Genomic DNA, 56,709 nt, shown 5'->3' on the forward strand with positions numbered 1-56,709 from the left:
CCAACGTCGCGGGACAGGCGCTGCGCGAGACGCTGGACGGCATGTTGGCGCAGGTCTTCGGCGCCGCTGTCGTCGTCGAATGGTTCGCATCGGTTCCGGAGCGCGCCGGCCTGCGCAATGGCTACCGCCATCCCGGCCAGCTCGGTTGCGACCGTTTCGCCGCCGCGATCGGCGCGCGCAGCCTGTTTCCGGGGCAGGAGCTGGTGGTGGCCACTTGCGGCACGGCAACCACGATCGACGCCGTCAGCGCGCAAGGCGTGTTCGTCGGCGGCATGATCCTGCCGGGGCTGGGGACGATGGCGACTTCGCTGGCCTTGTCGACCGCGCAGTTGCCGCAGATCGAGGCCATTGCGCCGCTGCGGGAGCCATTTGCCGACAATACGGTGGATGCCATCGTATCCGGCTGTATCGCCGCCCAGGCCGGGGCCATCGAACATGCGCTGGACGAGCGCCGCCGTCAGGCGCCGGGATGCCCCTTGCGCTGCGTGCTGGCCGGCGGCGCCGGCGCGGTGCTGGCGCCGTACCTGAAACTGGGGGATACGCCGCTGGAAAAAGTGGATAATCTGGTCTTGACCGGCCTGCATGCGGCCATGGTTGCCGGCGGCTGAACAGGTTCTTGCGGAACAAGGCGACTCGGGAAAAGGAAGACGAAAGCGCGGATGAAGCTGAAATTGATTTTTTGGCTACTGCTGATTGGCAATGGCATCCTGTTCGGGATGCAGCACGGCTATTTGGGCGCCGCCACCTCGGAACGCCATGAGCCGCAGCGCCTGGCCGGGCAGTTGCGCCCGGAGGCCTTGTCCATCCTGCCGCCCAACAGCGAGAAACTGGTGCCGCAGGCGCGCACGCAAGACGCGTCGCCGCAGCCGGATACTTCCGGCAAGCAGGACCCGGCCGCCGCTCCGGCGCCCGCTGCGTCCGTTCCCACCACCGCTGCACCCGCTCCGGTGTCCCAGAAGACGGCCGCTGTCGCGTCTTCCTGCACTGAAGTCGGCAATTTCAGCGCCGCCGATGCACGCCGCTTTTCGTCGCAACTGGCCAGCCTCAACCTGGGCGACAAGATGGTGCAGAAGCTGACGCAGGACATCACCAGCTACATGGTCTATATCCCGCCGCAGGATGGCCGCGACGGCGCCGAGCGCCGCAAGGCCGAACTGCGCCGCCTGGGCATCGGCGACGTCTACATGATTCCCGAGAGCTCCCCCAACCCGGCGCTGCGCTACGGCATCTCGCTGGGCATCTTCCGTACCGAGGAGGCGGCCAAGGCCTATATCGGCCAGCTGATCGGGCAGGGCGTGCGCAGCGCGCGCATCATCGCCCGCCGCTCCGGCGCCGGCAAGCAGGTGTTCCAGCTGCACGACCTGACTCCGGATGCGCGCGCCGCGCTCGACAAGATCAAGGGCGCCTTCCCGGACCAGGAAGTCCGCGCCTGCTCAGCCTGAGCGTTGCGCGGCCGGTGCGTTGCCATTAACGCACAGCCGCGCGAACGGATCGTTCTTTCCATGTAAAATCGCGTACCCAAGAACCCACCTCCATCCACAGGACTTGCCATGACCACCGACCTGACCAACGTAGCGCCGCAGATCAAAGCCGAAATCCTGGCTGAGGCGCTGCCTTACATCCGTAAATTCCACGGCAAGACCATCGTCGTCAAGTATGGCGGCAATGCGATGACCGAGGAAAGCCTGAAGCACGGCTTCGCGCGCGATGTGATCCTGTTGAAGCTGGTCGGCATGAACCCGGTGGTGGTGCACGGCGGCGGCCCGCAGATCGATGCCGCGCTGAAGAAGATCGGCAAGCAAGGCACCTTCGTGCAAGGCATGCGCATTACCGACGAAGAAACCATGGAAGTGGTGGAATGGGTGCTGGGCGGCGAGGTGCAGCAGGATATCGTGATGCTGATCAACCATTACGGCGGCCAGGCGGTGGGCCTGACCGGCAAGGATGGCGGCCTGATCCGCGCGCGCCGCATGCAGATGCCGGACAAGGAGAAGCCGGGCCAGTTCCTGGACATCGGTTTCGTGGGCGAGATCGAGGCGATCAATCCGGCGGTGGTCAAGGCGCTGCAGGACGACGCCTTCATCCCCATCATCTCGCCGATCGGCTTCGGCGACGACGGCCAGGCCTACAACATTAACGCCGACGTGGTGGCCGGCAAGATCGCCGAGATCCTGCATGCCGAGAAGCTGATCATGATGACCAATATCGCCGGTGTGCAGGACAAGGCCGGCAACCTGCTGACCGACCTGTCGGCGCGCGAGATCGACGAGATGTTCGCCGACGGCACCATCTCCGGCGGCATGCTGCCGAAGATTTCCTCGGCGCTGGACGCGGCCAAGTCGGGCGTGAATACCGTGCACATCATCGATGGCCGCATCGAGCACTCGCTGTTGCTGGAAGTGCTGACCGAGCAGGCGTTCGGCACCATGATCCGCTCGCACTGATCGCGCAGGACAGCAGTAAAGCAAAAGGGATGAGCATGCTCATCCCTTTTTGTTTGTCCGGCGTGTTGTGTTGGCGCGATTCTTAGTAGATTTGCTCCACGCGTAATCCCTTTTTCTTCAGCAGCGCCGGCACGCTGCCCGGCCCCACCAGATGGAGGATGCCGATGGCGGCCACGGCCTTGTCCTGTTTCGCCAGCAGCGCGGCGATGCCGTCAGCCAGGCCGGGGTTGCGTTCATCCAGCAATGCGTGGCGGGCAAACCGGCTGGCAAAGGACTTGTCGTCATCCATCTCCTTGAGCGCCTGGTCGAAACCGTTGCTGTCGGCGTGACGCCAGGCGCCCACCAGTTCGTCGAGCTTACGCTTGAGGTCGGCATCGTCCAGTTCGTCCAATGTATCGCCCAGGAATTGCGCCTGCTGGGCCGCATTCAGGCGGCTGAAGATCGCCATCTGGCGCTCGGCGCTTTCCAATTCGATGATCTTGCCGCCGTGGCCGCGCACTGCGTCGGCCAAGTGGTTGTCCACGGCCAGTTCCGGCCGGTAGCCGCTGCTGGCGTATTCCTGCACGGTGAGCGCGGTGGCCAGCATCCAGGGGCGGAAATTCTGCAGCCGTTCGGCCGGGAGCTGGTAGCGCCTGAGCGCGGCGAGCGTGCGTTGGGCCAGCGCCGGATCGAGTTGCTGCTCGAAGCGTTGGCCGTCGGGATAGATGCCGTGGCGCTGCACCGCCGCCTGCAGCGCTCCGGCATTTTGCGGATCCAGCTCCAGGGCCAGCGTCGGCGCCGCGGCGAGCGCGCGCGTGATGCGGGGTTCCAGCGGATAGAAATCGGGGGCGCCGACGTGGATGGTGCCGAACAGGTGCATCGTGTGGCGGCCGTCGGAGACGCGGTACAGGGCGCCGCGATTGGGAACCGTCTGGTTGGCGGTATCCGGCGCGGAGATCGGGGCGGCCGATGCCTGCGGCAGGTAAAAGCAGAACAGCAGGGCCAATGTCACTATAATCAATCGTTTTGCAAAACCTTTCACTGCTTGCCTTTCTTTCGTTGCTTCATGGTTCCCGCCCGATGGGCGCGGCCGGTCTGATTTATGGCGTCCAATACTACACCGCTCTGGCTGTTCGATCTCGACAACACCTTGCATAACGCGTCGCACGCGATCTTCCCCGCCATCAACGCCAACATGAACCGCTACATCACACGCGTGCTGGAGCAGGGCGGGCATCCGTGCGACGAGGCGGCGGTCAACCACCTGCGCCGCCATTACTGGAAGCTGTATGGCGCGACGCTGCTTGGCATGGTGCGCCATCATGGCGTGCGCATCGAAGATTTCCTGCATGAAGCGCACCTGTTCGACGACCTGCCGGGCATGGTGCGCGCCGAGCGCGGCATCGGCCGCTGGCTGCGGCAACTGCCGGGGCGCAAGATCCTGCTGACCAACGCGCCGCGCCGCTATTCGCGCGAGCTGGTGCGCCATCTCGGCTTGCAGCGCCATTTCTCGCACCACATCTCGATCGAAGCGATGCGCGTGCATCGCCAGTTGCGCCCCAAGCCTTCGCGCCAGATGCTGCGCAAGCTGCTGGCGCGCGAGAAGGTTAACCCGCGCCGCTGCATCCTGGTGGAGGACACGGTGGACAATCTCAAGACGGCGCGGGAACTGGGGGTACGTACCGCCTGGGTGACGCAATACCTGGTCGGCAATACGATGCTGGGCCATCTGGCGGCGCAGCGCGTGCGCAGCCGCTTGCCGGCCTATGTCGATGTCAAGGTGAGTTCGGTGCGGCAATTGCCGCGGCGGCTGGCGAAGCTGGGCGCCGTACGTTAATTTAGTCTGCGCAGTCCGCGCACCAGCCCTTGATGGTCAATTCCACTTCGTGGCTCTGGAAGCCCTTGCCCAGCGTCTTGCGCAGGGCCGACTGCAGTTGCGCGGCGGTGGAGCGGTGCTTGTCGGCGTCCGGCAGCACGGTGGCCAGGAAGTCGGTGCCGTCGCTGGCATCCAGGCAGAATACGCGCGCGCAGCGGGTGCATTTGAAATGGCCGTGCTGGTGTTGCTTGCCGTGCGTGTGGTCGTGCAGGCCGTGCTCGGGATGGTCGGCGCCGGCGCTGTAGCGGAAGATGCGGTCGTCGCTGGAGATCTTATGGGCCAGGCCGGCTTCGGTCAGGCAGTCCAGCGCGCGGTACAGGGTGACGCGATCCATGCCGGCGAAGCGGTCCTGGATATCCTGGTGCGAGGCGGCGCTGCGGGTTTCCAGCAACGCGCCCAATACGTTCACGCGCGCCTGCGTCACGCGCACGCCGGCCTCGCGCAGTTGCGCTTCCGCCAACGCGGTCATGGCGGCAGCCTGGAGGCTGTGGCTGCTGGCGGGGAGATCGGCGGCTTTGGCTTTCATGGACGGCATTAACGAAGCGACTTGGGACAACTAGGGCAATTCGGTTTGCCGGGGGCTGGCGAAGAAAGAAGCGGCGCGCCAACTCCCGATTCAGCTTCTATTTTAGCCGATGCATGGCGGCGTTTCCTGCCGGCGGCAAGGCCTATTTCGGGCCGTTCTTCTTGGCGCGGGGGTGGGCCTGGTCGTAGACCTGCGCCAGCCGCTGGAAATCGAGGGCAGTATAGACCTGGGTGGCGGTGATGGAGGCATGGCCCAGCATTTCCTGCACCGCGCGCAGGTCGCCGGAGCTCTGCAGCACATGGGAGGCGAACGAGTGGCGCAGCATGTGCGGATGCACATCGCTGGCCATGCCCAGCGCCTGGCCGTGGGTTTTCAGGCGCAGCTGGGTGACGCGCGGCGACATGCGCGTGCCGCGTTCGCTCAGGAACAGGGCATGCCGGTCGGGGCCGGCATCGGGCCTGACCAGCGCGGCGCGGATCGGCAGCCAGTCGGCGATGGCTTGCAGGGCGGCTTGCCCCACCGGCACCTTGCGCTTTTTGCCGCCCTTGCCGGTGACGGTGACTTCGGCATTCTCCTGGTCGATCCAGCCGGCCGACTCGTAAGCGCCTTCCCGGGTATCGGCAATGTCGAGCGTTCCCAGTTCGGACACGCGCAGCCCGCTCGAATACAGCAGCTCGAACATGGCGCGGTTGCAGGCGGCCATCGTGGAAGAGGGATCCTTGCCCGGATCGGTTTGCGACACCAGCCGGATGGCGTCATCGGCGGCCAGCGCCTTGGGCAGCGGCTTGCTTTTCTTGGGCGGCTTCACGCCGTCCACCGGATTGGCCTTGAGCTCGACTTCCATCGACAGCCAGGCGAAAAAGCCGCGCCAGGCCGACAATTTGCGCGAGATCGAGCGCGCATTCAGGCCGCGCGCGTGCAACTGCGCGGCGCATTTGCGGATCTGGAATTGGCTGATGCTGCGGAAATCGAGGGGCGGGGCGCCGGTTGCCGTGCCGGACGGCGCGGACAGCATGCTGTGCAGTTCCTGCAGGTCGCGGCCGTAGTTTTCCGTCGTATGGGCGGACAGTTTGCGCTGGGTGCGCAAGGTGGCGAGGTATTGTTGAATCAACGATTGCGGGGCGGTATCCATCGACGCTCATTCTTCAGGCTGTGCCACGCCGCCCGGGCGTGGCGAAACGGCGGACAAGGGCCCGCGCGCCGGGTCGTCAGCGCAGCAGGCAGGCCAATGCCGCGCTGGCGGTCTCACCGATGCGGGAGAGGAAATCGGTGCCCATGTCCGACGTGAAGCGGTTGGGATCGGCCGATCCCAGCACCAGCAGGCCGAACGAGTCCGGCGAGGCGCCCACGCGCAGCGGCAGGATCGCGACCGACTTGACCGAAGCCGGGTCTTCCAGCCATGCGGCCGCTTCAAAGTCCTTGTTGGGGCCGCAAAACGGCGCGGAAAGGCCGTTGGCGAAAATCTGCGCGTCTTCCGACACCGATTGCGTGAACCATTGCGCGGCATGCGCTTCGGCCAGGTTCCACAGGCGCACGGTGACCTGCGGCACGTGGAAGGTTTCCTTCAACTGCTCGGCCAGCGTGCGCGGCAGGTCTTGTTCATTGCGCGCCAGCAGCAGGGTACGGGTCCATGCCTGGAACTTGCTGGTGATCTCGTCGTTTTCCTGGGCGATGCGCATCAGGTCGGCCATGTGCAGCTCCTGCACCTTGATCTTTTCGCGCAGGACTTCCATCTGGCGTTCCTGCAGGGAAACGGCGCGGCCCATGACCGGGCTGGTCAATTTGATGGTCGACAGCAACTCTGCATGCTCTTCGAAGAAGCCGGGGTGGTCAAGCAGGTATTCGGCAATCAGATTGGAGTCCAGTTGGGTGGTCATCGCTAGTGTGTTCGTATGAGTGTTGCGGCAGTTTGCGGGCGGGGATGCTGAAGTTGCGTGCCGACCGGCAATGCCTGAATTATCGCGAGATTATCCTCGCTATCGGAAATGATGACAATCGCTGGGAGGGGCTCTTCCGGAGTTACAGGCGGGATATTGTCGGGGTAGAATCAGTGGCGTGAGGCCAAGGGGATAAAGCGGCGGGGCATAAGAAACGGGCTTGCATGATTGCTCATGCAAGCCCGAATCGGTTTTAACTCAAGTATTGAACACCGGCATTTTCATGCCGGGGATCAGGTCCTTAAATTAGAACTTGTGGCGGATACCAACTGCCAGAGCGGTCTGGTTGCTGTCGGAACCGGTGGTGCCACCCGAGATGCCCGGGTTCAGGGTGTCCTTGGCGGACAGGAAGCCCAACATGGCATACAGGTCGGTGCGCTTCGACAGGAAGTAGTCTGCGCCCAGGCTGTACTGGATCAGACGGCCCTTCGACGGGTCAGCTGCGACCGGGCTTGCAACGTAGTTGATACGCGAGTAATCAATAGCGGCCATCAGCTTCAGAGCCGGGCTCACGTTGTAGGAACCACCCAGTTCGAAGGTGTCGGTCTTGTCGTTGTTCAGGCCGCCAATGATGTAGGTGGTCGGCTTGGTAACGTCAGCAATTGCAGCCACGCTCGAGCCGGTAGCCCAAGGTTGCTTAGTGCGGCTCCAGCCACCGTACACTGCAGCGTTGCCGAAGGTGTACTTCGCATTCAGGGCGAAGGTCTTGACACCGATATCACCGGCGTGGATGCCAGCGACGTTATCAGCGACGATGTTAAGGTTGGTGTTGTTCAGCAGCGAAGTGTCGGAAGCGGTCTTGCCGACCTTGGCTTGGTAGTATGCGGCGCCCAGAGCCAGAGGACCGTTTTCATACTTCAGGCCAGCACCGAACGATTGACCAGCGGAGGTCTGGCCAGCGGTTTCGCCGAAGCCGTAGATCAGGCTGCCGGTGAAGCCACCCAGGTTGTTGGTGTTGTAACGGATCGAGTTGTTGGTACGGGTACCTTCCAGACGGTTCAGGTTGTTGCCAACGTTACCGGTCCAGCCGCCGAAATCGCCAACGGAGGTCAGCGCGCCGCCCAAGTCGTCCAGGAAGTCGGTTTGACGACCCAGCAGAACAGCACCGAAGCCGCCTTGCAGGCCGACCACGGACTTACGACGGAACAGGTTGGTGGTGCCAGCGGGGCTCTTGTCTTGGCCGTTCAGGGCGCCGGTGTCGTTGTCGAAACCGGTTTCCAGGTTGAACACGGCGCTCAGGCCACCGCCCAGATCTTCAACGCCCTTGAAGCCGATGCGCGAGCCTTGGACGTTGCCGGAGGACAGTTGGAAACGGCTGCCAGTGGCAACATTGCCAACGGTGCCGCCGGTGGCGACTTTGCTGGAGTAAACGATACCGGTATCAACGATACCGTAGATAGTAACGGAGCTTTGTGCTTGAGCAGCACCTGCGAACGCGCCGAGGACGGCCAGTGCCAGCAGAGATTTTTTCATTTGACATCCTTCTATAAAAATAGTCTTGAGGATCCGTACTTCTGGTCGGATGGTGAGACATTAAGGGTTCTCATTTGGCATGGCCGCAGATTGGTCGTTTGGCGGCTGGAATTTTGGTTGAAAGCGCAAAACTCGTTCCCGAGTGTTGTTTTTTTCAAACGCTTTCTATGCGAAAGATGCTCTGGAGGCAGGTTTTCGCTTGCGGAGGACATCTTATTATCGACTGCCGTAGGCGAAACTTGATCTGTTACCTCGCGTATGCTGGTTTGTTGCTAAAACGATGCATTTATGTGGTTTCCCTTCAAATTTTAAAAAAATATGATTTGTAGGGCATAATTTTGGTTTTCTGATCTATCGCGGAAGGCTGATGGCAAATCGAGAGGATCTCGCAATCATCCGTGCTGCGCGGGCCGGTCAGGCTGAGGCGCAGCTTGCTTTGGGCAAGCGTTACCTGTTTGGCGGCAACGGCTTGCCCCAAAGTCCGGGTACGGCATTTCACTGGCTGGAGCGTGCCGCGCGCCAGGGCCTGGCGGATGCATGGATGTTGATCGCCCAGCATATCCCCTATGAGGTGGTGGCTCCCTTGGCCAAGCCGCAGGAGGCGGCTGTCTGGTACGAGCGGGCATTTGATGCCGGGCTGGGCAAGGCCGGCTTGGTGTTTGCCCGGCTGGTATTGGGCAATGCTGCGCAGGCCGGTGCAGATATCAAGAACAAGGCAATCCGGGCATTGGAAGCGGTGGCGCGCGACGGCGACCCGGATGCCCAGTGGCTGCTGGCCCAGCAAAGCCATGAAGTGCAGCCGTTGTCATCGGGGAGCGCAGAAGCGGCAGCCAGTGCGCAAGCGCTGCCTCGGGCGGCTGAGGTCGCCCAGCCGCAAGATGAAATTCGGCAGTGGACCCAACGGGCGGCCGATGCCGGTATCGAGCAGGCTCAGCAGGCCTTGGCCGACGCCGCGTGGCGTCAGTCGGATATCCCGGGCTTTCTCCAGCGCGCCCAGCCTTTGGCTGACGCATTGCTGCGGCAATATGAGCCGTTGGCCGCCCAATTGAATGCGCCGGCCGAGATGCTTGCCTCCAGCCTCGGCGGGCAGAACATACAGTTGTTGCGGCGCCTGGCGCAGGCGCGCCTGGAAGAGGCACAGCCCAACCTGTTGTATGTCCAGCAATTGCTGGAGCTGGCCGCTTTGGCCGGGGACCGCGACGCCCAATTGGGATTGGGGTTGCTGTACGGGCGGATGGACGAGCAAGGCGAACGGCGCTTCCCGGGGCGCGGCTCCGCTAACTATAAGAAGGCGATCCGCTGGCTGACGCTGGCCGGAGAGCAAGGGATGGCCGCCGCCTGGTACGCCCTCTCGCGTATCTACCTGAAGCCGGAGTTTTCCCAGCGCAACCTGGCCGATGTGCAGCATTACCTGGAGCGTGCGGCGGAGATGGGGCACATGGCGGCGCAGCTGGAGTGCGGCGTGACGGCCTGGCGCAACCGCCGCGACGACCCGGCCAACGATGTGCGCGCCCTGTACTGGCTGCAGAAGGCGGCGACCCAGGGCAGCGCCCAGGCGCAGTCCCTGCTGGAAAAGATCGCCGACCGCCCCGGCAGCGCGCCATGGGCGGTGCTGGCGCGTGCGCAACTGACGCGCGAGCAGGTCAATGCCTATCCCTTCCTGGCCGCGCGCATCGAATTGGCGACCGTGTTCGGCCTGACGCGGCCGGAAGCCTTGTTGATCGACCTCAAGCAGGCCGATTGCGGGCATTGCCTGATGGTGGACATCCGCGCCCAGTATGCGCGCAGCAAGCGCCGCCTGATCATGGTCGAGACCGGCGAAGAGCGCGGCGCGCTCAACCGCATCGGCCGCTTGTTCGAAGACGTGGACTGCGGGCCGCTCGGGCCGGAGGGCAATTACCGGCAGCGCTTGTACCGTCTGAAGACAGTGTTGCCGGATGCAGAGTCTGGCGCGGAAGAGATGGACGAGCAAAGCGCGGAAGTCTGACCGGGTTTCCTTGCTCCAATGCAAAACGGCTTGCCGATGTGGCAAGCCGTTTTGTTATCCGGAATCGGTTTATGGCTGCTGTGGTTATTGGTCCGGCAAGTCGATCTCGCCTTCGAACACCGACACCGCCGGACCGGTCATCATCACCGGCTGGCCGGGGCCTTGCCAGGCGATGCTCAGCACGCCGCCATGGGTTTGCACGGCGACGGGCGAATCCAGCAGGCCGCGGCGAATCCCTGCCACTACCGCGGCGCAGGCGCCAGTGCCGCAGGCCAGCGTTTCGCCGGCGCCGCGCTCATACACGCGCAGATTCACATGGTGGCGGTCGACGATTTGCATGAAACCGGCGTTGACCCGCCGCGGGAAACGCGGGTGATGCTCGATCAGCGGGCCGTCCTGCAGCACCGGCGCCGCTTCGCTGTCGGCAACCACCTGCACCGCGTGTGGGTTGCCCATCGACACTACCGAAATCCAGTTTGTCTTGCCGGCAACATCCAGCGGCCAGAGCGCATCCTGGCCTTCCTGGCGGCTTTCCAGACCGGCGCTGTCAAACGGCACGTCGGCCGGCGCCAGGATCGGGGCGCCCATGTCCACCGTGATGCGGCCATCGTCCTCCAGCCGGGGCTCGATGATGCCGGACATGGTTTCGACGCGGATCGAGCGCTTGCCGGTCAGGCCCTTGTCGGTCACGAACTTGACGAAGGCGCGCGCGCCGTTGCCGCATTGCTCGACCTCGCCGCCATCGGCGTTGTAGATGCGGTAACGGAAATCCACGCCGGCGCCGGCGGCCTTTTCGACCACCAGCATCTGGTCGGCGCCGATGCCGAAGCGGCGGTCGGCGATGAACTGCCACTGCGCGGGCGTGAGGGAAATCTCTTGATTGATGGCATCGAGCACGACGAAGTCGTTGCCGGCGCCATGCATCTTGGTGAATTTGATCTTCATGACAGCATTATATGGACAGGGCCGCTTCTTTACAGGGGCGCGTCGCGGCGATAAGGGTCCGGTTCGCCGGGAGGGCGGGTCTTGAAGCGCTTGTGCGCCCAGAAATACTCGGATGGGGCTTCGCGCACGCGCTCTTCGATGAAGGCGTTCATGCGGCGGGTGGCGGCCACGATGTCGTCGCCGGGGTAATCTTTCCAGGCCGGGTAGAAAGTGGTCTTCCAGCCGCGGTAGTTAGGCAGGAAGGTGGTGATGACCGGCACTACATTGGCGCCGGTGGCGGCGGCGATGCGCGCCGTGGCGGTCAGGGTGGCGGCCGGCACGCCGAAGAACGGGACGAATTCGGCGTCGCGGATGCCGAAATCCATGTCCGGCAGCATGATGAAGGGCAGGCCGTCGCGCATGGCGCGGATGATGGGCTTGACGCCTTTCTCTCGGGACAGCAGCGTCACCGGCCGGAAGCGCGAACGGCCCTTGAGCAGCGCATCGTCGACGATCTTGTTCTGCTGGCGGGCGTAGATGGTGCAGACGGAATAGTCCGAATTGAGCACCAGGGCGATGCCGGGAATTTCCAGGCAGACGAAATGCGGGCACAGCAGGATGGTGGGGCCGCTGTTGAGCGTATCGAATGGCACGCCGGGTTCGACCTGGATCAGGCGCTTCAGGCGCGCCTCGGAAGCCCACCACAGCACGCCGCGCTCCAGCGCGCTGCGGGCATAGGCCTGGAAATGCCCGCGCGCGATCCGGCGGCGCTCTTCTTCGGTCTTGTCGGGAAAGCACATGCGCAGGTTGACCAGCGTGATGCGCCGGCGCGGCCGCATATACATATAGAGCAGCGTACCCAATGCCTTGCCCAGGCGGCCGAGGATGGGCAGCGGCAGCCAGTGCAGCAGCCACATGAGTCCGATCAGGGCCCTCATTGCTTGCTCTCCGTCTCTTCCGGCTTGGCCACGCCCTGCGGCACCTTGTAGCGGTTATAACTCCAGATGTATTGCGCCGGGCACTGGGCGATCAGCGCTTCCATCGCTGCATTGATGGCGCGCGCCTGTTGTTGCGGGGTATCGCCCAGTTCGCCTTCGAAAGGCACGAAGCGCACGGCGTAGCCGCGTCCCCATGACAGCCGCTCGGCATAGACCAGGACGATGGGCGCGCCGCTCATCTGGTGCAGCTTGGCCGACAAGGTCATCGTGTAGGCCGGTTTGCCGAAGAATTCGGCCCAGACGCCTTCCCCGTTCTGCGGCACCTGGTCGGGCAGCAGGCCGATCGCCTCGCCGTTCTTGAGCGCCTTGAGCAGGATGCGCACTCCGGCCAGGTTGGCTGGGGCCAGATGCAGGTTGGCGCGCGCCCGGGCACCTTCGATCAGCGGCTTGAGCGCATCCTTGCGCGGCGGGCGGTACAGCGCGCTGAGCCGGGTATGCAGCGCCACGGCTTGCGCGGTGATCTCGAAGCATCCCAGGTGCGGGGTGAGCAGAATCAGGCCGGATTTGGCGTCCAGCGCCTTCCCGGCCAGTTCCCAGCCCTCGATACGGGCCGTGCGCAGCACCCGGCCGGGGGTGGCGCACCAGATGAAGGGCAGTTCGAACATGCCTTTCCCGGCTTCGCCGACTGCTTTATATAGATGGGCACGATGGCCGGCCCGTTCGATGTTGTCGATGAAACGGCGCCGGTAGGAGGGCGAGGCCAGGAATACCAGCCAGCCCATCGCCAGCCCGATGGCGTGCAAAACCGGCAACGGAAAAAAAGACAGCAGGCGGAATAAAGAAACGAGCATACTTGCCGATAACAGGGACAGGAGCGTGAACAGGCTCTGAAAACAACCGTCAAATTGCAGAAAATTGCAAGAGGCGTAAAATAGCACATGCCGTCGAGTTAATGACAACTTGCGAGACGGGGTACAAATATCGCTAAAGCGTCGCAGGCTCGACAAAGGATTGGCCGCGACTGGGTTTAATCACTAATGTTAGAGGCTGCAGCATGTCCAACGAATATCTCTTCACCTCCGAATCCGTCTCCGAAGGCCATCCCGACAAGGTGGCCGACCAGATTTCCGACGCGATCCTGGATGCCATCTTCACCCAAGACCCGCAATCCCGCGTCGCCGCGGAAACCCTGTGCAACACCGGTCTGGTGGTGCTGGCCGGTGAAATCACCACCCGCGCCAACGTCGACTACATCGACGTCGCCCGCGAGACCATCAAGCGCATCGGCTACGACAACGCCGATTTCGGCATCGACTACAAGAGCTGCGCCGTGCTGGTCGCCTACGACAAGCAATCCCCAGACATCGCCCAGGGCGTGGATGAAGGCAAGGGCATCGACCTCGACCAGGGCGCCGGCGACCAGGGCCTGATGTTCGGCTACGCCTGCAACGAAACCCCGGAACTGATGCCGGCCGCGATCTACTACGCGCACCGCATCGTCGAGCGCCAGTCGCAACTGCGCAAGGACGGCCGCCTGCCCTGGCTGCGTCCGGACGCCAAGTCGCAGGTCACGCTGAAGTACGTCGACGGCAAGCCGGTGGGAATCGACACTATCGTGCTGTCTACCCAGCATTCGCCCGAGATGCAGCACAAAGCCATCGAGGAAGCCGCGATCGAAGACATCATCCGCCCGGTGCTGCCGGCCGAGTGGCTGAAGAACACCCGCTACCTGATCAACCCGACCGGCCGCTTCGTCATCGGCGGCCCGCAGGGCGACTGCGGCCTGACCGGCCGCAAGATCATCGTCGACACCTACGGCGGCGCAGCCCCGCACGGCGGCGGCGCGTTCTCCGGCAAGGATCCGTCCAAGGTCGACCGTTCGGCGGCCTACGCCGGCCGTTACGTGGCCAAGAACATCGTGGCCGCCGGCCTGGCCGAGCGCTGCCAGATCCAGGTGTCCTACGCCATCGGCATCGCCAAGCCGACCTCGGTGATGGTTACTACCTTCGGCACCGGCAAGATTTCCGACGAGCAGCTGGAGCACTTGGTGCGCGAGCACTTCGACCTGCGTCCGAAGGGCATCGTGCAGATGCTGGACCTGCTGCGCCCCATCTATTCGAAGACCGCCGCTTACGGCCACTTTGGCCGCGAAGAGCCGGAATTCACCTGGGAGCGCACCGACAAGGCCGCAGCACTGCGCGCCGCCGCCGGCCTGTAATTCCCGACCGGCGAGGGGCAGGCGGCCAAGCGGCGAATCCCGGAAGGGGTTTGCCGAATGCCTGCCCCGCGCTACAATGCACCTCCCGCGGATTTCCATCCGCACGAAGCCTGGATGTGGGCATTGCGCCCAGGCCCGACAGTAAAACCTCACAATGCCTCACCGCGGCAAGGAGCGTTGCGACAGGGAAATCCCTGCCAGGCTTGCTCGTGGTGAACAGGCGCCCGCCAGGGGCCTGGCAACCGCGCTCACGTTACTTTTTTTCTGATTCTATGAAAGGAGGGCGTGAACAGCGCCGTTACCATGACTACCGCATCCCAAGACTACATCATCGCCGACATCGGCCTGGCCGACTGGGGCCGCAAGGAAATCAAGATCGCCGAGACCGAAATGCCGGGCCTGATGGCGATCCGCGAAGAGTTCGCCGCTTCCCAGCCGCTGAAGGGCGCGCGCATCACCGGCTCGCTGCACATGACCATCCAGACCGCCGTGCTGATCCAGACGCTGGAAGCGCTGGGCGCCAAGGTGCGCTGGGCCTCCTGCAACATCTACTCGACCCAGGACCACGCCGCCGCGGCCATCGCCGCCAACGGCACCCCGGTGTTCGCCATCAAGGGTGAAACCCTGGACCAATACTGGGAATACACCCACCGCATCTTCGAATGGACCGACGGCGGCTATTCCAACATGATCCTCGATGACGGCGGCGACGCCACCGTGCTGCTGCACCTGGGCGTGCGCGCGGAAAAGGATATCTCGGTGCTGGACAAGCCCGATTCGGAAGAGGCGGTCTGCCTGTACAACTCCATCAAGCGCTACCTGGCCAAGGACGCCAACTGGTACTCCAAGCGCCTGAAGGAAATCAAGGGCGTCACCGAGGAAACCACCACCGGCGTGCACCGCCTGTACCAGATGCACAAGGAAGGCAAGCTGGCCTTCCCGGCCATCAACGTCAACGACTCGGTCACCAAGTCCAAGTTCGACAACCTGTACGGCTGCCGCGAATCGCTGGTGGACGGCATCAAGCGCGCCACCGACGTGATGGTGGCCGGCAAGGTCGCCATCGTGGCCGGCTACGGCGACGTCGGCAAGGGCTCGGCGCAGGCGCTGCGCGCGCTGTCGGCGCAAGTCTGGGTTACCGAAATCGACCCGATCTGCGCGCTGCAGGCCGCCATGGAAGGCTACCGCGTGGTCACCATGGATTACGCCGCAGAACACGGCGACATCTTCGTCACCTGCACCGGCAACTACCATGTGATCACCCATGAGCACATGAAGAAGATGAAGGACCAGGCCATTGTCTGCAACATCGGCCACTTCGACAACGAGATCGAAGTCGCCGCCCTGAAGCAGTACACCTGGGAAAACATCAAGCCGCAGGTCGACCACGTGATCTTCCCGGACGGCAAGCGCATCATCCTGCTGGCCGAAGGCCGCCTGGTCAACCTGGGCTGCGCCACCGGCCACCCGTCCTACGTGATGAGCTCGTCGTTCGCCAACCAGACCATCGCCCAGATCGAACTGTTCGTGAACACCAAGAACTACCCGGTCGGCGTCTACACGCTGCCCAAGCACCTGGATGAGAAGGTCGCGCGCCTGCAGTTGAAGAAGCTCAATGCCCAGCTGTCGACGCTCACCCCGGAACAGGCGGCCTATATCGGCGTCAAGGTGGAAGGCCCGTACAAAGCCGACCACTACCGCTACTGATCGGCGGCGGAGCCCGGCCTGTCTGTTGCCGGGCTCCTTCTTATTTTTGCGACAAGGCCCGAACCGAAAGGAATTGCCATCATGATGCTGTTGCTGACCTGGCTGATCAATGCCCTGGCCCTGCTGGCCGTTCCCTACCTGATGCACTCGGTGCAGGTCGACAGTTTCGGCTCGGCGCTGGTGGCCGCGCTGATCCTCGGTTTCGTCAACACCATCGTGCGCCCGATCCTGGTGGTGCTGACGCTGCCGGTGACCCTGCTCACGCTGGGCCTGTTCATCCTCATCATCAACGGCCTGATGTTCTGGGTGGTGGCGCAACTGGTGGGCGGTTTCCATGTCGCCGGTTTCTGGTCGGCGGTCGGCGGCGCGCTGCTCTACAGCATCGTGTCCTGGGCCTTGTCCACGCTGTTGCTGAAATCCGGATCGAATAAATAATGAGCAAGCATAATTTCAGTATCGAGTTCTTCCCGCCCAAGACGCCGGAGGGGACGGAAAAGCTGCGCGCCACGCGCGCCAAGCTGGCTGAATTGCAGCCCAAGTACTTCTCGGTGACCTTCGGCGCCGGCGGCTCGACCCAGCAGGGTACCCGCGACACCGTGCTGGACATCATCGGCGAAGGCCACGATGCGGCGCCGCACCTGTCCTGCATCGGCAGCTCGCGCGACAGCCTGCGCGCCATCCTGAACGACTACAAGGCCAACGGCGTCAAGCGCCTGGTGGCGCTGCGCGGCGATTTGCCCAGCGGCTATGGCGCGCTGAGCCAGGAAGCCGGCGCATTCCGTTACGCCAACGAACTGGTCGAGTTCGTGCGGGCCGAGACCGGCGACTGGTTCCACATCGAAGTGGCGGCCTATCCCGAGATGCACCCGCAGGCCAAGTCGCCGCAGGACGATGTGCAGAACTACGCGCGCAAGGTGAAGGCCGGCGCCGATTCGGCCATCACGCAATACTTCTACAACGCGGATGCCTATTTCCGCTTCGTGGAAGATGCCGCCAAGCTGGGCGCCGATGTGCCGGTCATCGCCGGCATCATGCCCATCACCAACTACTCGCAACTGGTGCGTTTCTCGGACATGTGCGGCACGGAAATCCCGCGCTGGATACGCCTGAAGCTAGCCAGCTACGGCGACGACGTCGACTCGATCCGCGCTTTCGGGCTGGATGTGGTGAGCCAGTTGTGCGAACGCCTGCTGGCCGGCGGCGCGCCTGGCCTGCATTTCTATTCGCTCAACCAGGCCGCGCCGACGCAGGCGATCTGGCAACGCCTGGTCAAGTAAGGCTGGCGGGAAACTGAAGTAGCAATAAAAAATCCGGACAGATGTCCGGATTTTTTTATTGCCGTTTCATCCGCCGTGCCTATTCGACGGCATCGGTCAGCACCAGGTCGAGCGGCATGTCATGCGCTTCGGCAGCGAACTCGACCAATCCGAAGCCATAACACACCCCTACCGCCAGCGGACGGTGCGGGCCTGCCAGCGTACGGTCGTAATATCCGCCGCCATAACCCAGGCGCATGCCGGCGGCATTGAAACCGACGCAGGGCACCAACAGCGCCTGCGGCTGTACCAGCGGCGCCTCTTCGCCGGGCACCAGCGTTCCCAGCGCATCTTTTTTCAGTGGTTCTCCTGGCAGCCAGCGGCGAAATTCCAGGGGCGCCTCCCGGGCGGCCACAATCGGCAACGACAAGTGCACCCCGCGCGCGACCAGCGCGTTATAAGCGGCAAGGAGATCCGGTTCCCCGCGGATGGGATGGTAGACGCCGAGGCTGGCGATGCCGTGCGACAGGCACCAGGCCAGCACGCGGCGGCCGATCAGTTCGTCCGAGACCGCCTTGCCGTGCGTATCCAAGGCTTTGCGGCGCGCCAGCAGGTCGGCGCGCAAGGCGGTCTTGAACTGCTTTTCCAGGGCTTTTTCCCGGTCCGGCGCGTGGGTGCCGCATGCTATGCTTGGCGTCGTCATCTGTTCCGTTGTCTTATTCACAGTAGGTTGTACAAGAATGCGCCTGAAGAATTATTTGTTCGGCAAATGCCTGCGTCCGCTGGCAGTTTCCCTGGCCGTGGCCATCGGCGCGGGCTTCGGCCTCGTTCCCGAAGCCCAGGCGCAGAAGCGCCTTGCGCCCGACGCTTCCCCGGACGACATCTTCCTGGCGCTGCGCCAGGCCGCCGCCAGCGACAACGGAGCGCTGGCGCAGGACCTGGCGGGGCGCCTGTCGGGTTACGAGCTGCAGTCGTACGTCGACTATTATCGGCTCAAACCGCGCGTGCGTGACTATTCCGCCAGCGAGCAGGAGATCCGCGACTTCATGGCCCGCTACGAAGGCCAGGCCCTGGTCGACCGCCTGCGCAACGATTGGCTGCTGGCGCTGGGCAAGACCGGCAACTGGGCCTTGTTCGACGAGCAATATCCGAAGTTCGTACTGGACGACGACGTGCAGGTCAAATGCTTCGCCCTCAACTCGCGCGCGCTCAAGGGAGCCAACGTCGCCGACGAGGCGCGCGCGCTGCTGGTGACGCCCAAGGATTACGGCCAGGGCTGCAGCGACCTGATCGCCACGCTGGCGCAGAACGGCCAGTTCAGCGACGCCGACGTCTGGTTCCAGATCCGCCAGGCCGCCGAGAATGGCAACACCACTGTCGCGCGCCGCGCCTCGGTGCTGGTCGACAGCGGCGACGCCACCGTGCAGCAGGTCATGGACAAGCCCGCGCTGATGCTGGCCAAGGGCCCCGGCAGCGGCGCCGCCAACCATCAGCTCTATATTATCGCGCTGGGCCGTATCGCCAAGAGCAATCCGGCCCAGGCCGCGAGCTATCTCAGCGACCGCGGGCGCCAGATGACGGCGCAGGAAATCGCGCAAGGCTGGGCGCAGATCGCGCTGGCGGCTTCCTACAAGCTGGCGCCGGAAGCGCTGGACTACTGGCGCCGCGCCAAGGATGCGCCGCTGACGCAGGACGCGATGCAATGGAAGGCGCGCATGGCGCTGCGCGCAGGAGACTGGAAGACCGTGCGCAGCACCATCGAAGGCATGCCCGCGGCGCTGCGCAACGACATCACCTGGGTCTACTGGCTCGGCCGCGCGCTGAAAGAGGACGGCCAGAACGAGGCCGCGCGCCGCCTGTTCGAATCGATCTCCGCCAACTTCAGTTTCTACGGCCAGCTGGCGCTGGAGGAGCTGGGCCAGAAGATCACCATCCCGCCCGGCCCGACGCCGCCGACGGCCGGCGAGATCGCCGTCTATTCGCAAAATGCCGGTTTCAAGCGTTCGCTCAAGTTCTACCAGCTCAACCTGCGCTACGAGGCGATCCGCGAATGGAACTGGGAACTGCGCAAGATGAGCGACCGCCAGCTGCTGGCCGTGGCCGAGTATGCGCGCCAGAACGACGTGCTGGACCGTATGGTCAATACGTCCGACCGCACCCGTTCCGAGTTCGACTTCACTCAGCGCTTCCCGGCGCCGCACCTGACCGAGATGAACGCGGCCACGCGTCCGCTGGGGATGGAGAATGCCTGGGTCTACGGCCTGATCCGCCAGGAGTCGCGCTTCATCAAGAGCGCTCGTTCGCACGTCGGCGCTTCCGGCCTGATGCAATTGATGCCGGCTACCGCCAAGTTCGTCGCCAAGAAGATCGGCATGACCGAATTCACCTCCGACCAGGTCAACGACATCAATACCAACCTGCTGTTGGGCACCAGCTATCTCGGCATGGTGCTGAACAACCTGGACGGCTCGGAAACGCTGGCCACCGCCGGCTACAACGCCGGGCCGGGCCGCCCGCGCACCTGGCGCTCGACGCTGCCGCGCACGGTCGAGGGGGCGATCTTCGCCGAGATCATCCCGTTCAACGAAACCCGGGGCTATGTCAAGAACGTGATGTCCAATGCGACGTACTATGCGGCCATGTTCGAGAACCGTCCGCAATCGCTCAAGCAACGCATGGGCACGGTGGCGCCTAATTCCAACGTAGCCACCGACCTGCCCTGATTCGAACCTGTTCCGCCGCGACGCCGGCGGTGCAGGGCTACAGGAGGTGCAGCATGGCAGTACGCAAGATTCTCGTCGTCGGCGGCTCAGGCTTCATCGGCACGCGGCTGGTGCAACTGCTGGGCGGCGCCACCGATTGCCGCGTCATGGTGCCGACCCGCCGCTACGAGCGCGCCAAGCACCTGCTGGTGTCGCCGGTAGTGTCGGTGGTGCAGGCGGATATCCACGATGACGCGATGCTGTCGCAACTGGTGGCCGAGGCGGACGTGGTGATCAACCTGGTGGGCATCCTGCATTCGCGCCCGGCGCGCGGCGGCCAGCCTTACGGCGCGGATTTCGAGCGGCAGCATGTGATCCTGCCGCGCCGCATCGCCGCCGCTTGCGCGCGGCATGGCGTGCCGCGCTACCTGCACATGAGCGCGCTGGGCGCCGATGCGAACGGGCCGTCGATGTACCTGCGTTCCAAGGCGGCCGGCGAGCGCGAGGCGCTGGCGGCGCCCGGGGTGGAAGTCGCCGTCTTCCGGCCTTCGGTCGTGTTCGGCGAGGGCGACCATTTCCTCAACCTGTTCGCCGGCCTGCAGAAGCGCTTCCCGGTGATCCCGCTGGGCAGTGCGCAGGCGCGCTTCCAGCCGGTGTACGTGGGCGACGTTGCGCAGGCTTTTGGCAAGGCGGTTACACTGCCGCATGTGGGCGGCAAGATATATGAGCTGGGCGGACCGCGGCAGTACAGCTTGCGCGAACTGGTGCAACTGGCGGGCTGGTACAGCGGACATCGGCGTCCCATCGTGGCTTTGCCGCCGGCGCTGGGCCTGTTGCAGGCCTGGATGCTGGAACGCTTGCCGGGCAAGCTGATGAGCCGCGACAATGTCGCCTCGATGCGGGTGGACAATGTCATGTCCACCCGCATCGCGCCGGAATTGGAGCTGGTCCCGACGGCGCTGGAAGCGGTCGCGCCGGCCTGCCTGGCGCCGTACAATCCGCAGCGCCAGTTCGATACGTTCCGCAGCAACGCAAGGCGCTAAGAACAGGTTCCAAAACGTTCGCGCCATTTTTCGATCCCAAGAAAAGAGCCTTTATGCAAGACACAGAACTCGATCCGGTATTGTCCGAAACGCTGCGCAAGGCCGGCCGCCATATGCCGACGCTGGTGATCGGCAACAAGAATTACTCGTCGTGGTCGATGCGCCCGTGGGTGGCGATGACTGCGTTCGACATCCCTTTCAAGGAAGTGCGGGTGCTGCTGGACCAGCCCGACACCGCTGCCGAGATCGCCCGCTATAGCGGCTCTGGCCGGGTGCCGGTCTTGCTGGACGGTGACATGGCGATCTGGGATTCGCTGTCCATCTGCGAATACCTGGCCGAGCAGTTTCCCGAGCGCGGCCTGTGGCCGGCGCGCACCGACGCGCGCGCCATCGCGCGCAGCATCAGCGCCGAGATGCACTCCGGTTTCACCGGCCTGCGCAGCGCCATGAGCATGGACATCCGCGGCCGCTATCCGGGCCAGGGACGCACGCCCGAGGCGCAGGCCGACATCGGCCGCGTCTGCGAGATCTGGGAAGAGTGCCTGTCGCAGTTCGGCCACCATGAATTCCTGTTCGGCGACTTCTCGATCGCCGACGCCTTCTATGCGCCGGTGGTGATGCGCTTCACCAGCTACCAGGTGCCGCTGGCGCCGGCGCTGCAAGCCTATGCCGACCGCGTCAGGGAGCATCCGGCCGTGGCGCGCTGGATTGCCGAGGCCCTGGCCGAGAAGGAAATCCTGCCCGGCCACAAATGATGAAGACCTACACCGTCGGCGGCGCAGTGCGCGACGGCCTGCTCGGCCTGCCGGTGAAGGACCGCGACCACGTGGTGGTCGGCGCCACGCCCGAAGAGATGCTGGCGCAGGGCTTCCGTCCGGTGGGCAAGGATTTCCCGGTATTCCTGCATCCCGATACCCACGAGGAGTACGCGCTGGCGCGCACCGAGCGCAAGACCGCGCCCGGTTACAAGGGGTTCGCTTTCCATGCCGCGCCCGACGTTACTCTGGAAGATGACCTGGCGCGGCGTGACCTCACCATCAACGCCATCGCCCAGGACGAGGATGGCACGCTGGTCGATCCTTATCACGGCCAGGCGGATATCGAACGCCGCATCTTCCGCCATGTCTCCGACGCCTTCATCGAGGATCCGGTACGCATCCTGCGCGTGGCGCGTTTCGCCGCCCGTTTCGCCGATTTCACCGTGGCGCCGGAAACCAATGCGCTGATGCGGCGCATGGTGGAGGAGGGCGAGGTCGATGCGCTGGTGCCGGAGCGTGTCTGGCAGGAAATCGCGCGCGGCTTGATGGAGGCGAAACCCTCGCGCATGTTCGAGGTGCTGCGTGGCTGCGGCGCGCTGGCGCGCATCATCCCCGAGCTGGATGCCCTGTGGGGCGTGCCGCAACCGGAAAAATGGCATCCCGAGATCGACACCGGCGTGCATGTGATGCTGGCCATCGACTGGGCCGCAGCGCAAGGCCATGCCTTGCCGATCCGTTTCGCCGTATTGATGCACGACCTCGGCAAAGGCGCCACGCCGCCCGAAATGTGGCCGCGCCACCATGGCCACGAAGCGCGTAGCGTGCAACTGGCCGAACAGGTCTGCGCGCGCCTGAAGGCGCCGGGCGACTGCCGCGACCTGGCGCTGATGACCGCGCGCGAACACGGCAATGTCGGCCGCGCCTTCGAGATGCGCCCGGCCACGCTGGTGACGCTGTTCTCGCGCTGCGACGCCTTCCGCAAGCCGCAGCGCTTCGTCGACATGCTGCGCGCATCCGAATGCGACCACCGCGGCCGCACCGGTTTCGAAGACGAGCCCTTTCCGCAGGCCGCTTACCTGGAGGGGGCGCTGAAGGCGGCGCAAGGCATCGATGCCGGCGCCATCGCGAGCCAGCACCAGGCGCAGCCGCAAAAGATTCCCGAAGCGATCCATGCCGCGCGCAGCGCGCAAGTGGAAGCGTTCGTTACCACCCATCGGCCAGCGGAGCCGGACTGAATATGGCCAATTCCCTTTTCTCCTGGCTCAAGCGCCTGGGCGGCAGGCCGGATGCCGGCGGCGACGCGCCGCTCAAGGCCGAGCGGCCGATGGTGTTCGTCAAGGAGTTGTCGCCGAAGTCGCGCCGCCACCTGCTGCGCCATTTCCTGGCGCTGGAAGACCCGGACCGGCTGCTGCGCTTCGGCTCCAAGCTGTCCGACGACATGGTGACCCGCTACGTGGAGAACATCGACTTCGCGCGCGACACCGTGTTCGGCGTGTACGACCGCAGGCTGCGCCTGCTGGGCGTAGGCCACCTGGCCTTCGCGCCGCGCGAGAGTTCGCGCATCAGCGGCGCCACCATCAAGCCGGTGGTGGCCGAGTTCGGCGTCTCCGTTTCGGCCGCCGCGCGTGGCCTGGGCGTGGGCACCAAATTGTTCCAGCGCGCGGCCATGCATTGCCGCAATGCCGACGTCGATACGCTCTACATGCACTGCCTGTCGTCCAACAAGGTGATGCTGCACATCGCCAAGAAGGCCGGCATGGACATCCACCGCGACTATGGCGAGGCTGATGCCTACCTCAAGATCAGCCCCGCCAATTCGGCCACCGTGTTCCAGGAAGCGATGGAGGAGCAGGCCGCCATGCTGGACTACATCGTCAAGGCCAACTTCAAGGCATTGCTCAAATGGGGAGCGCGCGTGACGGGCATCGGCGGCAAGGGAAACGGGAGCGGCGGCAAGCCTTGATCCGGCCCGCACAAGGCCTTGCCCACATGACCTGTGGCGCAATGCGGCGCATAATATGCGTCTCACCTTGAAAACGGATTTGCCATGAGCACCAATCCCAACACCGACGACTTTTTCGCCACTGTCGCGACAAAATCCGACAGCGGCGCATTGCGCGGCGACTACAGCCAGGCTGACGCCAACTACGTGGTGGCGCAGAGCTGGAACAGCTATACCCCGGAGCAGCATGCCCGCTGGCGCCGCCTGTACGAACGCCAGGCCAGGCTGATCCCGGGCCGCGCCTGCGACGTCTTCATCGACAGCCTGAAGGCGCTCGACGTCGCGCAAGGCATCCCGCGTTTCGACCGCACCACCGAAGCCTTGTACAAGGCCACCGGCTGGCAGCTGGTGGCGGTGCCCGGCCTGGTGCCGGACCAGACCTTCTTCGAGCACCTGGCCAACCGCCGCTTTCCGGTGACGGTCTGGCTGCGCGAAGAGCATGAGTTCGACTACATCGTCGAACCCGATGTGTTCCACGACTTTTTCGGCCATGTGCCGCTGCTGTTCAACCCGATCTTCGCCGATCACCTGCAGGAATACGGCAAGGGCGGCCTGAAGGCGCTCAAGCTGGACGGCCTTGCCTACCTGGCGCGCCTGTACTGGTACACCATCGAGTTTGGCCTGATCCAGAGCGAGCAGGGGCTACGCATCTACGGCGCCGGCATCCTGTCTTCGGGCGGCGAGGTCGAGTATTGCCTCTCCAGCGGCCAGCCGCGCCGCATCCCGTTCCAGGTCGAGCGCATCATGCGTACGCTGTACAAGATCGATTCGTACCAGGAAACCTATTTCGTGATCCGTGATTTCGAGCAACTGTTCCACGACACCGCGCCCGACTTCACGCCGCTTTACGATCGGCTGAAAGCGCAGGAGGCGCTGCCGGCCGATACCTTGCTGGCGGGCGAGACCAACCTGCCGGCCAATCGCTGAACTTGTGCCATCCGCTACCACCGCCATCCCGGCTTTCGCCGGGGTGGCGGATGCGTGCGTTCAGCGAAGGGGAATAAAAAAACGGATCTGACAGGGGAGGCCAGATCCGTTGAGCTAGTGGTGCTTTCAACACTAGAGGGGAGGAACCTTGCACAGAGAATGGATACCAATCAATCGCTGTTCAAGTGAGTCTTATTAAACGCCCGCCGCGCCGCCAGTCCAATTCCTTTTACCGGTTGTTACATTCGCGCTTCGCTTGTAACACCCCGCCTGTTTTTTGACAGCCGGAAATATTGTTGTTTGGCCCTTTCCGGCATTTTCTTCTTTGCAAACTCCTTCTTTCCGCAGGACTTGCGGAATTGTTTCCGGCTTGCCAAAAGAACGCCCAAAACCGCCGGAAGCCCTGCTGCGACGCGCGTAGCGGGCCTCCCATCGTTGTGCTACCTTGATTTCATAAATAGAAATAAAACCAGCGCCCACAAGGCGCCGGCGTTTTGATTGCCAGCGCGGCCAGGCCCACACTAAGCCCGGCAGCACGGGCGCATGTGAAACCAAGAACACGATTTTTGGCACGGAGACCGCATGAACGCACCCCTACCATCCAGCCAGCGGCTATTGCTGGAAGACGTCTCGCTGGACGACAAATACACCCTTGAACGCGGCCGCGTCTTCATGACCGGCATCCAGGCGCTGGTGCGCCTGCCGATGCTGCAGCGTGAGGCTGACCGCCGTGCCGGCCTCAATACCGCCGGCTTCATCACCGGTTATCGCGGCTCGCCGCTGGGCACGGTCGACCAGACCGCCGAGAAGGCGAAGAAATACCTCGACGCCCACCAGATCAAATTCCATCCGGGCATGAACGAAGACCTGGCCGCCACCAGCGTGTGGGGCACGCAGCAGGTCAACCTGTTCCCCGGCGCGCAATATGACGGCGTGTTCTCGCTGTGGTACGGCAAGGGGCCGGGCGTGGACCGCTGCGGCGACGTCTTCAAGCACGCCAACATGGCCGGCACTTCGCAGCACGGCGGCGTGCTGGTGATCGCCGGCGACGACCATGCGGCCAAGTCCTCCACCACCGCGCACCAGAGCGAACACATCCTCAAGGCCTGCGGCATCCCGGTGCTGTATCCGTCCTCGGTGCAGGAATACCTCGACTACGGCCTGCATGGCTGGGCCATGAGCCGCTACACCGGCTTGTGGGTGGCGATGAAATGCGTGACCGACCTGGTCGAGTCAGGCATGTCGGTGATGATCGATCCGGACCGCGTGCAGATCCAGTTGCCGCAAGACTTCGCGCTGCCGCCGGACGGCCTCAACATCCGCCAGCCCGACACCGTGCTCGCGCAGGAAGCGCGGATGAACAACTACAAGTGGTATGCCGCGCTGGCCTACGCGCGTGTCAACAAGCTCAACCAGATCGTGTGGGACAGCCCGCACGCCAAGATCGGCATCATCACCGCCGGCAAGTCCTACCTCGACACGCGCCAGGCGCTGGACGACCTCGGCATCGACGAGCAGGTCGCGCGCGACATCGGCATCCGCCTCTACAAGGTCGGCATGACCTGGCCGCTGGAAGCCGAAGGCGTGCGCGAGTTCGCGCAGGGACTGGAAGAAATCCTGGTGGTGGAAGAGAAGCGCCAGATCCTCGAATACCAGTTGAAGGAAGAACTCTACAACTGGCGCGACGACGTGCGTCCGCGCGTGGTTGGCAAGTTCGACGACACCGGCGAATGGAGCGGCTCGCAGCGCGAAGGCCACGGCAACTGGCTGCTGCCGGCGACCTATGAACTGAATCCGGCGCAGATCGCGCGCGCGATTGCCACCCGCATCTCGCGCTACTTTGCCGGCCATCCGGTCGAGCAACGCGTGCGCGCCCGCATCGCCTTCCTCGAAGCCAAGGAAGCCGCGCTCAACATCAGCAGCAAGCCGGACCCGAACAAGGACCGCATCCCGCATTTCTGCTCGGGCTGCCCGCACAATACCTCGACCAAACTGCCGGACGGCAGCCGAGGCCTGGCCGGCATCGGCTGCCACTACATGGTGACCTGGATGGACCGCGAGTCCAGCATCTTCACCCACATGGGCGGCGAAGGCGTGACCTGGGTCGGGCAGGCGCCGTTCACCAGCGAGAAGCATGTGTTCGCCAACCTCGGCGACGGCACCTATTTCCACTCGGGTTTGCTGGCGGTGCGCGCCTCGGTCGCGGCCAAGGTCAACATTACCTACAAGATCCTCTACAACGATGCGGTGGCCATGACCGGCGGCCAGGAATTCGACGGCCCGCTCGATCCGGCGATGATCTCGCGGCAGCTGGCGGCGGAAAACGTCAATCCGATCATCGTCGTCACCGATGAACCCGACAAGTATCCGGCCGGCACCCGCTGGGCTGAAGGCGTCACCATCCGCCACCGTAGCGAACTCGACGCCGTGCAGCGCGAATTGCGCGAAGTGGCCGGCGTCTCGGCCATGATCTACGACCAGACCTGCGCCTCGGAAAAGCGCCGCCGCCGCAAACGCAACGCCTATCCCGACCCCGCCAAGCGCGCCGTGATCAATGAAGCGGTGTGCGAAGGCTGCGGCGACTGCAGCGTGCAGTCGAACTGCCTGTCGGTCGAACCGCTGGAAACCGAATTCGGCCGCAAGCGCCAGATCAACCAGTCCTCGTGCAACAAGGACTACTCCTGCGTCACCGGCTTCTGCCCCAGCTTCGTCACCGTCGAAGGCGGCAAGCTGAAGAAACCGGCGCGGGTGCAGCCGGGTGCGGATGCGTCGCCGGCAATGCCGGCATTGCCAGAGCCGGTATTGCCGTCCTTGGCCGATCCCTACGGCATCCTGGTCACCGGCGTGGGCGGCACCGGCGTCATCACTATCGGCCAGATCATTGCCATGGCCGCGCACGTGGAAGGGCGCGTGTGCTCGGTATTGGACATGAGCGGCCTGGCGCAGAAGGGCGGGCCGGTGATGTCGCACGTGCGCGTGGCCGACAAGGCCGACCACCTGTATTCGACCCGCGTGGGCACCGGCGCGGCCGACCTGGTGATCGGCTGCGACGTGATCGTCACCGCCGGGCGCGACGCCTTGTCGCGCATGGGCGAAGGGCGTACGCGCGCGGCCGTCAACTCGACCCAGATGCCGACCGCCGCTTTCGTGCGCAACCCCGACTGGCAATTCCCGGCCGCTTCCAGCGAAGGCGAGATCGCCAAGGCCTGCGGGCGCGACAACGTGGCGCTGGTCGATGCCGGCCATATAGCCACCGCGCTGATGGGCGACGCCATCGCCACCAACATGTTCATGCTGGGCTATGCCTGGCAGAAGGGTTGGGTGCCGCTGTCGGAAGCCGCCTTGCTGCGCGCCATCGAGCTCAATGCGTTGCAGGTGGACTTCAACAAGCAGGCGTTCGCCTGGGGCCGCGTGGCCGCGCACGATATCGACACGGTACTCAACGCCGCCAAGCGCAACGGCATGACGGCGCAGGTGATCGAGTTCAAGCGCACGCCGACGCTGGAGCAGACCGTGGAGCGCCGCGTCGGTTTCCTGACCTCCTACCAGAACGCCGCCTACGCGCGCCGCTACAGCGATTTCGTGCAGCAGGTGCGCGCCGCCGAAAGCGCTCTGGGCGAAGCCGGGAAAGGGCTGAAGTTGACCCAGGCCGTGGCGCAATACCTGTTCAAGCTGATGGCCTACAAGGACGAGTACGAGGTCGCGCGGCTCTATACCGATGGTGCTTTCCGCGACAAGATCGCCTCCATGTTCGAGGGCGACTACCAGATCAAATTCCACCTGGCGCCGCCGCTGCTGGCCAAGCATGACGACAAGGGCCATCTGGTCAAGAAGCAGTACGGCTCATGGATGATGCCGGCCTTCGGCGTATTGGCGAAGCTGCGCTTCCTGCGCGGCACCGCCTTCGATCCCTTCGGTTATACCGGGGAGCGCAAGCAGGAGCGGGCCTTGATCGAAGAGTACCGGACGACCGTGTCGCGCCTGCTGGGCAAGCTCACGGCGGACAACCTGCAGCAGGTCATCGCGGTGGCGCGCATTCCGGAGGATATCCGTGGCTACGGGCATGTGAAGGAGCGCCATTTGCAGGCGGCCAAGCAGAAGGAGGCTTCACTGCTGAAGATGATCGAGCAGCCGGAATTGCAAGGCATTACGGCGGCGGATGTGCCGTCCGGGCCGGGAGGTGGAGGAAAGAAAGCGGCGTGAGATTGATACACCGTTGAAAGACACTGGGTCCTGACGAAGGTCAGGACCCAGTGTCGTTTGCCAGTCAAGCGAACCGGCCACCGCTGACCCGTTCTATGCCCGCCAGATCCCGCCAGCTTTGCACCTCGCCGAATCCCGTGCCCGACAACAGCGCCCGTACCGCCGTCGCCTGGTCGTAGCCATGTTCCATCAACAGCCAGCCGCCGCGCTTGAGATGCGCATGCGCGCCATCGATGATGTTGCGCAACGCCGATAAGCCATCGGCATGGTCGGTCAGCGCATCGATCGGTTCGAAGCGCAGGTCGCCTTGCGAGAGATGCGCATCGCCATCGACGATGTAGGGCGGGTTGGAGGCGATGACATCGAAGGCCGGCGTGGAAGCGTCCAATCCCTGATACCAGTCGCTCAAGGTGAATTCGACATTGACGCCGTTGGCGGCGGCATTGGCGCGCGCCACTTCCAGCGCCGCCGGGCTGGCGTCGAGTGCGGCCACCGAGGCATCGGGCCGTGTGTGCGCGATGGCTACGGCGATGGCGCCCGAGCCGGTGCCCATGTCCAGCAGGCGTCCGCCTTGCGGCAAGCGTTCGATGGACAACTCCACCAGCAATTCGGTATCGGGACGGGGAATCAGTACGTCCGGCGTGACGCGGAAATCGAGGCCGTAGAATTCGCGCGCGCCGACGATGTAGGCGATCGGTTCTCCGCGCAGGCGCCGTTCGAACAGGGCCGCCAGCGCATCGGCCTCGGCGAGGTCGAGCCGGCGTTCAGACTGGGTGATCAGCTGCACCCGCGTCAGCCGCAGCGCGTGGCACAGCAGGATGCGGTTTTCCAGCGCATCCAGTGGCGCCGTCTTCAATACCGTTGCCAGCGTGCAGCCGGCGAAGCTGGATACGAGGGCCATTTCAGGCGCGCTTGAAGACCTGGCGCAGAAGCACCAGCGCCAGCACCGCGAACCAGATCAGCGACCAGGTCGGAATCTGCAAACCGAACACCGGCGGCCAGGGCGCCGCGCAGAAACCGTCGGCGGTAAACACCTGCGGCAGCAGTTTGGCGGTAGGGAGCTGGTTGAGCGCGGTTTCCAGCGGATCGGTGGTGCAGGATACGCCCGGATGCGCCTTCACATACAGGTGCCAGACGGCGGTGCCGGCGCCGCCCAGCGCCGCCAGTACGCCCAGCGCGGCGCTGCCGCGGCGAGCCGGGGCAGGCATGCAATAGCCGATCAGCGCGAATGCCGCCACCAGCACGAACATGTAGCGCTGGATCACGCACAGCGGGCAGGGCTGCATCTCTTCGACGATCTGCAGGTACATGGCGAAACCGAGCAGCGCGATACATACCAGCGCCACCAGCAGGAAGACCGATTTGGATGATTTCATGAGTTATTCGCTTTGGTTGGATTGAGGCCGACTCAGGCAGTGCTGCCATGACGGATTGTAGTGGAGAGTCCTGCTCGCTTGCATGCCGCCCCCTCAGGCGGCTACCGCGATGCAAGCCTTTCAGAGCTGCTAGGGCCGTATTTGGTTCCTGTCGTCAGTCGTCGCCCAGTTCCGCCAGCAATTCCGCCTGGTGCTCGGTGATCAGGGCGCTGGTCAGTTCTTCCAGGTCGCCGTCCATGATGAAATCCAGCTTGTACAGCGTCAGGTTGATGCGGTGGTCGGTCATGCGCCCCTGCGGGAAATTATAGGTGCGGATACGTTCGCTGCGGTCGCCCGAGCCGATCAGCGACTTGCGGGTGGCCGCTTCCTTCGACTGCTGCTCGCGCAGTTGCACGTCCTTGATGCGCGCGGCCAGCACCTTCAGCGCCGAAGCCTTGTTCTTGTGCTGGCTGCGGTCGTCCTGGCATTCCACCACGATGCCGGTCGGCATGTGGGTGATGCGCACCGCCGAGTCGGTCTTGTTGATGTGCTGGCCGCCGGCGCCGGAGGCGCGGAAGGTGTCGATGCGGATGTCGGCCGGATTGATCTCGACATCCTCGACCTCGTCGGCTTCCGGCATCACGGCCACCGTGCAGGCCGAGGTGTGGATGCGGCCCTGGGTTTCGGTAGCCGGTACACGCTGCACGCGGTGGCCGCCGGATTCGAACTTCAGGCGCGAATAGGCGCCGAAACCGGCGATGCGCGCGATCACTTCCTTGTAGCCACCGAGTTCCGATTCGGAGGAGGAAACGATCTCCACCTGCCAGCGGTTGCGTTCGGCATAGCGCGTGTACATGCGCAGCAGGTCGCCGGCGAACAGCGCCGATTCGTCGCCGCCGGTACCGGCGCGGATTTCCAGGAAGATGTTGCGCTCGTCGTTCGGGTCCTTGGGCAGCAGCATCTTCTGCAGGTCGCCTTCCAGCGCTTCCATGCGGCTCTTGGCGCCGTTGATCTCTTCCTGCGCGAACTCCTTCATGTCCGGATCGGCCAGCAGTTCCTGCGCGGTCCTGATGTCGTTGCCGGCTTGCACGTAGTTCTGGTACAGCGCCACCAATGGGCCCAGTTCGGCGTGCTCGCGGGTCATCTTGCGGAAGTTGTCCATGTTGGCCGTGGCGTCTTCCTGCGCCAGCAGGCTGTTGAGCTCTTCCAGCCGTTCGGCTAGCTGGTCGAGTTTGGCGAGCATCGATGGTTTCATGTGCGGGTCGGTAAAGAAGGGTCTTGCGGAACCGTCGGCGCTGCGGGGCAGGCCACGGCAAGGCGATGCCCATGCCCATGCACGAAGAGCACGGGCATGAAGAGAGAGGGACGCTAACGCTTGGTGCGGAACAGTTGCGGCAGCAGCGAAACCAGCTGGGTGCGTTGCTCGCCCTGGGCATGGTGCAAGGCCTGTTGCGGGCCGTGCAGGAACTTGGCGGTCAGGCCCTTGGAAAGGGCTTCCATCACCGCCTCGACATCGTCGCCCTTGGCCAGCATCTTGCGGGCGCGTTCCAGTTCGGCCAGGCGCAGGGCCTCGCCGGTCTCGTGCAGGTCCTGGATCAGCGGCACCATGGCGCGGCTGTCGATCCAGTGCATGAAGGACTGCACGCGGGTTTCGATGATGGCCTCGGCCTGCGCCACCGCGGCTTGGCGGTTTTCGACGCCGCTTTGCACCACCGAGGCCAGGTCGTCCACGGTGTACAGGAAGACGTCGTCCAGGCGCGCGACTTCGGATTCGATATCGCGCGGCACGGCCAGGTCGACCATGAAGATAGGCTTGTGGCGGCGCGCCTTGACCGCGCGCTCGACCAGCCCCAGGCCGATGATCGGCAGCGAGGAAGCGGTGCACGACACCACGATGTCGAAGCGGGCCAGTTGCGCCGGCAGGTCGGCCAGGCGGATCGCGTTGCCGTTGAAGCGGTGCGCCAGCGTCTCGCCGCGCTCCATGGTGCGGTTGGCCACCGTCAGGGTCTTGGGGTTCTGCGCGGCGAAATGGGTGGCGCACAGCTCGATCATTTCGCCGGCGCCGATGAACAGCACGTTCTGCCCCGAGATGGAATCGAAGATGCGCTGCGACAGGCGCACCGCGGCGGCGGCCATTGATACGCTGTGGGCGCCGATCTCGGTGGTAGTCCGCACTTCCTTGGCCACCGCGAAGGTGCGCTGGAACAGCTGGTGCAGGTAGGTGCCCAGGCCGCCGGCGGCCTCCGCCTGGCGCACCGCGTCCTTCATCTGGCCCAGGATCTGCGGCTCGCCCAGCACCATCGAGTCCAGCCCGGAGGCGACGCGGAAGGCGTGGCGCACGGCATTGTCCTGTGGCAGCGCATAGAGGAAGGGGCGCAGGTCGGCGTAGGGGATCCGGTGGTACTCGGCCAGGAACTGCGCGGTGCGGTCGATGGCGAAATCGACGCCATCCTGGCCGGCCGCCGCCGCGTACAGCTCGGTGCGGTTGCAGGTGGAGAGGATGGCGGCTTCGCCGGAGGAAATGATCTGGTCGTTGCCGCCGAACCAGGCGCGCGCCGTCGCCACCGCCTGGCCGATCTGGTCAGCGGGGAAGGCCACTTTTTCGCGCAGCGAAACCGGCGCGGTAGTGTGGTTGAGTCCGACGGCGAGCAAATGCATGGAATGACGCGGCTTTCAATGCCGCTGGGCTTAAATTCGGGGCCAAAAGCGGCCAAAACTGGCCTTTTACAACGAGGCTATTATACCCGCTGTGCAATAAGGGGTTTGGCAGCGGGCTGATAAGCGGTATTCATTCCTGATATGGGGCAGCTTTTGGCATTGGCTGCCGCCGGAATACAACAGGATTTCCCTGGGGAAATTCAGGCGGGCGACGAGCCCAGTCGTTCCAGTTGATAGCCATAGCCGTAGACCGTGGCCAGCTTGTAGCCATGTTCCGGTTTCAGCTTGAGCTTGGTGCGCACGCGCGAGACGTGGGTATCGATGGTGCGCGTCGGCACCTCGGGTTCGGCGCCCCAGATGCGCTCCTGGATGAAGGCGCGCGACAGCGGGCGGCCCAAGTGTTCCAGCAGCAGCAGCGCTAGCTCTGCCTCCTTGCGCGTGAGGGCGGCGTCCAGCGCCGGATGTTCCTGGCTGGAGACGCGCAGGCGGTCGAGGTCGAACACGAAGCCGCCGCTGCGCACCACGTGCGCCGCCTGCGGATCGGCCGCTTGCAGCAGCAATTCCAGCCGCAGCGCCAGTTCGCCGCGGCGGATGGGCTTGACCAGGTAATCGTCGGCACCGGCTGCGCGCAGCGTTTGCAGCAAGGCTTTTTGCGCCGGGGCGGCCAGCAGCAGCACCGCGGGGACGGCGTCGCCATCCTGCGCCGGTTGCGCAAGCAAGGCGCGCAGGCCGGCCGCGGTTTGCGCGACCTGTTGTTCCAGCCCATCCAGATCCGCCACCAGCAGGCCGACGCCATCCTCGCGCGCGGCGGCGAAGCCTTCCACGCCGGCATAGCTTGCGCAGTCGCGCCCGGCCAGCAGCTGGCGCAGCAGGGTCGCGCAGTCGGCGGAGAAGGAGAGAATCCCGATCTTCATGGCATCGAGGCCGTCAAAGATGGAAAAAAGGGCAGCCGGGCTGCCCTTTTTCCAATGGTTCCGAGCTGCGTCAGACCGGCGCCGAATCGGCGTCCGGCAGCACCACGTTCACATCCAGCACTTCCAGGTTGCCCTGGCGGTCCAGCGAGATCTTGATGTCGTCGGCATTGACCTTGGTGTACTTGGAGATCACCTCGATCAGTTCCTTGTGCAAGGCCGGCAGGAAGTCCGGGCCCTGGCGGCCGTTGGAGCGTTCGCGGGCGATGATGATCTGCAGCCGTTCCTTTGCTGCAACCGCGCTCTTGGGCTTGGCCGGGAACAGGAATGAAAGCAGGGACATATTACTTACCTCCGAAAATGCGCTGCAGGAAGCCAGGCTTTTCGTAGTTGGTGAAGCGCAGCTCGACGTTCTCGCCAAGGAAGCGCGACACCACGTCCTGGTAGGCCAGGGCCACGTCGCTGTCCTTCATGTGGATCGCGGGGCTGCCCTGGTTGGAAGCGGCCAGCACCGATTCCGACTCGGGGATGATGCCGATCAGGGGAATGCGCAGGATCTCCTGGACGTCGGTGTACGACAGCATTTCGCCGCCTTCCACGCGCTTGGGCGCGTAGCGGGTGATCAGCAGGTGTTCCTTGACCGGTTCGCCGCCGCTTGATGCGCGGCGCGACTTGGCCTGGATGATGCCGAGGATGCGGTCGGAGTCGCGCACCGAGGACACTTCCGGGTTGGTCACCACGATCGCCTCGTCGGCGAAGGTCAGCGCCATCACCGCGCCGTGCTCGATGCCGGCGGGCGAGTCGCAGATGATGTATTCGAAGTCCATCTTGGACAGGTCGTCCAGCACGCGCTCCACGCCTGCCTCGGTCAGCGCGTCCTTGTCGCGGGTCTGCGAGGCCGGCAGGATGAACAGGTTGTCGCAGTGCTTGTCCTTGATCAGGGCCTGGTTCAGCGTGGCTTCCTTGTTGATGACATTGATCAGGTCGTACACCACGCGGCGTTCGCAGCCCATGATCAGGTCGAGGTTGCGCAAGCCGACGTCGAAGTCGATCACAGCCGTCTTGTGGCCGCGCATTGCCAGGCCCGATGCGAAACTGGCGCTCGACGTCGTTTTGCCGACGCCGCCCTTACCGGAAGTCACAACGATGATTTTTGCCACAAAAAACTCCTTAGAAAAACAGTGCGCTGATGCGATTGGATTGGGTTACGTATTCGGTTTGCGATTTGGGTTCAGGCCGCCTGCATCGCCAGCACGTCGATGCGTTCGCCATTGAGGCGCACCTGCACCTGCTTGCCCGCGATCTCCGCCGGGTGGCCGTTCTCGAAGGTTCGATAGACCCCGGCGATGGAAACCAGTTCCGCCTCCAGCGAGGCGGTGAAGATGCGCGCCTCGGTGTTGCCGGAGGCGCCGGCCAGCGCCCGTCCGCGCAGCGGCGCGTAGACGTGGATGCTGCCGTCGGCGATGATCTCGGCGCCATTGTTGACCGCCGCCATCACCACCAGGTCGGCGCCGCGCGCATAAATGCGCTGGCCGGCGCGCACCGGGGTGTCGACGATCATGGTGCGCGCCGCCGGGGCCGGTGCTGCGGCCGGAGCGGGCGCAGGGGCGGGCTCCGGTTGCGGCGCCGGCTTGGCGGCGGGGGCTTCCTGCAGCGCGGCTTCCTGCGCGCGCGCATTGGCGGCGCCGGCGCCCGCTACGGCCGAGCTGTCGATCGCCAGGCCGTGGGCCACGATGCCTGCGTGCAAGTCTTCCGGCGCATTGCGCACGGCCACGGTGTTCAGGCGGAACGTCTTGAACAGCCCGACCAGCGCCTGCCAGTCGATGGCGGCAGCGGCGGCGCCTTCCAGCGCGCCGATGTCGAGCACGGCAAACTCGTCCTCGAAGAAGTCGGATACGCCGCCGGTCATGTCCTTCAGCGCTTTGTGCAAAGCGGCAGGATCGGTTTCATGCAGGATTGCCGAGATGGCAACAACGGTGGATATCTTGATTTCGATCGGTTTGCGGGCTTTTTGCATAAATCGTTTGCTCGGGTGCGGCGGAAAGCCAGCCGAAACGCCGCTTTCCGCGAATATTGGCTGTGCATTATACAGGCAGGATGGCGCTGCGATAGCGCCATATCGCGGCTTTTCGGCGGGTCAGGCCGGATTGGGAGGCGTCAGCAGTTGTTGCAGCTTTTGCAGGTCGCGCATGACCCATTTGGCATCTTCCGCGAATTTGGCATCGTCCATGCCGGGCTGGCGAAACAGCGTAAACGTCAGTTCGCTGGCGCCCTCGCCATTGGCGACCACGCGCATCGGCACTGCCACCCGCGCGCCGTCGGGCAGCGTCACTTCATGGTCGAGCACGCCATAGGCATTGGCCTGGGCGAAGCAGATCGTTACCTGCCCCGACTCGCCCTGCGCGATCCAGGCATCGCCTTCCTGGCGCAAGCCCTGGCCCAGGCCGGAGGCCCATTGCGACATGTTGCGGGGATCGGAGAGAAAGGCGTAGGACTGCGCCACCGGAACGGGCAGCGTGACGTGCAGGATCAGGACGGGCAGGGCGGACACGGCGTTCTCCTGTGAGGGAATAAAACGGCATTATCCACCGTGCCATGAAAAACGGCCGGAAACGTCGCAAGACGCTTCCGGCCGTGTTGTGCCGGTCAGAGCGGCGCGCTTGCGCGCGCCGTCCCATCATCAGCCCGGTACCTTGCCGTCCACGCCTTCGACGTAGAACTTGATGCCATGCAGGAAGCCATCGTCAGCCACGGCGTCCTTGCCCAGCACTTCCTTGCCGGTGTTGTCCTTGATCGGACCCTTCCAGATCGGCGCGCTGCCGTCGACGATGCCTTTCTTGCGCTCTTCCACCAAGGCCTTCGCATCGGCCGGCAGATCGGGATTGAAGGCCGCCAGGTCGATGCCGTTTTCCTTCAGGCCGATCCAGCTGGTGCTGCTCTTCCAGGAGCCGTCCAGCAGCGCCTGCACGCGCTGGGTGTAATACACGCCCCAGTTGATCATCGAGGCAGCCAGGTGGGCCTTGGGGCCGAAGCTGGTCATGTCGCTGTCCCAGCCGAAGGCGTGCACGCCCTTTTCCTGCGCGGTCTGCACCACGGCGGCGGAGTCGGTGTTCTGCATCAGCACGTCCACGCCCTGGCCGATCAGGGTGGTGGCGGCTTCACGCTCCTTGCCCGGGTCGAACCATTTGTTGACCCAGACCACGGCGGTGGTCGCCTTCGGGTTCACCGAGCGCGCGCCCAGCGTGAAGGAGTCGATGTTGCGGATCACCTCGGGGATCGGCACCGACGCCACTACGCCCAGCTTGCCGGATTTGCTGATCTTGCCCGCGACTACGCCGGCCAGGTAGGCGCCTTCATAGGTGCGCACGTCGTATTGCGCAAGGTTGTCGGCGGTCTTGAAGCCGGTGGCGTGTTCGAACTTCACGTCCGGGAATTCCTTGGCGACTTTCAGCATCGCTTCCATATAGCCGAAGGTGGTGCCGAAGATCAGCTTGTTGCCATCGGTGGCCAGCTGGCGGAACACGCGCTCGGCATCGGCGGCGGATTCGGGAATGTTTTCCACGAAGGTGGTCTTGACCTTGTCGCCGAACTTCTCTTCGACCGCCTTGCGGCCCTTGTCGTGGGCGAAGGTCCAGCCGGCGTCGCCGACCGGGCCGATGTAGACGAAGGCCACCTTCAGCGGATCGGCGGCAGGTGCGGCGGCAGCCGGAGCAGTTGCCGGCGCGGCGGCTTCTTCCTTCTTGCCGCAACCGATCAGGGTTGCCGCGGCCAGGGTGGCGAGCATCGCCAGCGAGGCTCTGCGCGAAATGATCATTGTGTTCTCCCTCAGGTTGGTTGAAATGCGTATTGCTGACTACAAAAAATTCATGCGGAGCCGGGACGGAACGGCTTGCCCAGCGAGGCCGGCATGTTCAGGCGGATCCAGTCCGGATTGCGCGAGATCAGCGCCAGCACCACGATGGTCGCCAGGTACGGCGCCATCGACAGGATCTGCGACGGCACCGTCACGCCCATGCCCTGCAGGTAGAACTGGGCGATGGTGACGCCGCCGAACAGCAGCGAACCCAGCAATACCCGTGCCGGGCGCCAGGTGGCAAAGGCGGTCAGCGCCAGCGCGATCCAGCCGCGCCCGGCCACCAGGCCTTCCACCCACATCGGCGTATACACCAACGACATGTAGGCCCCGGCCAGGCCGCAGCAGGCGCCGCCGAACAGCAGCGCGCCAAAGCGGATGCCGCGCACCGGATAGCCCAGCGCATGCGCCGACTCGGGCGACTCGCCTACCGCGCGCAGCACCAGTCCGGCGCGCGTGCGATACAAGAACCAGATGCTGGCGATGCACAGCGCGAAGGCCACGTAGCTCATCCAGTGCTGGTGGAACAGCGCCGGGCCGATGAAGGGAATGTCGCCCAAGAGCAGCACCGAATTGGGCTGCGCCGGCAGCGCCAGGCCGACGAAACGCTGGCCGACGAAAGCCGACAGGCCGGCGCCGAAGATCGACAGCGCCAGGCCGGTGGCGACCTGGTTGGTCGCCAGTTGCAGCGCCAGCCAGGCGAACAGGGATGCCATCAGCATGCCACACACGGCGCCGGCGATGAATCCCAGCAGCGGGCTCCTGGTGGCGTAGCCGACCGCGAAACCGGCGATGGCGGCCACCAGCATCATGCCTTCGGCGCCCAGGTTGAGCACGCCGGAGCGTTCGTTGATCAGCAGGCCGATGGCCGCCAGCAGCAACGGTGTGCCGGCATTGATCGAGGCCGCGATGAGAGGTGCGAGTTGTTCCATGTTCAAACCTTTTTCTTCCAGGCCAGCCGGTAGTCGATCAGCGTGTCGCACGCCAGCAGCAGGAACAGCAGCATGCCCTGGAACACGCCGGTGATGGCCGACGGCAGGCCCAGGCGCGACTGCGCCAGTTCGCCGCCCAGGTACAGCAGCGACATGATCAGGCCGCCGAGGATGGCGCCGGCCGGATGCAGGCGGCCGATGAAGGCCACGATGATGGCGGCGAAGCCGTAGCCCGGCGACACCGACGGCAGCAATTGCCCGATCGGTCCGGCGATCTCGAACGCCCCCGCCAGGCCGGCGAAGGCGCCCGAAATCAGCAGCGACACCCACAGCGCCGAGCGCGCCGAGAAACCGGCGTAGCGCGCGGCATGCGGCGCCACACCGCCCACCATCAGCGAAAAGCCGCGCAGGCTGCGCATCATGAAGACCGCCATCAGCAGCGCCGCCGCGATGGCCACCACGAAGCCCACGTGCAAGCGCGTGCCGGCCACCAGCATGGGCAGCATGAAGGTGTCGGAGAACACCTTGGACTGCGGGAAGTTCATGCCGTTGGGGTCCTTCAGCGGACCGTTCACGGCCCACATCAGCAGCAGTTGCGCCACATAGGTCAGCATCAGCGAGACCAGGATCTCGTTGGCGTTGAACTTGTCGCGCAGGAAGGCGGTGATGGCCGCCCAGAACGCGCCGCCGAGAACGCCGGCGGTGATCATCAGCAGCAGGCCGGCGCCGCCGGAGATGCCGTGGCCCGGCACATCCAGCCACACCAGCATGGCGCCCGAACACAGCGCGCCGACGGTGAACTGGCCCTCGGCGCCGATGTTCCAGATGCTGGCGCGGAAGCACACCGCCAGCCCCAGCGCGCACAGGATCAGCGGCGTCGCCTTGAGCAACAGCTCGCTGATGGCGCGCTTGCCGGAGAAGGGATCGACCAGGAACACCTTCAGTCCGGCCAACGGATCCTTGCCCAGCGCCAGGAACAGCAGGGCGCCCAGCAGCAGCGTGAGCGCGATGGCGATCACCGGCGACCAGTAGGTCATGGCGCGCGAAGGCGCGCCGCGCAGTTCAAGGCGGAACGGCAGCGACATCCATTTAGCCATGGCGCGCCTCCGCGGCGGCATCCCACAGCCCGCTCATCCATACGCCGACCTGTTCGCGGGTGGCCTGCTCGATCGGGATCGAGGGCGACAGCCGGCCCTTGGCGATCACATGCAGGCGGTCGCACAGCGCGAACAGCTCATCCAGTTCTTCCGAGATCACCAGCACCGCACAACCTTCCTGTTTCAGTTTCAATATCTCGCCGTGGATCTGGGCGGCCGCGCCCACGTCCACGCCCCAGGTCGGCTGGGCCACCACGAACACCGACGGCTTGCGCTCCATTTCGCGGCCGACGATGAATTTCTGCAGGTTGCCCCCCGACAGGCTCTTGGCCGGCGCATCCGGCCCGGCCGCCTTGACCTTGAAGCGCTCGATGATGGAAGCGGCGGCGCGGCGGGTGAAGCCGAAATCGATCATGCCGCGCTTCACGTACGGCGTCTTCTGGTGCGACAGCAGCATGTTGGCCGTCAGCGAAAGCGTCGGCACGGCGCCGCGCCCGAGGCGTTCTTCCGGCACCAGGCCCAGCCCCAGCGCGCGGCGCGGGTTGGGCGAGAGATGCCCGGCCTGCTTGCCGCCCAGCAGGACCATGTTGGGCGCGGCACGCTGGTCCTCGCCGGACAGCGCGGCCAGCAATTCCTGTTGGCCGTTGCCGGAGACGCCGGCGATGCCGACGATCTCGCCGGCGCGCACTTCGCATTCGATGTCGCGCAATTCGGTGGCGAACAGGTGCGCCTTGGGCAGCGACAGGCGGTTGATGTGCAGCTTGCGCTCGCTGCGCTGGGATTCGGGATTGCGCTCGCGCTGCAGGCGCACCAGTTCGTCGCCGATCATCATGCGCGACAGGCTGGCGCTGCTCTCATTGCGCGGATCGCAATTGCCGGTCACGCGGCCGCCGCGCATGACGGTGGCGCTGTGGCACAGCGCGCGGATCTCGTCGAGCTTGTGGCTGATGTAGAGGATGCTGCAGCCTTCGTCGGCCAGGCGGCGCAGGGTGACGAAGAGTTTCTCGACCGCCTGCGGCGTGAGCACCGAGGTCGGCTCGTCCAGGATCAGCAGCTGCGGATGGGTCAGCAGGGCGCGCACGATTTCCACGCGCTGGCGCTCGCCCACCGAGAGCGTGTGGACGTGGCGGTGCGGTTCCAGTTCCAGGCCGTATTTCTCGCCGGTCTGGGCGATGCGCTGCGCCAGCTCCTTCAGATCGGTCCCGGCGTCGAGGCCGAGCGCGATGTTTTCGGCCACGGTCAGCGTATCGAACAGCGAGAAATGCTGGAACACCATGGCGATGCCCAGTTTGCGCGCCGCCTGCGGATTGGCGATCTGCACCGCCTCGCCGTTCCAGCGGATGTCGCCGGCATCGGGCTTGACCGCGCCGAAGATGATTTTCATCAAGGTCGACTTGCCGGCGCCGTTCTCGCCGAGCACGGCGTGGATTTCGCCGGGCGCGACGGACAGGCTGACGTCGTCGTTGGCCAGCACGCCCGGATAGGCCTTGCGCACACGGCTGATTTCCAGGCGGAGTGGAACTGCGCTCACGTGTTTTCCCTGTGGTTCTTGTTTGATGACTGGCGCCCGCCCGTACGGCGGCGCGCTCCCCTTGAGATACGGCACTTTAACGAATTGCCAATGCGTGCGACAGCATAGACAAATTGACGCCGGCAGGGAACTGCTTTCGCGCTGCGCGGCGTCTTGTGGCTTATTTGCCGCGATGCGCCCAGCCGGTGGTGCGTTTTTCGATGACGGCGAACAACTCGTACATGGCCATCGCCATGGCGCCGATCACCACCAGCCCGGCGAAGGCCAGCGGCATCTTCATCGAGGAGCCGGCCGACACCAGCAGGTAGCCGATGCCCTGGTTGGAGGCGTTCATCTCGGACACGGTGGAACCGACGAAAGCCAGCGTGATGGCGACCTTCAGCGAGGCGAAGAAATACGGCATGGAGCGCGGCAGGCCGACCTTGAGCAGGATGTCCATGCGCCTGGCGCCCAGCACCCGCAGCACGTCCTCCAGTTCCGGCTCCAGCGTGGCCAGGCCGGTGGCGATGTTGACCATGATCGGGAAGAACGAGATCAGGAAGGCGGTCAGGATCGCCGGGCCGGCGCCGATGCCGAACCAGACCACCAGCACCGGCACGAAGGCGGCCTTGGGCAAGGCGTTGAAGGCGGTCATCAGCGGGTAGGCGGCGGCATACAGCAGCGGCGAGGAACCGATGGCGAAACCCAGCGCCACGCCCACCGCCACGGCGATGGCAAAGCCCACCATGGTGACCCAGAAGGTCGCCAGTGCGTGCTGGGCGATCGGGCCGGCGAACTCCACCATCGCTTCGATGATGGACAGCGGGCTGGGGAAAATGAAGTCGGAGACCTGCCACACGCTGCAGACGAATTGCCAGATGCCGAGGATGGCCAGCAGCAGGAACCAGGGCGCCAGCGTGGTGGCGGCCCGGTTGAGTTTTCCTTTGAACGGTTTGGTCATGTCGTGTGGTTCCCGGTTCAGGTGTTGCGCACGTGGCCGATATGCTCGCGCAGCTCGTGCACCAGGCCGTTGAAGGCGTCGGTATAGGTGGTTTCCAGGTCGCACGGGCGCGGCAGCGGGTTCTCGCGGCGCACCACGATGCGACCCGGGCGCTTGCTCATCACATAGATGGTGTCGGCCAGGAAGGCCGCTTCGCGCAGATCGTGCGTGACCAGGATGACGTTGAACCTGCGCTCGGCCCACAAGTCGCGCAGCACGCACCACAGTTCTTCGCGGGTGAAGGCGTCGAGCGCGCCGAAGGGTTCGTCCAGCAGCAGCATCTTGGGTTCATGGATCAGCGCGCGGCAGATCGAGGCGCGCTGCTGCATGCCGCCCGAGAGCTGCCAGGGAAACTTGTCGGCATAGCCGTCCAGGCCCACCGTCTTCAACAGCTTGAGGGCGCGCTCGGCATATTCGGCTTTTTTCTGCTTGAAGTCATGGCGATAGGGCTCGACGATCTCCAGCGGCAGCAGCACGTTTTCCAGCGTGGTGCGCCAGGGCAGCAGCGTCGGCGCTTGGAACGCCATGCCGACGAACTTCAGCGGGCCGGTGACCGGCTGGCCGTCGATGACGACGCTGCCGCGGTTGGGCTGCTTCAGGCCGGTGGCCAGTTTCATGAAGGTGGACTTGCCGCAGCCGGACGGGCCGACGATGGCGATGAATTCGCCCGCCCTGGTCTGCAGGTCGATGTCTTCGACGGCGAACTCGGTGGCGCCGTCATAGGCCAGGTAGACGTGGCGGAAATCGACGAAGGTCTCGCTCATGATGTGCTTCTTTTCTGCGGTTGCTCTTGATGCTGGTGGCGGCAGTCGCCTGCTGCCGCGGCGCTTTCTGCTTTCTGGTTACTTCGGAAGAACATCCAGTTCCGCCTTGGAAGGCAGGAAGGAACCGTTCCAGATCTTGTCGGCATTGACGCGGGTCTTGGTGCCGTAGGCGTCCGAGACTTGCGACGCCATCAGTGTCAGGCGTGGGCTGAACACCTGGCCGTAGCCTTCCGCCTTGGCGTGCGGCGTGGCGATGGCGCTGGCGATGGCCAGCTTCAGGCGGCGCAGCTCCAGCTTCTCGTCGATCAGGCCGTCGCGCTCCTTTACCGCCTTGATGGCGGCTTCGGGATTGGCGATCACGTCCTTGGTCGCCTTGGCGAAGGCGCGCAGGAAGGCTTTGATGGCTTCCGGTTTTTGCCTGACCATGGCGTCGGAGGCGATGATGGCGTTGCCGTACAGCTTCACGCCGTAGTCGGGGAACATCATCACGTTGACGTCTTCATCCTTGATGCCGCGCGCGTTCAGGTTCAGCAGCGAGGTGAAGTAGAAGCCGGTGATGGCATCGACATCGCCGCGCGCCAGCATGGTTTCGCGCAGCGGCGGATCCATGCTGGTCCACTGCGTCTTGGACGCATCCAGGCCGTTGGCCTTGGCGAAGATCGGGTAGCCGCGGCGGCCGGCGTCGAACACCGGCGCACCCAGTTTCTTGCCGGCCAGGTCGGAAGGTTTCCTGATGCCGGATTTCTTCAGCGAGAAGACTGCCGCCGGCGTGTCGTTGTAGACCATCATCACGGCGACCGGCTTGGATGGCGCGTCGATGTTGTTGGCACTGAATTCCATCAGGGCGGCCATGTCGGCGAAGCCCATGTCATAGGTGCCGGAGGCGACGCGGTTGACGGCGTTGCCCGAGCCGTTGCCGGCATCGATGGTGACGTCGAGTTTTTCCTGCGCGAAGTAACCCTTGGACTTGGCCACCAGGAACAGCGCGGACGGGCCTTCGAAGCGCCAGTCCAGCTGGAACTTGATCTTGGTCTCCTGCGCGGATGCGGCCGAACATGCGGCGGCGAGCAACAGGGCGGTGCTGAACTTGAAGAACTTGCGGGCGGGCACGGGGCTTCCTTTCGTGGCGGTTGGTTGCGCTGCGCACCCGGCACTGCCATGCGGCGCGGGTGCGCGTTTGCCTGGATCGGCCATGGCAAACGACAGGCCATGAAAAGCATTTACTGTGCCAAGGAGCCGGCATTGCGCGAACCATGGGGCCGCGCGGGCGGTTCCATTTTTTGTCGACAATATAAATATCCATTTGCGACAATTTGGTGCTTTTCTGCACCCGTGTAGATAAAAATGCACTAAAAAAAATACGTCGTTTGTTCCGGAGGCCTTGCCAGGCAAGCCATCGCGCACCGTTCATCGGCGGTATCGCCATCTCGTAAATTGTTGACGATCCAGAGGGAGATCCTCCCGATCCAGGCATCTTCTTTCCCCGGTGATGTGCTGTCCATTATCCGGATGGCGGGTGCATTGCCATCCCACCTGGCGGGATTTTCCAGTCTCGGATGTGGCTGGCACGGCGCTTGCGTTAACGCTCCGGTCGGTTCGGGCGTCTGCGTTTGCTGCGGCGATATGTCCGTCAGATGCGGTGATCCGGCTGGAAACCAATTTTTCGTGAAGTGCTACAAGGGAGAAACGTATGAAGAAGGGTGCAATGGGGAAGTATTGGGCGGCGGCTGCGTTGGTGGCGTCGGCGGCGGGCAGCATGTCGGCGCATGCCGCCGACTGGGCCGATAACTCAATCGGCTACCGTTACGGCACACGCTTTGCCGAGCCGTTCAACTCGCAAGACATCACCAAGAATATCGTCAACTTCACCCACGCCAGCGGCTACAAGTACGGCACCAACTTCCTCAACGTCGACCTGCTGATGTCCGACAACAAGGATGACAATGCGCAAGAGGCCTACATCGTCTATCGCCATACGCTGGACATCGGCAAGATCTCGGGTAAGGACTTGTCCTTCGGCCCTGCGCGCGGCGTCGGCTTCACCTTGGGCTTCGACTGGAACACTAAGAACGACAACAGCTACGCCTCCAAGAAGCGCATGCTGGTGGTCGGCCCGACCCTGATGATGGACGTGCCGGGCTTCCTCAACGTCAGCCTGCTGGCGCTGTTCGAAAGCAACCAGCCCAAGGGCATCACCAGCCGTTACAGCTACGACACCCACCCGATGCTGAACCTGGCCTGGGGTATTCCTTTCGGTTCCACCGGCCTGGCATTCGAAGGCTACATGAACTACATCGCCGCCAAGGGCAAGAACGAGTTCGGTGGCGGCACTGCACCCGAACTGAACTTCGACGGCCAGATCATGTATGACGTCGGCAACACCATCGGCATGGGCAAGAACACCTTCCGTGTCGGCCTGGAATACCAGTACTGGCGCAACAAGTTCGGCAACCCGTCGAATGTGCCGGGCTCGCTGGCCAAGACGCCGATGATTCGCGCCGAATACCACTTCTGAGCGCGGCAGGGGTAGCATGGATGCCGGGTTTTCGGACCCGGCATTTTTCTTGGTGCGGCGCTTGTGCGATGATCGGGCCTTTCCGGCGTTATCGATACGGGGCGGAAAAGGGCACCAATGGCTGAATCATATAAATCATCTTGAAAGCGGAACGTCATGGAAGCGTACATTCTCGATTGGCTGAACCTGCTGCTGCGTTGGGTACACGTCATCACGGCGATCGCGTGGATCGGTTCCTCCTTCTATTTCGTCTGGCTCGACAACAGCCTGGTCAAGCCGGCCGATCCGGAGTTGCTGGAGAAGGGCGTGGGCGGCGAGCTGTGGGCGGTGCACGGCGGCGGTTTCTACAATCCGCAGAAATACCTGCTGGCGCCGAAGACGGTTCCCGAGCACTTGCACTGGTTCTATTGGGAGTCGTACAGCACCTGGCTGTCCGGGTTTGCGCTGTTCGCGCTGCTGTACCTGTTCAATGCCAATGTGTTCCTGGTCGACAAGAATGTGTTCGACATGTCGGCGTCGATGGCCGGCGGCACGGCGATCGCTTTCCTTGTTTTTAATTGGCTGATTTATGACGCCATCTGCAGCGCCATCGGCGATCGTCCCAATGGCGACCGGCTGGTCAATCTCCTGGTCGGGCTGCAGGTGATCGTATCGGTGTGGGCGGCTTGCCACCTGTTCTCGGGCCGTGCGGCCTTCCTCATCAGCGGCGCATCGCTGGCGACCATCATGAGCGCCAACGTCCTGGTGTGGATCATTCCCGGCCAGCGCAAGACGGTGGCGGCGATGCGGGCCGGCCAGGCGCCGGATCCTATCCACGGCAAGCGCGGCAAGCAACGCAGCGTTCACAACACCTACTTTACCTTGCCGGTGCTGTTTGCCATGCTGTCCAATCACTACAGCATGACGTATGGCGCGCCGCATAACTGGGTGGTGCTGCTGATGATCATGGCGGCGGGGGCGTTGATCCGGCAGTTCTTCGTGTTGCGGCACAAAGGTGTGAATAATTGGTGGTATCCGGGTGTGGCGGTGGGGTTGTTGCTGGCGGTGGCGATCGGTTTGAGTCCGATGATGCGTGGCAAGCCGATGCCGGCGGCTTTGCATCGTCAGGAGGCGGGGCAGCCGGCCGTTGCTGCCGCTGCTGGCGATGCCAAGGTCGCACCGGCGGCCGCGGGGTTCGCCCAGGTGCAGCAGGTGATCGAGGCGCGCTGCATCCAGTGCCATGCGGAGAAGCCTACGCTGATGCCGGTGCCGGGCAAGGGCGTCCTGCTGGATAGCCGGGAGCATATCGCACAGCATGCGCAGCAGATTTATCAGCAGGCGTATGTGGCCAAGAGCATGCCTTTGGGGAACATGACGCATATCACTGATGAAGAGCGGGCTGTGATCGGGAAGTGGTTTGAGGCGGGAGCCGCGACTAACTGACGTTCGTCACATATCAGGGAAAACAAAAAACGCCGGCATCCGCCGGCGTTTCCATTTCTGCACGTATCAACCCGCCTGATACGGATGCACCTTCTTCCAATGCTCCGCAATATCGATGCGCCGGCAAATCCACACCCGGTCATGCGATTGCACGTAATCGAGGAAGCGCTGCAAGGCGCGGAAGCGCCCCGGGCGTCCCAGCAGGCGGCAGTGCATGCCGATCGACAGCATCTTGGGCGACTCCTCGCCTTCTTCGTACAGCACGTCGAAGCTGTCCTTCAGGTACTGGTAGAAGTGTTCGGCGGTATTGAACCCTTGCGGCGTGGCGAAGCGCATGTCGTTGGCGTCGAGCGTGTACGGCACCACCAGGTGCGGCGAGCGTTGGCCGCCGGCCGTTTCCACTTCGGTCCAGAACGGCAGGTCGTCGCCGTAGTAGTCGGAGTCGTAGGCGAAGCCGCCGTGTTCCACTACCAGTTGGCGCGTGTTGGGCGAGTCGCGGCCGGTGTACCAGCCCAGCGGGGCGCTGCCGGTCAGTTCGCGGAATATCTGCACCGCTTGGCGCATGTGCTCGCGCTCGGTGTCGATGTCCATGCTTTGGTAGTGGATCCAGCGCAGTCCGTGGCAGGCGATTTCGTGGTCGAGGTCGAGGAAGGCTTGCGTCACGTCGGGGCTGCGCTGCAAGGCCATGGCTACGCCGAATACCGTCAGCGGCAGGCCGCGTTTTTCGAATTCGCGCAGGATGCGCCATACGCCCGCGCGCGAGCCGTATTCGTAGATCGATTCCATCGACATGTGGCGCGCCGGGTAGGCGGCGGCGCCGACGATTTCGGAGAGGAATTGTTCGGAGGCCGGGTCGCCGTGCAGCACGCAGTTCTCGCCGCCTTCTTCATAGTTGAGGACGAATTGCAGCGCCACGCGCGCCTGGCCGGGCCATTGCGCGTGCGGAGGGTTGCGGCCGTAGCCGGCGAGGTCGCGGGGGTAGTTTGCTTGCAAGGACATGTCGTTGGGTCGGGTTGCCGTGAAAGTTGCGCGAAGGGATCTGCGGGCAGTCTACAGCCCTTTGCCCAGGACGGCACGTAGGTCGAATTGGTCGTCCGCATCGGGCCGCACCCGGTCTTCGCATAAATGCAAGTGATGTGCCATATGTTCCTGGGCGGCATCGATGTCGCCGTTTTCCAGCGCCGCCAGCACGGTCTCGTGTTCGTCGAAGGAGCAGGCGTTGTGGCCTGGCGCTTCGGTCTTGGCGATCATCAGCGTGGTGCGCGACACCAGCTTGCGTAGCGTGTCCACCAGCAGCGCGTTGCCGGCCAGTTCGGCCAGCGCCAGGTGGAATTGCGCCGAGAGCCGGATCCAGCGCGGCCGGTCGCCGGAGAGGTAGGATGCGCGCTCTTGTTCCACCATGCGCCGCAGCGCGGATATCTGGCGGGTCCCGGCGGTGCGGCCGACTTTTTCCAGGACGGCGTGTTCGAGGATGTTGCGCAGCTCGAACATGTCGCGCACCTCGGCATGCGAAGGGCTGGCGATGAAGGCGCCGCGGTTGGCTTCCAGGTCCACCATGCCCTCCGTCGACAGGCGCGACAGTACCTTGCGCACGGTATGGCGCGCCGTGTCGTAGATCTGGCACAGCGTCTGTTCGGTAAGCTTGGTGCGCGGCGGCAGGCGGTGTTCCATGATGGCGTCGTAGATGTCCTGGTACATGCGTTCTTCGACAGCTATCGGCGCTTCCCGCTCGCGCGCGGAAACGGTTTGGCGGGGTTGGGGAGCGGCCGCGGCGCGGCCGGATTTACCGGCTTTGTTCATGATGCCCATGCTTTCGATGAAAATCCTGCGGATGCCGGGTGCGCTTCATTTTGCCGCCGATGGATCGTCGACAATCATGGAAGATATCTGCAACAAATTGGGGCTATTTTGCACCAAAAAGAGCAGCGTATGCGTCTCCTTGGCCTGTCTGCGGCCGATTGTTCATGTTGCGGCGCAAGGAATTGTCGCCAATCCGATGGCAGATCCCGGCAATGTCCGGGTGGAGATGCAAGAAGCGTGCTTGATTTGCTGGGGAGGAAGATGCTGGAGGGGAGGGGGAGTGCGCCCGGCGCGACGGCCGGGCGGAGACGGAGAGACTGCTTAGTGGGCGCTGGAGTATTGCTCCAGTTCCAGCAGCAGCGCCGCCTGGTCTTCCTCAGGCAGGAAGCAGGCTTCGATGCCGTTGCGCGCCAGTTGCAGTACCTGCTCGCGGGAGAGGTCGAGCGCGCGGGCGATGGCATGGTAGTTGGCCGTCATGTAGCCGCCGAAATAGGCCGGATCGTCCGAATTGACGGTGACGGCCAGGCCGGCATCGAGCAGGCGCGCGATGTTGTGGTCGGCCATGTCCTTGACCACGCACAGCTTGAGGTTGGACAGCGGGCATACCGTCAGTGGAATGCGTTCCTGCGCCAGGCGCTGCATCAGCGCCGGGTCTTCCTCGCTGCGCACGCCGTGGTCGATGCGTTCCACCTTGAGCACGTCAAGCGCACTGATCACATAAGCCGCCGGGCCTTCTTCGCCGGCGTGGGCCACCAAGCGGAAACCCAACTCGCGGCAACGGGCGTAGACGCGCGCGAACTTCTCCGGCGGGTTGCCGCGTTCGGACGAGTCCAGGCCGATGCCGGTCCACAGGTCCTGATACTGCTCGCGCAGCGGCAGCGCCGCTTCCAGTGTGGCGAAGGCGTCTTCTTCCGACAGGTGGCGCAGGAAGGACATGATCATGCCGCTGCCGAAGCCGTCGCGGCGGCGCGCGTCGCGCAAGGCGCCGGCGATGCCGGCGAACACGGTGGCAATGGGGATGCCGCGCTCGGTATGGGTCTGCGGATCGAAGAAGATCTCGGCATGGCGCACATTGTCGGCCTGGGCGCGCGCGATGTAGGCGGCGGTCATATCGTAGAAATCCTGCTCGGTGCGCAGCACGTTGGCGCCGGCGTAATAGAGGTCGAGGAAGGATTGCAGGTCGCTGAAGTTGTAGGCCGCGCGCAGGTCTTCGACCGAGGCGTACGGCAGCGCGACCTGGTTGCGCTGGGCCAGCGCGAACATCAGTTCGGGTTCCAGCGTGCCTTCGATGTGCAGGTGCAGTTCGGTTTTCGGCATGCCGGCGATGAAGCTGTCGAGCGCCTGGCCCGATGCGGATGGAGAAATGGCTGCGGAGTTCATGGCTGACTACCCTTCAAAAATGGCGAGAACGATGGGAACGGCAAAACGCCCTAAGCATACCCGCTCCCGAACCCCGCATTATCACGCAAATCCCATATCGGGCCTACCTGGTAGCCGTGATGAACCTTGTCGCGGCCTTGCGATCTGAGCAGCAAGGTTCGGGTGTAAATATTCGATGAAAACGCTCTGGCTCTGATAAAGCATGTTTAAATGCAAAAATTCTTAGGGGAAATGCATGCGCAAGACGATGTGGGATTCGTTGCAGTTGCTGATGTGTACGACGGCGCTGGCCGGCATGGCCGGGTGCTCCTGGATGCCGTGGACCGAGAAGGAAGACCCGGCGGTGGTGCCGTTCAAGACCATCATGAGCGGTTCCTACCAGGGGTTTCTCAAGAATTGGGATGACAGCCGGCAACCGGTTTTCTGCACGCTGATCCGCAGCAGGACCGAATGGGACTACTGGATGGAACCGGCGCCGGTGATGGGCGACAAGCGGCCGTTCGGCCCCTCGGCCGATCACTTCGAACGCAAGCAATACCTGCTGGTGGCGCGCACCATGCAGGCGCCTGACGCCGCCGAGCGGCCCCATGTGTTCACGCCGCTGTCGGTCCGCCAGCGCGACGGCGGACTGCGGATCAATTACCTTTACCGCGCCCCGTCCTCCGGCGCCTCCTACCGCATCAAGGATTACCTGATGCTGGCCATCCCCAGGGAGCGCTATACCACCGGGCCGGTGGTGTTTTACGAGAACGACCGCAAGGTGTGCGAACTGGACCGCTGACCATCGGTGCACGAGGATGAAGAAAAAGCCGCAAGCGCATGGCGCTTGCGGCTTTTTTCATGTCGCGGCCATCATCCAGGACGAAATCAGGCGCCCTGGGTCATGCCGATGAATTGCTGCAGCTCGGCCGTCTGCGGACGGGTGAACAGCTCTTCCGGCGGGCCGATCTCATGCACCTTGCCCTGGTGCATGAAGACCACGCGGTCGCACACCTCGCGCGCGAAGCGCATCTCGTGCGTCACCATCAACAGCGTCATGCCCTCCTTGGCCAGGCCGCGCACCACGGCCAGCACTTCGTTGACCAGTTCCGGGTCCAGCGCCGAGGTGATCTCGTCGCACAAGAGCGCCTGCGGTTCCATCGACAGTGCGCGGGCGATTGCCACGCGCTGTTGCTGGCCGCCGGACAGCATGTCGGGGAATTCGCCGAACTTGTGGTCGAGGCCGACCTTCTCGAGATTGGCCTTGGCCGTCACCATGGCCTCGGCTTCCGATACGCCCTTGACGATCATCGGCGCGATCATCACGTTGCGCCCCACCGAGAGGTGCGGGAACAGGTTGAATTGCTGGAAGATCATGCCGACCTTCAGGCGCAGGTTGCGCAGTTCCAGTTCGGTCGCGCCCAGCTTGGCGCCGGCCACGCTGATGTTGCCCTCGTCGATGCTTTCCAGGCCGTTGATGCAGCGCAGGAGAGTGGACTTGCCCGAGCCGCTCTTGCCGATGATGGCGATGACTTCGCCGGGTTCGACGTCCAGGCTGATGCCCTTCAAGACCTCGTTGTCGCCGAAGCGTTTCTTGACGTTGTCAATGGCGATGAGCGGCATGGTATTTCCTTTCCAAAGACTGGCTGTACTTGGACAGCGGCCAGCAAAGCACGAAGTAGAAGACGCCCACGATGGCGAACACCGTGAAGGGGCGGAAGGTGGCGTTGGTGATCACGGTGCCGGCCTTGGACAGCTCGACGAAGCCGATGATGGACGTCACCGCGGTGGACTTGATGATCTGTACGCCGAAGCCCACGGTGGGGGCGATGGCGATACGGAAGGCTTGCGGCAGCACGATGTAGCGCATCTGCTGGAAGTAGCCCATGGCCAGCACGGAGGACGCTTCCCACTGGCCCTTGGGGATCGCCTCCACGCAGCCGCGCCAGATCTCGGCCAGGTAGGACGCGCTCCAGCAGGTCAGCGCCAGGCCCGCCGCCAGCCAGGCCGGCACTTCGACGCCGAACAGGGCGATGCCGAAGAACACCAGGAACAGTTGCATCAGCAGCGGCGTGCCCTGGAACAGTTCGATGTAGAGGCGGGCGACCTGGCGCAGCCAGTTCCGGCGCGAGGTGCGCATGAACAGGATGATCAGGCCCAGCGCGCCGCCGAGCACGAAGGTGACCAGCGTCAGGACGATGGTCCAGCGCCAGGCCAGCATCAGGTTGCGGACGATGTCCCAGGTGGTGAAGGCGATCATGCGTTCCTCCGGGCGATGATGAAGTTCTGGCCGATCAGGCGCAGCACCTGGCGCAGCAGGATCGCCAGCACCAGGTAGATCAGGGTGGCCACGATGTAGGCTTCGAAGGCGCGGAAGTTGCGGCCCTGGATGAAGTTGGCGGCGAACGACAATTCTTCCACCGCGATCTGCGAGCACACCGCCGAACCCAGCATCACGATCACCACCTGCGAGGACAGCGCCGGCCAGATCTTCTGCAGCGCCGGGCGCAGGATGATGTGGCGGAAGATCTGCATGCGCGACATCGACAGCGAGGCCGCCGCCTCGATCTGGCCGCGCGGGATGGCCTGCACGCCGGCGCGGATGATCTCGGTGCCGTAGGCGCCGAGGTTGATCACCATCGCCAGGATGGCGGCCTGGATCTCGCTGATGTGCACGTCCAGCGAAGGCAGGCCGAAGAAGATGAAGAACAGCTGCACCAGGAACGGCGTGTTGCGGATGATCTCGACATAGCCGCTGACGATGGGCTTGAGCCAGCCCGGCCCCTGCGTGCGCGCCCAGGCGCCGAAGATGCCGACGGCCACGCCCAGCACGCCGCCGATGGCGATCAGTTCGACCGTGGTCAGCACGCCTTTGACGAGGACGTCGCTGTAGTCGAAGGTGGAGAGGAAATCGAATTGGTAAGCCATGTCGTCGTCGCTTCGCTCACATTCCGGTTGTCCGCCTGCCTGTCTGTGCTGCCTTGTTCTCGCATCGCCGGCGCCAGGCGGAATCGCGCCGGCGATGCGTTATTGGTGATTACAGTCCGGCCGGCAGCGGCAGGCCCAGCCATTTCTGCGAGATGGCATTGAGGCTGCCGTCCTTCTTGGCATCGGCCAGGATCGCGTCGACCTTGTCCTGCAATTTCTTCTCGCCCTTGTTCAGGCCGATGAAGCACGGCGAGTCCTTGATCAGGAACTTGGTTTCCGGTTTCTTGGGCGGGTTCTTGGCGATGATGGCCGCGGCCACCACGTTGCCGGTGGCCACCAGTTGCACCTGGCCCGAGAGGAAGGAGCTGATGGTGCCGTTGTTGTCTTCGTAGCGCTTAACGGTGGCGCTGGCCGGGACGATCTTGGTCAGTTCAAGATCCTCCACCGAACCGCGGGTGACCGCGATGGTCTTGCCGGCCAGGTCGGCCGCGCTTTTCACCGGCAGGTCGGCCGGGCCGAACACGCCGTTGAAGAAGGGTGCGTAGGCGGTCGAGAAGTCGATCACCTTTTCGCGCTCGGGGTTCTTGCCCATGCTGGAGATCACCAGTTCGACCTTGTGGGTGGTCAGGTAGGAAATGCGGTTGGCGCTGGATACCGGAATCAGTTCGACCTTCACGCCCATCTTTTTGGCGATCAGGTTGGCCACGTCGATATCGAAGCCCTGCGGCTTGAGGTTGGCGTCGACCGAGCCGAACGGCGGGAAGTCGGCCGGCACCGCTACCCGCAGCGTGCCGTTCTTCTGGATATCGTCCAGCGCGTCGGCACGCGCGGCGGTGGCGGAGAACATCATGGCGCCGGCCATCAGGCCGATCAGGAGGCGGGTCAGTTTCATAGCGGTTTCCTTTTGCGTGAGGACGTTGATGAGTGGCTCTGCGAGCTTCTTGTTGGGGAATGGCGATGGAGATGGGGGGCGGCAACCTCGTGCGACACAGGCGCCAGCGCCTGCCGCAGCGGCGCCAGCGGATCGCTGCTGCGCACCTGGTTCAGGCCCGATTCGACATGCAGCAGGTGGGCCTGCATCAGTTGTTCCGCCTGTTCCAGGTCGCCGCGCTCCAGCGCCTGGACGATCAGCACATGTTCCGAGCAGGATTCTTCTGCCTGTTCCGACGACTGGTGCAGCATCGCCGTCAGGGTGGTGCGCGCGGTCAGGTCGCGCAGCGTTTCCGACAGCAGCGAATTGCCCAGGCATTCGCACAGGCAGACGTGGAAATCGCCCAGCAGATAGCTGCGCGCGCCCACGTCGGCGCCGGCGATGGCGGCTTCTTCGCGCGCGATATGCTCGCGCAGCTGCGCCACTGCGGCCGACGGGATCGGCCGCAGGCCGGCCTGGCGCAGCAGGCCAAGCTCGATCACGCGGCGCGCCTCGAAGGCCTCGCGCGCCTGTTCCGGCGTCGGTTCGATCACGAACCAGCCGCGCCGCGCGCTCACCGTGACGATGCCGCGCGCCATCAGGCGCGTCAGCGCCTCGCGCACCAGGGTGCGCGACACGCCGAACAGGTCGGCCAATTGCTGCTCGCCCAGGCGCGTGCCCGGCGCCAATTGCTTGGCCAGGATTGCCTCGGTGATCCGGGTGGCGATCTGTGAAGACGATATGACGGAAGGAATTGTGCCCATGTCCACTCATCAGCAAGTTGCGTGCCAGACTGATATACAAGACTGGCATACAAAACCGCGTGACGATTATTGGCGGCGAAAGCCGCGTGTGACAAGGGATTCCGGCAGTTTTGCATGTGCGGTCGCACAAAATCGGCGCGGCAGGCGCGCACGGCCATGGTTCATGCACCGCTGCAAACCGGTGCGCGCCGCCGTTGTGCGTTGCTTCGCGGATACGCCGGGGACTGGTTCAAAAAGAAACGGGGCGCCGCATCGGGCGCCCCGTGGGGGGATTTATCGCGGCAGCTCCTGCGCCTTCCATTTTTTCCACAGCCGCCGTATTTTCTCCCGGTCCGATGCCGATCCGGCAGCCAGGTAGCCGCGCACATAGGCGATATCGGCGGCCAGCGCCGGGTGTTCGTCCTGCAGCCCGGCCAGCAGGCCATCGGCAACGGCCAGGTCGTTGGCCAGGCCGAGTTGCTCCTGCAACTGCGACAACGCCTTGAGAAAGGGCTTGCTCTGCTTTTCTTTATAGAGGGCCTGGAAGAATTCGGTGTCGTAGCGCAGCTTCTTGGCCGCGATTCGGGCGCGGTGGCGCGTGCGGGGATCGTCTTCCATCTTGCCGCCGCGCTTTTTCATGCGCTTCTCGTCATGGCGCAGCATGTCGCGCGCGAAGCGCGACAGCGGGCGCTTCAGTGCCGCCAGTTGTTCCGCATCCATTGTCCCGCCCCACTGCGCGCCCAGCATCCAGCGACTCAAGCGCAGCGCCAGCGCGGTGTAGCGGGGCGAGGCCACTGCCTGCACGGCGGCCCGGTGCATCGCCCGCGCCTGTTCGGATGCCGCGCTGCGCACCGCGTCCAGCCCGATCGCATCGGCGTGTCCGGCAGGCACCGCCGCCAGGGTGGCGCCTGCCAGCACGTCCCAATCGCGCGCGGCGCCGATGTGTCCGGACAACCATTCGAATTCGCCCGCCAGTTCATCCGGCAAGGCGATCACATCACGGAACAGCGTGAAGGCCGAGCGCAGGCGGCGCAGGCCGATCCGCATCTGGTGCAGGCGCTCCACATCCCTGGCATCGCCGTCGGCGATGTCGTTGGCGTACACCTGGGCCACGCAGTTGCCGACGATGGCGATGAAGGCCTGCTCCACGTTCATCTTCTTCGACAGCGCCAGCGGGGCGGCCTTGACCGCGCTGCTGGCGGGCGCCGTGCCGGCGGCCTGGTGGTACAGCGCGTAGCCGCGCTGGGCCTTGCTCTGGATGCCGATGCGCAGCGGGATGGTCTGCATCAGTTGCAGGGCGAAGTCGAACAGCGCCAGCGGATCGCCGCTCTTGAGTTCGAGTTCGATCTCGCACACCTTGTCCTGCAGGTTGCCGTGTTCGACCACGCCGCGGTCGAGCACGAACTCGACTTCCGAGCCGTCGGCCAGCGCCAGGTCCCACAGCATGCGCTTGATGCGGGTAGCGAAGACGGGGCGGATCTGCGCCGCCACCTTGGGCGCGAAGATACGTTCGGCCCAGGCGGCGCCGGCCGGCACCAGTTCGCGCAGGCGCGCCAGGTCGGGCAGCTCGCCCGGTACCTGCGACTCCCATTCATTGCGTTGGTGCAGGCCGCCTTGCACGCCGCCGCCGGCCTTCAGCGTCTGGATGTATTCGCGGCCGGTGCGCCGCACGCGCAGGCCGGCGTCATTGCGGCGCAAGTCGTTGCCGGGGGTATCGAAATACACGCCGGTCTGGTCCTTGGTGCGCGGCGCGGCCGATGCATGGCGCGCCAGCAGCGGATGCGCGATCAGCGCCTTGACGTGCGCGGGGGCGAGCAACAGTTTCAGTTCGGTTTCCATGGCTTCAGGCTAGCAGAAAGGGGGAGGCGGCGGGATGTCGCGCTTCAGCGTTTTCCTGCGCGCACCGTGGCCTTGGCGGCACTGCCGCCCTTGCGCGCGCGGCCGGCCAATTGTCCGCCCTTGTAGGGCACGCGCCCCGACGGCACCACCACCGATGCGGTTTCGACATGGCCTTCCTGGTCGTCGAAGAACATGTGCGCGCCGAAGGCCTGC

At 64.3% G+C, this 56,709-nt stretch carries 55 protein-coding genes and 1 riboswitch (2 of these 56 only partly in view); of the genes, 19 read left to right on the top strand and 36 right to left on the bottom strand.

Annotated features, from left to right (window positions below; genetic code table 11):
* The 3 genes from J7548_RS07420 to argB all read left to right on the top strand — a co-directional run.
* On the top strand, positions 1-608 hold the 3' portion of the coding sequence (locus J7548_RS07420; RefSeq protein ID WP_290973334.1) for a type III pantothenate kinase. Its footprint begins 157 nt before the window's first position; the window shows 608 of its 765 coding nt (coding positions 158-765); the start codon falls outside the window, past its left edge; the stop codon is at positions 606-608.
* Positions 609-659: 51 nt separating this feature from the next.
* On the top strand, positions 660-1,442 hold the full coding sequence (locus J7548_RS07425) for a hypothetical protein (protein ID WP_290972507.1): 783 nt from the start codon (positions 660-662) through the stop codon (positions 1,440-1,442).
* Positions 1,443-1,550: 108 nt separating this feature from the next.
* Positions 1,551-2,444 carry an acetylglutamate kinase gene (argB, locus tag J7548_RS07430; protein ID WP_050467787.1) on the top strand — a complete coding sequence of 298 codons (894 nt, stop codon included), beginning with the start codon at positions 1,551-1,553 and terminating at the stop codon, positions 2,442-2,444.
* 82 nt (positions 2,445-2,526) lie between these two features.
* Here the strand turns inward: argB and J7548_RS07435 are convergent, their stop codons facing one another.
* A complete protein-coding gene (locus J7548_RS07435) occupies positions 2,527-3,435 on the bottom strand; it encodes a TraB/GumN family protein (protein WP_290972513.1) in 909 nt (302 codons plus the stop codon).
* 90 nt (positions 3,436-3,525) lie between these two features.
* Here J7548_RS07435 and J7548_RS07440 point away from each other — a divergent pair, with 90 nt between their 5' ends.
* Entirely contained in the window at positions 3,526-4,260 is a 735-nt protein-coding gene (locus tag J7548_RS07440; RefSeq protein ID WP_290972515.1) for a pyrimidine 5'-nucleotidase, read from the top strand.
* Position 4,261: 1 nt separating this feature from the next.
* Here J7548_RS07440 and J7548_RS07445 read toward each other — a convergent pair whose 3' ends face one another.
* The 4 genes from J7548_RS07445 to J7548_RS07460 form a co-directional block, all read right to left on the bottom strand.
* Positions 4,262-4,834, bottom strand: a complete 573-nt coding sequence (locus J7548_RS07445; protein WP_290972517.1) for a transcriptional repressor — start codon at positions 4,832-4,834, stop codon at positions 4,262-4,264.
* A gap of 133 nt (positions 4,835-4,967) precedes the next feature.
* A complete protein-coding gene (locus J7548_RS07450; RefSeq protein ID WP_290972519.1) occupies positions 4,968-5,957 on the bottom strand; it encodes a tyrosine recombinase XerC in 990 nt (329 codons plus the stop codon).
* Positions 5,958-6,033: 76 nt separating this feature from the next.
* Positions 6,034-6,702, bottom strand: coding sequence for a DUF484 family protein (locus tag J7548_RS07455; protein WP_290972522.1), 669 nt, complete (start codon positions 6,700-6,702; stop codon positions 6,034-6,036).
* Between the two features lie 306 nt (positions 6,703-7,008).
* Entirely contained in the window at positions 7,009-8,235 is a 1,227-nt protein-coding gene (locus J7548_RS07460; protein ID WP_290972524.1) for a porin, read from the bottom strand.
* Between the two features lie 367 nt (positions 8,236-8,602).
* On the opposite strand from J7548_RS07460, the gene J7548_RS07465 reads away from it, so the two are divergent.
* Positions 8,603-10,222, top strand: a complete 1,620-nt coding sequence (locus J7548_RS07465) for a hypothetical protein (protein ID WP_290972560.1) — start codon at positions 8,603-8,605, stop codon at positions 10,220-10,222.
* A gap of 84 nt (positions 10,223-10,306) precedes the next feature.
* Here the strand turns inward: J7548_RS07465 and dapF are convergent, their stop codons facing one another.
* Genes dapF through J7548_RS07480 form a run of 3 tightly spaced genes read right to left on the bottom strand, consistent with a single transcriptional unit; the run spans position 10,307 to position 12,956 of the window.
* On the bottom strand, positions 10,307-11,167 hold the full coding sequence (gene dapF / locus J7548_RS07470) for a diaminopimelate epimerase (RefSeq protein WP_290972562.1): 861 nt from the start codon (positions 11,165-11,167) through the stop codon (positions 10,307-10,309).
* Positions 11,168-11,196: 29 nt separating this feature from the next.
* Positions 11,197-12,084, bottom strand: a complete 888-nt coding sequence (locus J7548_RS07475) for a lipid A biosynthesis acyltransferase (RefSeq protein ID WP_290972564.1) — start codon at positions 12,082-12,084, stop codon at positions 11,197-11,199.
* The gene (locus tag J7548_RS07480; RefSeq protein ID WP_366005124.1) at positions 12,081-12,956 is read right to left on the bottom strand and encodes a lysophospholipid acyltransferase family protein; all 876 of its coding nucleotides are present in this window, start codon (positions 12,954-12,956) and stop codon (positions 12,081-12,083) included. The genes J7548_RS07475 and J7548_RS07480 overlap by 4 nt, the downstream gene beginning before the upstream one ends.
* Positions 12,957-13,138: 182 nt before the next feature.
* Here J7548_RS07480 and metK point away from each other — a divergent pair, with 182 nt between their 5' ends.
* The 4 genes from metK to metF all read left to right on the top strand — a co-directional run bounded on the left by metK (position 13,139) and on the right by metF (position 17,286).
* Positions 13,139-14,302, top strand: coding sequence for a methionine adenosyltransferase (metK, locus tag J7548_RS07485; RefSeq protein ID WP_290972567.1), 1,164 nt, complete (start codon positions 13,139-13,141; stop codon positions 14,300-14,302).
* 163 nt (positions 14,303-14,465) lie between these two features.
* Positions 14,466-14,559: riboswitch (S-adenosyl-L-homocysteine riboswitch) on the top strand.
* Positions 14,560-14,587: 28 nt separating this feature from the next.
* A complete protein-coding gene (ahcY, locus tag J7548_RS07490; protein WP_290972570.1) occupies positions 14,588-16,009 on the top strand; it encodes an adenosylhomocysteinase in 1,422 nt (473 codons plus the stop codon).
* A gap of 81 nt (positions 16,010-16,090) precedes the next feature.
* Positions 16,091-16,444, top strand: a complete 354-nt coding sequence (locus J7548_RS07495) for a phage holin family protein (RefSeq protein ID WP_290972573.1) — start codon at positions 16,091-16,093, stop codon at positions 16,442-16,444.
* Complete coding sequence (metF, locus tag J7548_RS07500) at positions 16,444-17,286, top strand: methylenetetrahydrofolate reductase [NAD(P)H] (RefSeq protein WP_290972576.1); 843 nt, start codon at positions 16,444-16,446, stop codon at positions 17,284-17,286. Before J7548_RS07495 ends, metF begins: the two co-directional genes overlap by 1 nt.
* A 79-nt stretch (positions 17,287-17,365) precedes the next feature.
* On the opposite strand, the gene J7548_RS07505 is transcribed toward metF, so the two are convergent.
* Complete coding sequence (locus J7548_RS07505; RefSeq protein ID WP_290972579.1) at positions 17,366-17,968, bottom strand: 5-formyltetrahydrofolate cyclo-ligase; 603 nt, start codon at positions 17,966-17,968, stop codon at positions 17,366-17,368.
* Positions 17,969-18,005: 37 nt separating this feature from the next.
* Between J7548_RS07505 and J7548_RS07510 the strand changes: the two genes are divergently transcribed.
* From J7548_RS07510 to phhA, 6 genes are all read left to right on the top strand, one after another.
* Positions 18,006-19,988: a lytic transglycosylase domain-containing protein gene (locus J7548_RS07510; RefSeq protein ID WP_290972582.1), complete on the top strand. Its 1,983-nt coding sequence runs from the start codon at positions 18,006-18,008 to the stop codon at positions 19,986-19,988.
* Between the two features lie 53 nt (positions 19,989-20,041).
* The gene (locus J7548_RS07515) at positions 20,042-21,010 is read left to right on the top strand and encodes a complex I NDUFA9 subunit family protein (RefSeq protein WP_290972585.1); all 969 of its coding nucleotides are present in this window, start codon (positions 20,042-20,044) and stop codon (positions 21,008-21,010) included.
* 53 nt (positions 21,011-21,063) lie between these two features.
* Positions 21,064-21,765, top strand: coding sequence for a glutathione S-transferase family protein (locus J7548_RS07520; protein ID WP_290972588.1), 702 nt, complete (start codon positions 21,064-21,066; stop codon positions 21,763-21,765).
* The gene (locus J7548_RS07525; RefSeq protein ID WP_290973340.1) at positions 21,765-23,003 is read left to right on the top strand and encodes a multifunctional CCA addition/repair protein; all 1,239 of its coding nucleotides are present in this window, start codon (positions 21,765-21,767) and stop codon (positions 23,001-23,003) included. Before J7548_RS07520 ends, J7548_RS07525 begins: the two co-directional genes overlap by 1 nt.
* Positions 23,004-23,005: 2 nt before the next feature.
* Complete coding sequence (locus J7548_RS07530) at positions 23,006-23,731, top strand: GNAT family N-acetyltransferase (RefSeq protein ID WP_290972592.1); 726 nt, start codon at positions 23,006-23,008, stop codon at positions 23,729-23,731.
* An 84-nt stretch (positions 23,732-23,815) separates the two neighbouring features.
* Complete coding sequence (gene phhA, locus J7548_RS07535; RefSeq protein WP_290972595.1) at positions 23,816-24,697, top strand: phenylalanine 4-monooxygenase; 882 nt, start codon at positions 23,816-23,818, stop codon at positions 24,695-24,697.
* A gap of 195 nt (positions 24,698-24,892) precedes the next feature.
* On the opposite strand, the gene J7548_RS07540 is transcribed toward phhA, so the two are convergent.
* Positions 24,893-25,270 carry a hypothetical protein gene (locus tag J7548_RS07540; protein WP_290972598.1) on the bottom strand — a complete coding sequence of 126 codons (378 nt, stop codon included), beginning with the start codon at positions 25,268-25,270 and terminating at the stop codon, positions 24,893-24,895.
* Positions 25,271-25,279: 9 nt separating this feature from the next.
* On the opposite strand from J7548_RS07540, the gene J7548_RS07545 reads away from it, so the two are divergent.
* Positions 25,280-28,900: an indolepyruvate ferredoxin oxidoreductase family protein gene (locus J7548_RS07545; protein ID WP_290972601.1), complete on the top strand. Its 3,621-nt coding sequence runs from the start codon at positions 25,280-25,282 to the stop codon at positions 28,898-28,900.
* A gap of 64 nt (positions 28,901-28,964) precedes the next feature.
* Here J7548_RS07545 and prmC read toward each other — a convergent pair whose 3' ends face one another.
* The 16 genes from prmC to J7548_RS07625 form a co-directional block, all read right to left on the bottom strand.
* Complete coding sequence (gene prmC / locus J7548_RS07550; RefSeq protein ID WP_290972604.1) at positions 28,965-29,801, bottom strand: peptide chain release factor N(5)-glutamine methyltransferase; 837 nt, start codon at positions 29,799-29,801, stop codon at positions 28,965-28,967.
* Position 29,802: 1 nt separating this feature from the next.
* Positions 29,803-30,276 carry a disulfide bond formation protein B gene (locus tag J7548_RS07555; RefSeq protein WP_290972607.1) on the bottom strand — a complete coding sequence of 158 codons (474 nt, stop codon included), beginning with the start codon at positions 30,274-30,276 and terminating at the stop codon, positions 29,803-29,805.
* Positions 30,277-30,430: 154 nt separating this feature from the next.
* Entirely contained in the window at positions 30,431-31,510 is a 1,080-nt protein-coding gene (prfA, locus tag J7548_RS07560; protein WP_290972611.1) for a peptide chain release factor 1, read from the bottom strand.
* A gap of 113 nt (positions 31,511-31,623) precedes the next feature.
* Positions 31,624-32,913 (bottom strand): glutamyl-tRNA reductase, encoded by a 1,290-nt coding sequence (gene hemA / locus J7548_RS07565; RefSeq protein WP_290972614.1) that lies wholly within the window; start codon positions 32,911-32,913, stop codon positions 31,624-31,626.
* A gap of 200 nt (positions 32,914-33,113) precedes the next feature.
* On the bottom strand, positions 33,114-33,827 hold the full coding sequence (locus J7548_RS07570; RefSeq protein ID WP_290972618.1) for a winged helix-turn-helix domain-containing protein: 714 nt from the start codon (positions 33,825-33,827) through the stop codon (positions 33,114-33,116).
* Positions 33,828-33,897: 70 nt separating this feature from the next.
* The gene (gene minE / locus J7548_RS07575; protein WP_290972622.1) at positions 33,898-34,167 is read right to left on the bottom strand and encodes a cell division topological specificity factor MinE; all 270 of its coding nucleotides are present in this window, start codon (positions 34,165-34,167) and stop codon (positions 33,898-33,900) included.
* A 1-nt stretch (position 34,168) separates the two neighbouring features.
* Positions 34,169-34,984, bottom strand: a complete 816-nt coding sequence (gene minD / locus J7548_RS07580; protein ID WP_290972625.1) for a septum site-determining protein MinD — start codon at positions 34,982-34,984, stop codon at positions 34,169-34,171.
* Positions 34,985-35,055: 71 nt separating this feature from the next.
* Positions 35,056-35,841, bottom strand: coding sequence for a septum site-determining protein MinC (gene minC, locus J7548_RS07585; RefSeq protein WP_290972628.1), 786 nt, complete (start codon positions 35,839-35,841; stop codon positions 35,056-35,058).
* Positions 35,842-35,961: 120 nt separating this feature from the next.
* Complete coding sequence (locus J7548_RS07590) at positions 35,962-36,375, bottom strand: SRPBCC family protein (protein WP_290972630.1); 414 nt, start codon at positions 36,373-36,375, stop codon at positions 35,962-35,964.
* 129 nt (positions 36,376-36,504) lie between these two features.
* Positions 36,505-37,638 (bottom strand): BMP family ABC transporter substrate-binding protein, encoded by a 1,134-nt coding sequence (locus J7548_RS07595; protein ID WP_290972631.1) that lies wholly within the window; start codon positions 37,636-37,638, stop codon positions 36,505-36,507.
* 50 nt (positions 37,639-37,688) lie between these two features.
* Positions 37,689-38,609 carry an ABC transporter permease gene (locus tag J7548_RS07600; protein ID WP_290972633.1) on the bottom strand — a complete coding sequence of 307 codons (921 nt, stop codon included), beginning with the start codon at positions 38,607-38,609 and terminating at the stop codon, positions 37,689-37,691.
* A gap of 2 nt (positions 38,610-38,611) precedes the next feature.
* Positions 38,612-39,706, bottom strand: a complete 1,095-nt coding sequence (locus J7548_RS07605; protein ID WP_290972636.1) for an ABC transporter permease — start codon at positions 39,704-39,706, stop codon at positions 38,612-38,614.
* Complete coding sequence (locus tag J7548_RS07610) at positions 39,699-41,237, bottom strand: ABC transporter ATP-binding protein (RefSeq protein ID WP_290972637.1); 1,539 nt, start codon at positions 41,235-41,237, stop codon at positions 39,699-39,701. Before J7548_RS07610 ends, J7548_RS07605 begins: the two co-directional genes overlap by 8 nt.
* Before the next feature lie 160 nt (positions 41,238-41,397).
* Complete coding sequence (locus J7548_RS07615; protein WP_290972638.1) at positions 41,398-42,177, bottom strand: ABC transporter permease; 780 nt, start codon at positions 42,175-42,177, stop codon at positions 41,398-41,400.
* A 17-nt stretch (positions 42,178-42,194) separates the two neighbouring features.
* On the bottom strand, positions 42,195-42,980 hold the full coding sequence (locus J7548_RS07620; RefSeq protein WP_290972639.1) for an ABC transporter ATP-binding protein: 786 nt from the start codon (positions 42,978-42,980) through the stop codon (positions 42,195-42,197).
* A 78-nt stretch (positions 42,981-43,058) separates the two neighbouring features.
* Positions 43,059-44,090, bottom strand: a complete 1,032-nt coding sequence (locus J7548_RS07625) for an ABC transporter substrate-binding protein (RefSeq protein ID WP_290972640.1) — start codon at positions 44,088-44,090, stop codon at positions 43,059-43,061.
* Between the two features lie 580 nt (positions 44,091-44,670).
* Between J7548_RS07625 and J7548_RS07630 the strand changes: the two genes are divergently transcribed.
* Positions 44,671-45,495, top strand: coding sequence for an outer envelope protein (locus J7548_RS07630; protein ID WP_290972642.1), 825 nt, complete (start codon positions 44,671-44,673; stop codon positions 45,493-45,495).
* A gap of 156 nt (positions 45,496-45,651) precedes the next feature.
* Positions 45,652-46,917, top strand: coding sequence for a urate hydroxylase PuuD (locus tag J7548_RS07635; protein WP_290972644.1), 1,266 nt, complete (start codon positions 45,652-45,654; stop codon positions 46,915-46,917).
* A gap of 66 nt (positions 46,918-46,983) precedes the next feature.
* On the opposite strand, the gene puuE is transcribed toward J7548_RS07635, so the two are convergent.
* From puuE to J7548_RS07650, 3 genes are all read right to left on the bottom strand, one after another.
* Entirely contained in the window at positions 46,984-47,916 is a 933-nt protein-coding gene (puuE, locus tag J7548_RS07640) for an allantoinase PuuE (RefSeq protein ID WP_290972646.1), read from the bottom strand.
* A gap of 51 nt (positions 47,917-47,967) precedes the next feature.
* On the bottom strand, positions 47,968-48,717 hold the full coding sequence (locus J7548_RS07645) for a GntR family transcriptional regulator (RefSeq protein WP_290972648.1): 750 nt from the start codon (positions 48,715-48,717) through the stop codon (positions 47,968-47,970).
* Positions 48,718-49,038: 321 nt separating this feature from the next.
* Complete coding sequence (locus tag J7548_RS07650; protein ID WP_290972650.1) at positions 49,039-50,097, bottom strand: adenosine deaminase; 1,059 nt, start codon at positions 50,095-50,097, stop codon at positions 49,039-49,041.
* A 235-nt stretch (positions 50,098-50,332) separates the two neighbouring features.
* Between J7548_RS07650 and J7548_RS07655 the strand changes: the two genes are divergently transcribed.
* Positions 50,333-50,878 carry a hypothetical protein gene (locus J7548_RS07655; RefSeq protein ID WP_290972652.1) on the top strand — a complete coding sequence of 182 codons (546 nt, stop codon included), beginning with the start codon at positions 50,333-50,335 and terminating at the stop codon, positions 50,876-50,878.
* An 86-nt stretch (positions 50,879-50,964) separates the two neighbouring features.
* On the opposite strand, the gene J7548_RS07660 is transcribed toward J7548_RS07655, so the two are convergent.
* From J7548_RS07660 to J7548_RS07690, 7 genes are all read right to left on the bottom strand, one after another.
* Positions 50,965-51,699 carry an amino acid ABC transporter ATP-binding protein gene (locus J7548_RS07660; protein ID WP_290972654.1) on the bottom strand — a complete coding sequence of 245 codons (735 nt, stop codon included), beginning with the start codon at positions 51,697-51,699 and terminating at the stop codon, positions 50,965-50,967.
* Complete coding sequence (locus J7548_RS07665; protein ID WP_290972657.1) at positions 51,680-52,336, bottom strand: amino acid ABC transporter permease; 657 nt, start codon at positions 52,334-52,336, stop codon at positions 51,680-51,682. The genes J7548_RS07660 and J7548_RS07665 overlap by 20 nt, the downstream gene beginning before the upstream one ends.
* The gene (locus tag J7548_RS07670; protein WP_290972660.1) at positions 52,333-53,004 is read right to left on the bottom strand and encodes an amino acid ABC transporter permease; all 672 of its coding nucleotides are present in this window, start codon (positions 53,002-53,004) and stop codon (positions 52,333-52,335) included. The genes J7548_RS07665 and J7548_RS07670 overlap by 4 nt, the downstream gene beginning before the upstream one ends.
* Positions 53,005-53,113: 109 nt before the next feature.
* Positions 53,114-53,896 carry a transporter substrate-binding domain-containing protein gene (locus J7548_RS07675; protein ID WP_290972662.1) on the bottom strand — a complete coding sequence of 261 codons (783 nt, stop codon included), beginning with the start codon at positions 53,894-53,896 and terminating at the stop codon, positions 53,114-53,116.
* Positions 53,893-54,678 (bottom strand): GntR family transcriptional regulator, encoded by a 786-nt coding sequence (locus J7548_RS07680; RefSeq protein WP_290972664.1) that lies wholly within the window; start codon positions 54,676-54,678, stop codon positions 53,893-53,895. Before J7548_RS07680 ends, J7548_RS07675 begins: the two co-directional genes overlap by 4 nt.
* Positions 54,679-54,951: 273 nt before the next feature.
* Complete coding sequence (locus J7548_RS07685; RefSeq protein WP_290972668.1) at positions 54,952-56,496, bottom strand: CYTH and CHAD domain-containing protein; 1,545 nt, start codon at positions 56,494-56,496, stop codon at positions 54,952-54,954.
* Between the two features lie 44 nt (positions 56,497-56,540).
* On the bottom strand, positions 56,541-56,709 hold the final stretch of the coding sequence (locus tag J7548_RS07690) for a 5'-nucleotidase (RefSeq protein ID WP_290972671.1). The gene runs 794 nt beyond the window's last position; 169 of the gene's 963 nt are visible here — the last part of the coding sequence; its start codon lies beyond the right edge, outside the window — the gene reads right to left on this strand; it ends in the stop codon at positions 56,541-56,543.

The organism is Herbaspirillum sp. (assembly GCF_017744395.1).
Taxonomy (GTDB): Bacteria; Pseudomonadota; Gammaproteobacteria; order Burkholderiales; family Burkholderiaceae_D; genus Herbaspirillum.

Bases quoted from the DNA above. Each gene is read 5' to 3' on its own strand.
- J7548_RS07425 (WP_290972507.1), top strand. From the start codon at position 660: ATGAAGCTGAAATTGATTTTTTGGCTACTGCTGATTGGCAATGGCATC.
- argB (WP_050467787.1), top strand. From the start codon at position 1,551: ATGACCACCGACCTGACCAACGTAGCGCCGCAGATCAAAGCCGAAATC.
- J7548_RS07440 (WP_290972515.1), top strand. From the start codon at position 3,526: ATGGCGTCCAATACTACACCGCTCTGGCTGTTCGATCTCGACAACACC.
- J7548_RS07445 (WP_290972517.1), bottom strand. From the start codon at position 4,834: ATGCCGTCCATGAAAGCCAAAGCCGCCGATCTCCCCGCCAGCAGCCAC.
- J7548_RS07450 (WP_290972519.1), bottom strand. From the start codon at position 5,957: ATGGATACCGCCCCGCAATCGTTGATTCAACAATACCTCGCCACCTTG.
- J7548_RS07455 (WP_290972522.1), bottom strand. From the start codon at position 6,702: ATGACCACCCAACTGGACTCCAATCTGATTGCCGAATACCTGCTTGAC.
- J7548_RS07460 (WP_290972524.1), bottom strand. From the start codon at position 8,235: ATGAAAAAATCTCTGCTGGCACTGGCCGTCCTCGGCGCGTTCGCAGGT.
- J7548_RS07465 (WP_290972560.1), top strand. From the start codon at position 8,603: ATGGCAAATCGAGAGGATCTCGCAATCATCCGTGCTGCGCGGGCCGGT.
- dapF (WP_290972562.1), bottom strand. From the start codon at position 11,167: ATGAAGATCAAATTCACCAAGATGCATGGCGCCGGCAACGACTTCGTC.
- J7548_RS07475 (WP_290972564.1), bottom strand. From the start codon at position 12,084: ATGAGGGCCCTGATCGGACTCATGTGGCTGCTGCACTGGCTGCCGCTG.
- metK (WP_290972567.1), top strand. From the start codon at position 13,139: ATGTCCAACGAATATCTCTTCACCTCCGAATCCGTCTCCGAAGGCCAT.
- J7548_RS07495 (WP_290972573.1), top strand. From the start codon at position 16,091: ATGATGCTGTTGCTGACCTGGCTGATCAATGCCCTGGCCCTGCTGGCC.
- metF (WP_290972576.1), top strand. From the start codon at position 16,444: ATGAGCAAGCATAATTTCAGTATCGAGTTCTTCCCGCCCAAGACGCCG.
- J7548_RS07505 (WP_290972579.1), bottom strand. From the start codon at position 17,968: ATGACGACGCCAAGCATAGCATGCGGCACCCACGCGCCGGACCGGGAA.
- J7548_RS07510 (WP_290972582.1), top strand. From the start codon at position 18,006: ATGCGCCTGAAGAATTATTTGTTCGGCAAATGCCTGCGTCCGCTGGCA.
- J7548_RS07515 (WP_290972585.1), top strand. From the start codon at position 20,042: ATGGCAGTACGCAAGATTCTCGTCGTCGGCGGCTCAGGCTTCATCGGC.
- J7548_RS07520 (WP_290972588.1), top strand. From the start codon at position 21,064: ATGCAAGACACAGAACTCGATCCGGTATTGTCCGAAACGCTGCGCAAG.
- J7548_RS07525 (WP_290973340.1), top strand. From the start codon at position 21,765: ATGAAGACCTACACCGTCGGCGGCGCAGTGCGCGACGGCCTGCTCGGC.
- J7548_RS07530 (WP_290972592.1), top strand. From the start codon at position 23,006: ATGGCCAATTCCCTTTTCTCCTGGCTCAAGCGCCTGGGCGGCAGGCCG.
- phhA (WP_290972595.1), top strand. From the start codon at position 23,816: ATGAGCACCAATCCCAACACCGACGACTTTTTCGCCACTGTCGCGACA.
- J7548_RS07545 (WP_290972601.1), top strand. From the start codon at position 25,280: ATGAACGCACCCCTACCATCCAGCCAGCGGCTATTGCTGGAAGACGTC.
- prmC (WP_290972604.1), bottom strand. From the start codon at position 29,801: ATGGCCCTCGTATCCAGCTTCGCCGGCTGCACGCTGGCAACGGTATTG.
- J7548_RS07555 (WP_290972607.1), bottom strand. From the start codon at position 30,276: ATGAAATCATCCAAATCGGTCTTCCTGCTGGTGGCGCTGGTATGTATC.
- prfA (WP_290972611.1), bottom strand. From the start codon at position 31,510: ATGAAACCATCGATGCTCGCCAAACTCGACCAGCTAGCCGAACGGCTG.
- hemA (WP_290972614.1), bottom strand. From the start codon at position 32,913: ATGCATTTGCTCGCCGTCGGACTCAACCACACTACCGCGCCGGTTTCG.
- J7548_RS07570 (WP_290972618.1), bottom strand. From the start codon at position 33,827: ATGAAGATCGGGATTCTCTCCTTCTCCGCCGACTGCGCGACCCTGCTG.
- minE (WP_290972622.1), bottom strand. From the start codon at position 34,167: ATGTCCCTGCTTTCATTCCTGTTCCCGGCCAAGCCCAAGAGCGCGGTT.
- minC (WP_290972628.1), bottom strand. From the start codon at position 35,841: ATGCAAAAAGCCCGCAAACCGATCGAAATCAAGATATCCACCGTTGTT.
- J7548_RS07595 (WP_290972631.1), bottom strand. From the start codon at position 37,638: ATGATCATTTCGCGCAGAGCCTCGCTGGCGATGCTCGCCACCCTGGCC.
- J7548_RS07600 (WP_290972633.1), bottom strand. From the start codon at position 38,609: ATGGAACAACTCGCACCTCTCATCGCGGCCTCGATCAATGCCGGCACA.
- J7548_RS07605 (WP_290972636.1), bottom strand. From the start codon at position 39,706: ATGGCTAAATGGATGTCGCTGCCGTTCCGCCTTGAACTGCGCGGCGCG.
- J7548_RS07615 (WP_290972638.1), bottom strand. From the start codon at position 42,177: ATGACCAAACCGTTCAAAGGAAAACTCAACCGGGCCGCCACCACGCTG.
- J7548_RS07620 (WP_290972639.1), bottom strand. From the start codon at position 42,980: ATGAGCGAGACCTTCGTCGATTTCCGCCACGTCTACCTGGCCTATGAC.
- J7548_RS07630 (WP_290972642.1), top strand. From the start codon at position 44,671: ATGAAGAAGGGTGCAATGGGGAAGTATTGGGCGGCGGCTGCGTTGGTG.
- J7548_RS07635 (WP_290972644.1), top strand. From the start codon at position 45,652: ATGGAAGCGTACATTCTCGATTGGCTGAACCTGCTGCTGCGTTGGGTA.
- puuE (WP_290972646.1), bottom strand. From the start codon at position 47,916: ATGTCCTTGCAAGCAAACTACCCCCGCGACCTCGCCGGCTACGGCCGC.
- J7548_RS07645 (WP_290972648.1), bottom strand. From the start codon at position 48,717: ATGAACAAAGCCGGTAAATCCGGCCGCGCCGCGGCCGCTCCCCAACCC.
- J7548_RS07650 (WP_290972650.1), bottom strand. From the start codon at position 50,097: ATGAACTCCGCAGCCATTTCTCCATCCGCATCGGGCCAGGCGCTCGAC.
- J7548_RS07655 (WP_290972652.1), top strand. From the start codon at position 50,333: ATGCGCAAGACGATGTGGGATTCGTTGCAGTTGCTGATGTGTACGACG.
- J7548_RS07660 (WP_290972654.1), bottom strand. From the start codon at position 51,699: ATGCCGCTCATCGCCATTGACAACGTCAAGAAACGCTTCGGCGACAAC.
- J7548_RS07665 (WP_290972657.1), bottom strand. From the start codon at position 52,336: ATGATCGCCTTCACCACCTGGGACATCGTCCGCAACCTGATGCTGGCC.
- J7548_RS07670 (WP_290972660.1), bottom strand. From the start codon at position 53,004: ATGGCTTACCAATTCGATTTCCTCTCCACCTTCGACTACAGCGACGTC.
- J7548_RS07675 (WP_290972662.1), bottom strand. From the start codon at position 53,896: ATGAAACTGACCCGCCTCCTGATCGGCCTGATGGCCGGCGCCATGATG.
- J7548_RS07680 (WP_290972664.1), bottom strand. From the start codon at position 54,678: ATGGGCACAATTCCTTCCGTCATATCGTCTTCACAGATCGCCACCCGG.
- J7548_RS07685 (WP_290972668.1), bottom strand. From the start codon at position 56,496: ATGGAAACCGAACTGAAACTGTTGCTCGCCCCCGCGCACGTCAAGGCG.